At 73.7% G+C, this 46,775-nt stretch carries 43 protein-coding genes and 1 pseudogene; 25 read left to right on the top strand and 19 right to left on the bottom strand.

Annotated features, from left to right (window positions below):
* The 4 genes from IF73_RS0128095 to IF73_RS0128080 form a co-directional block, all read left to right on the top strand.
* Positions 1–4,162, top strand: a 4,162-nt coding sequence (locus IF73_RS0128095; RefSeq protein ID WP_037880705.1) for a non-ribosomal peptide synthetase, incomplete at its 5' end; no start/stop codon positions are given.
* A 48-nt stretch (positions 4,163–4,210) separates the two neighbouring features.
* On the top strand, positions 4,211–4,606 hold the full coding sequence (locus IF73_RS0128090) for a nuclear transport factor 2 family protein (RefSeq protein ID WP_031012983.1): 396 nt from the start codon (positions 4,211–4,213) through the stop codon (positions 4,604–4,606).
* Between the two features lie 63 nt (positions 4,607–4,669).
* The gene (locus IF73_RS0128085; protein WP_031012981.1) at positions 4,670–5,749 is read left to right on the top strand and encodes a branched-chain amino acid aminotransferase; all 1,080 of its coding nucleotides are present in this window, start codon (positions 4,670–4,672) and stop codon (positions 5,747–5,749) included.
* Positions 5,750–5,986: 237 nt separating this feature from the next.
* On the top strand, positions 5,987–6,658 hold the full coding sequence (locus tag IF73_RS0128080; RefSeq protein WP_031012979.1) for a CPBP family intramembrane glutamic endopeptidase: 672 nt from the start codon (positions 5,987–5,989) through the stop codon (positions 6,656–6,658).
* Positions 6,659–6,685: 27 nt separating this feature from the next.
* Here IF73_RS0128080 and IF73_RS0128075 read toward each other — a convergent pair whose 3' ends face one another.
* The 3 genes from IF73_RS0128075 to IF73_RS0128065 all read right to left on the bottom strand — a co-directional run bounded on the left by IF73_RS0128075 (position 6,686) and on the right by IF73_RS0128065 (position 10,786).
* Positions 6,686–8,473: an alpha/beta hydrolase gene (locus IF73_RS0128075; protein ID WP_199806728.1), complete on the bottom strand. Its 1,788-nt coding sequence runs from the start codon at positions 8,471–8,473 to the stop codon at positions 6,686–6,688.
* A gap of 133 nt (positions 8,474–8,606) precedes the next feature.
* Positions 8,607–10,190: a glycerol-3-phosphate dehydrogenase/oxidase gene (locus IF73_RS0128070; RefSeq protein WP_031012977.1), complete on the bottom strand. Its 1,584-nt coding sequence runs from the start codon at positions 10,188–10,190 to the stop codon at positions 8,607–8,609.
* Positions 10,187–10,786 carry a TetR/AcrR family transcriptional regulator gene (locus tag IF73_RS0128065; protein WP_078868294.1) on the bottom strand — a complete coding sequence of 200 codons (600 nt, stop codon included), beginning with the start codon at positions 10,784–10,786 and terminating at the stop codon, positions 10,187–10,189. Before IF73_RS0128065 ends, IF73_RS0128070 begins: the two co-directional genes overlap by 4 nt.
* 74 nt (positions 10,787–10,860) lie before the next feature.
* On the opposite strand from IF73_RS0128065, the gene IF73_RS0128060 reads away from it, so the two are divergent.
* Both IF73_RS0128060 and IF73_RS0128055 read left to right on the top strand, forming a co-directional pair.
* The gene (locus IF73_RS0128060) at positions 10,861–12,456 is read left to right on the top strand and encodes an FAD-binding oxidoreductase (RefSeq protein ID WP_031012974.1); all 1,596 of its coding nucleotides are present in this window, start codon (positions 10,861–10,863) and stop codon (positions 12,454–12,456) included.
* A 31-nt stretch (positions 12,457–12,487) separates the two neighbouring features.
* A complete protein-coding gene (locus IF73_RS0128055) occupies positions 12,488–13,369 on the top strand; it encodes a diacylglycerol kinase family protein (protein ID WP_031012972.1) in 882 nt (293 codons plus the stop codon).
* A gap of 62 nt (positions 13,370–13,431) precedes the next feature.
* Here IF73_RS0128055 and IF73_RS0128050 read toward each other — a convergent pair whose 3' ends face one another.
* The 3 genes from IF73_RS0128050 to IF73_RS0128040 form a co-directional block, all read right to left on the bottom strand.
* Positions 13,432–13,647: a ferredoxin gene (locus IF73_RS0128050; protein WP_031012970.1), complete on the bottom strand. Its 216-nt coding sequence runs from the start codon at positions 13,645–13,647 to the stop codon at positions 13,432–13,434.
* A gap of 14 nt (positions 13,648–13,661) precedes the next feature.
* Complete coding sequence (locus tag IF73_RS0128045; RefSeq protein ID WP_031012968.1) at positions 13,662–14,855, bottom strand: cytochrome P450; 1,194 nt, start codon at positions 14,853–14,855, stop codon at positions 13,662–13,664.
* A gap of 140 nt (positions 14,856–14,995) precedes the next feature.
* Positions 14,996–15,838 carry a dienelactone hydrolase family protein gene (locus IF73_RS0128040; RefSeq protein ID WP_031012966.1) on the bottom strand — a complete coding sequence of 281 codons (843 nt, stop codon included), beginning with the start codon at positions 15,836–15,838 and terminating at the stop codon, positions 14,996–14,998.
* 111 nt (positions 15,839–15,949) lie between these two features.
* On the opposite strand from IF73_RS0128040, the gene IF73_RS0128035 reads away from it, so the two are divergent.
* Positions 15,950–16,936: a GlxA family transcriptional regulator gene (locus IF73_RS0128035; protein ID WP_031012964.1), complete on the top strand. Its 987-nt coding sequence runs from the start codon at positions 15,950–15,952 to the stop codon at positions 16,934–16,936.
* A 41-nt stretch (positions 16,937–16,977) separates the two neighbouring features.
* On the top strand, positions 16,978–19,041 hold the full coding sequence (locus IF73_RS0128030; RefSeq protein WP_031012963.1) for an AMP-binding protein: 2,064 nt from the start codon (positions 16,978–16,980) through the stop codon (positions 19,039–19,041).
* 7 nt (positions 19,042–19,048) lie between these two features.
* Here the strand turns inward: IF73_RS0128030 and IF73_RS41620 are convergent, their stop codons facing one another.
* Positions 19,049–20,842 carry a GNAT family N-acetyltransferase gene (locus IF73_RS41620; protein ID WP_063833489.1) on the bottom strand — a complete coding sequence of 598 codons (1,794 nt, stop codon included), beginning with the start codon at positions 20,840–20,842 and terminating at the stop codon, positions 19,049–19,051.
* A 367-nt stretch (positions 20,843–21,209) separates the two neighbouring features.
* Between IF73_RS41620 and amrS the strand changes: the two genes are divergently transcribed.
* Both amrS and IF73_RS0128015 read left to right on the top strand, forming a co-directional pair.
* A complete protein-coding gene (gene amrS, locus IF73_RS0128020) occupies positions 21,210–22,643 on the top strand; it encodes an AmmeMemoRadiSam system radical SAM enzyme (RefSeq protein WP_031012959.1) in 1,434 nt (477 codons plus the stop codon).
* Positions 22,640–24,208, top strand: a complete 1,569-nt coding sequence (locus IF73_RS0128015) for a radical SAM/SPASM domain-containing protein (protein WP_031012952.1) — start codon at positions 22,640–22,642, stop codon at positions 24,206–24,208. The genes amrS and IF73_RS0128015 overlap by 4 nt, the downstream gene beginning before the upstream one ends.
* Before the next feature lie 71 nt (positions 24,209–24,279).
* On the opposite strand, the gene IF73_RS0128010 is transcribed toward IF73_RS0128015, so the two are convergent.
* Positions 24,280–24,678 carry a hypothetical protein gene (locus tag IF73_RS0128010; RefSeq protein ID WP_158822165.1) on the bottom strand — a complete coding sequence of 133 codons (399 nt, stop codon included), beginning with the start codon at positions 24,676–24,678 and terminating at the stop codon, positions 24,280–24,282.
* Between the two features lie 288 nt (positions 24,679–24,966).
* Between IF73_RS0128010 and IF73_RS0128005 the strand changes: the two genes are divergently transcribed.
* From IF73_RS0128005 to IF73_RS0127990, 4 genes and pseudogenes are all read left to right on the top strand, one after another.
* A complete protein-coding gene (locus tag IF73_RS0128005) occupies positions 24,967–25,329 on the top strand; it encodes a hypothetical protein (RefSeq protein ID WP_031012949.1) in 363 nt (120 codons plus the stop codon).
* Between the two features lie 108 nt (positions 25,330–25,437).
* Positions 25,438–26,226, top strand: a complete 789-nt coding sequence (locus IF73_RS0128000) for a hypothetical protein (RefSeq protein ID WP_078868293.1) — start codon at positions 25,438–25,440, stop codon at positions 26,224–26,226.
* Positions 26,227–26,376: 150 nt separating this feature from the next.
* Positions 26,377–26,937 carry a dihydrofolate reductase family protein gene (locus IF73_RS0127995; protein ID WP_031012947.1) on the top strand — a complete coding sequence of 187 codons (561 nt, stop codon included), beginning with the start codon at positions 26,377–26,379 and terminating at the stop codon, positions 26,935–26,937.
* Positions 26,938–27,080: 143 nt separating this feature from the next.
* Positions 27,081–27,377: pseudogene (locus IF73_RS0127990) on the top strand (MFS transporter); the annotation flags it as partial.
* Positions 27,378–27,764: 387 nt separating this feature from the next.
* Here the strand turns inward: IF73_RS0127990 and IF73_RS0127985 are convergent.
* Entirely contained in the window at positions 27,765–28,157 is a 393-nt protein-coding gene (locus IF73_RS0127985) for a hypothetical protein (RefSeq protein WP_031012945.1), read from the bottom strand.
* A gap of 189 nt (positions 28,158–28,346) precedes the next feature.
* On the opposite strand from IF73_RS0127985, the gene IF73_RS0127980 reads away from it, so the two are divergent.
* Positions 28,347–28,931: a DinB family protein gene (locus tag IF73_RS0127980; RefSeq protein WP_031012943.1), complete on the top strand. Its 585-nt coding sequence runs from the start codon at positions 28,347–28,349 to the stop codon at positions 28,929–28,931.
* A gap of 65 nt (positions 28,932–28,996) precedes the next feature.
* Positions 28,997–29,437, top strand: a complete 441-nt coding sequence (locus tag IF73_RS0127975) for a DUF6228 family protein (protein ID WP_031012941.1) — start codon at positions 28,997–28,999, stop codon at positions 29,435–29,437.
* Between the two features lie 78 nt (positions 29,438–29,515).
* On the opposite strand, the gene IF73_RS38070 is transcribed toward IF73_RS0127975, so the two are convergent.
* Positions 29,516–30,145, bottom strand: a complete 630-nt coding sequence (locus tag IF73_RS38070; protein WP_078868292.1) for a PASTA domain-containing protein — start codon at positions 30,143–30,145, stop codon at positions 29,516–29,518.
* A gap of 569 nt (positions 30,146–30,714) precedes the next feature.
* Here IF73_RS38070 and IF73_RS0127965 point away from each other — a divergent pair.
* From IF73_RS0127965 to IF73_RS0127950, 4 genes are all read left to right on the top strand, one after another.
* Entirely contained in the window at positions 30,715–32,253 is a 1,539-nt protein-coding gene (locus IF73_RS0127965; protein WP_051717388.1) for a flavin-containing monooxygenase, read from the top strand.
* A 76-nt stretch (positions 32,254–32,329) separates the two neighbouring features.
* Positions 32,330–32,848, top strand: a complete 519-nt coding sequence (locus tag IF73_RS0127960; protein ID WP_031012936.1) for a hypothetical protein — start codon at positions 32,330–32,332, stop codon at positions 32,846–32,848.
* 148 nt (positions 32,849–32,996) lie between these two features.
* On the top strand, positions 32,997–34,520 hold the full coding sequence (locus IF73_RS0127955; protein WP_031012934.1) for an alpha/beta hydrolase: 1,524 nt from the start codon (positions 32,997–32,999) through the stop codon (positions 34,518–34,520).
* Between the two features lie 73 nt (positions 34,521–34,593).
* A complete protein-coding gene (locus tag IF73_RS0127950; RefSeq protein WP_031012932.1) occupies positions 34,594–34,971 on the top strand; it encodes a hypothetical protein in 378 nt (125 codons plus the stop codon).
* Here IF73_RS0127950 and IF73_RS0127945 read toward each other — a convergent pair.
* From IF73_RS0127945 to IF73_RS0127925, 5 genes are all read right to left on the bottom strand, one after another.
* Positions 34,928–35,560 carry an NUDIX domain-containing protein gene (locus IF73_RS0127945; RefSeq protein WP_031012930.1) on the bottom strand — a complete coding sequence of 211 codons (633 nt, stop codon included), beginning with the start codon at positions 35,558–35,560 and terminating at the stop codon, positions 34,928–34,930. The genes IF73_RS0127950 and IF73_RS0127945 overlap by 44 nt on opposite strands.
* A 68-nt stretch (positions 35,561–35,628) precedes the next feature.
* Entirely contained in the window at positions 35,629–36,765 is a 1,137-nt protein-coding gene (locus IF73_RS0127940) for a DUF3103 family protein (RefSeq protein WP_051717387.1), read from the bottom strand.
* 219 nt (positions 36,766–36,984) lie between these two features.
* Positions 36,985–38,196 carry an RNA polymerase sigma factor gene (locus IF73_RS0127935; protein WP_031012926.1) on the bottom strand — a complete coding sequence of 404 codons (1,212 nt, stop codon included), beginning with the start codon at positions 38,194–38,196 and terminating at the stop codon, positions 36,985–36,987.
* Between the two features lie 8 nt (positions 38,197–38,204).
* Positions 38,205–38,612, bottom strand: coding sequence for a YciI family protein (locus IF73_RS0127930; protein ID WP_031012923.1), 408 nt, complete (start codon positions 38,610–38,612; stop codon positions 38,205–38,207).
* 151 nt (positions 38,613–38,763) lie between these two features.
* A complete protein-coding gene (locus IF73_RS0127925) occupies positions 38,764–39,219 on the bottom strand; it encodes an Lrp/AsnC family transcriptional regulator (protein WP_031012921.1) in 456 nt (151 codons plus the stop codon).
* 116 nt (positions 39,220–39,335) lie between these two features.
* On the opposite strand from IF73_RS0127925, the gene IF73_RS0127920 reads away from it, so the two are divergent.
* Complete coding sequence (locus IF73_RS0127920; RefSeq protein ID WP_031012920.1) at positions 39,336–39,959, top strand: LysE family translocator; 624 nt, start codon at positions 39,336–39,338, stop codon at positions 39,957–39,959.
* Positions 39,960–40,132: 173 nt separating this feature from the next.
* Here the strand turns inward: IF73_RS0127920 and IF73_RS0127915 are convergent, their stop codons facing one another.
* A complete protein-coding gene (locus IF73_RS0127915; protein ID WP_031012919.1) occupies positions 40,133–41,077 on the bottom strand; it encodes an SMP-30/gluconolactonase/LRE family protein in 945 nt (314 codons plus the stop codon).
* A 107-nt stretch (positions 41,078–41,184) separates the two neighbouring features.
* On the opposite strand from IF73_RS0127915, the gene IF73_RS0127910 reads away from it, so the two are divergent.
* Positions 41,185–41,637: an Lrp/AsnC family transcriptional regulator gene (locus tag IF73_RS0127910; RefSeq protein ID WP_031012917.1), complete on the top strand. Its 453-nt coding sequence runs from the start codon at positions 41,185–41,187 to the stop codon at positions 41,635–41,637.
* 51 nt (positions 41,638–41,688) lie between these two features.
* Here the strand turns inward: IF73_RS0127910 and IF73_RS0127905 are convergent, their stop codons facing one another.
* Positions 41,689–42,621 carry an NADP-dependent oxidoreductase gene (locus tag IF73_RS0127905; protein ID WP_031012915.1) on the bottom strand — a complete coding sequence of 311 codons (933 nt, stop codon included), beginning with the start codon at positions 42,619–42,621 and terminating at the stop codon, positions 41,689–41,691.
* Between the two features lie 119 nt (positions 42,622–42,740).
* Here IF73_RS0127905 and IF73_RS0127900 point away from each other — a divergent pair, with 119 nt between their 5' ends.
* Positions 42,741–43,697: a GlxA family transcriptional regulator gene (locus tag IF73_RS0127900; protein WP_031012913.1), complete on the top strand. Its 957-nt coding sequence runs from the start codon at positions 42,741–42,743 to the stop codon at positions 43,695–43,697.
* Between the two features lie 164 nt (positions 43,698–43,861).
* On the opposite strand, the gene IF73_RS0127895 is transcribed toward IF73_RS0127900, so the two are convergent.
* Positions 43,862–45,061: a S8 family peptidase gene (locus IF73_RS0127895; RefSeq protein ID WP_031012911.1), complete on the bottom strand. Its 1,200-nt coding sequence runs from the start codon at positions 45,059–45,061 to the stop codon at positions 43,862–43,864.
* 253 nt (positions 45,062–45,314) lie between these two features.
* Here IF73_RS0127895 and IF73_RS0127890 point away from each other — a divergent pair, with 253 nt between their 5' ends.
* On the top strand, positions 45,315–45,602 hold the full coding sequence (locus IF73_RS0127890; protein WP_031012908.1) for a hypothetical protein: 288 nt from the start codon (positions 45,315–45,317) through the stop codon (positions 45,600–45,602).
* Between the two features lie 40 nt (positions 45,603–45,642).
* Here the strand turns inward: IF73_RS0127890 and IF73_RS0127885 are convergent, their stop codons facing one another.
* Positions 45,643–46,203 carry a TetR/AcrR family transcriptional regulator gene (locus IF73_RS0127885; RefSeq protein ID WP_031012906.1) on the bottom strand — a complete coding sequence of 187 codons (561 nt, stop codon included), beginning with the start codon at positions 46,201–46,203 and terminating at the stop codon, positions 45,643–45,645.
* 73 nt (positions 46,204–46,276) lie between these two features.
* Here IF73_RS0127885 and IF73_RS38065 point away from each other — a divergent pair.
* Positions 46,277–46,775, top strand: a 499-nt coding sequence (locus tag IF73_RS38065) for an FAD-dependent monooxygenase (protein WP_158822163.1), incomplete at its 3' end; no start/stop codon positions are given.

The following is a 46,775-nucleotide window of genomic DNA, read 5'->3' as shown; positions in this document are numbered from 1 at the left end:
GATCCTCTGCGGCCTCTTCGCCGACCTCCTCGGCCTGCCCGGGACCGGCATCGACGACGACTTCTTCGCCCACGGCGGCCACTCCCTCCTCGCCGCCCGGCTGATCACCCGCGTGCGGGCCGCGCTCGGCGTGGAGATGACCGTCCGCGACCTGTTCCAGGCGCCGACCCCCGCCGGTCTCGCCGACCGGCTCGACTCCGCCGCCCTGGCCCGGCGCGCCCTGCGCCCGGCTCCCCGCCCCGAGGCGCCGCCGCTCTCCTTCGCGCAGCAGCGCCTCTGGTTCTTCAGCCGGGTGGAGCGCAGCCCCCTCTACAACGTGCCCTTCGCCGTCCGGCTGCGCGGCCCCCTGGACCGCCGGGCCCTCCAGGACGCGCTCGCCGACGCCGTCCGCCGGCACGAATCACTCCGCACCCGCTTCCCCGAGTCCGACTCCGGCCCCTGGCAGGACGTGCTGCCGCCCGAAGCGGCCGACGTGCCCTGGGAGTTCTCCGCCACCGACGAGGACCGGCTGACCGACGTCCTCAGCGCGGCCGCCCGCCGGCCCTTCGACCTGACCACCGGACTGCCGCTGCGCGCCGCCCTGTTCACGCTCGGCGACGACGACCACGTGCTCCTGCTCGTCCTCCACCACATCGTCTGTGACGGCTGGTCCATGGGCGCCCTCGCCCGCGAGGTCGCCGACGGCTACACGGCCCGTGCCGCCGGCCGGGACGCCGTACGCCCCGAACTGCCCGTGCAGTACGCGGACTACACGCTCTGGCAGCAGGACGTCCTCGGTCGCGCCGACGATCCGGACAGCCTCGCCGCCCGCCAGCTCGCGCACTGGCGGAACGTCCTCGCGGACCTCCCCGAGGAGCTGGCCCTGCCCGCCGACCGCCCCCGCCCCGCCGTGCCCGGCCACCGTGGCGACGCGGTGCCGCTGGCGCTCGACGCCGAGGTCCACGGCCGGGTGGTCGAGCTGGCCCGGGCGTGCGGTGCGACCGTGTTCATGGTGTGCCAGGCGGCCCTGGCCGGGCTCCTCACCCGGCTCGGCGCGGGGACCGACGTACCGCTGGGGACGCCCGTGGCCGGCCGGACCGACGAGGCCTTGGACGAGCTCGTCGGCTTCTTCGTCAACACGCTCGTGCTGCGCACGGACACGTCCGGCGACCCGACCTTCCGCGCCCTGGTCCGCCGGGTCAGGGACGCCGACCTGGACGCGTTCGCGCACCAGGACCTGCCGTTCGAGCGGCTGGTGGAGGAGCTGAACCCGGCCCGCTCCCTCGCCCGCCACCCCCTCTTCCAGATCGTGGGCATCGAGGAGCGGTACGACTCCGAGGGGCGGCCCGCCGGACTCGACTGGACGCTCGGCTACGCCTCCGACCTCTTCGACCACGCCACCGTGGAGCTGCTGGCCCGGCGCCTGTCCGTCCTGCTCACCGCCCTCGCCGAAGACCCCGACCGGGCCCTCGGCTCCGTCGACCTCCTCACCGGCGAGGAGCACGACCGGATCCGGCACCACTGGAACGACACCACCGCCGCCGTCGAGGCCACCACCCTGCCTCGGCTCTTCGCCGGCCAGGCCCGCCGCACCCCCGACGCCACCGCCGTCCTCTTCGAGGACCAGCGGATCGACTACGCCGCGCTCGACGCCCGCGCCGACCACCTCGCCCGGCACCTCGTCGCCCACGGCGCCGGCCCCGAACGCGTCGTCGCCGTCGCCCTGCCCCGCTCGGTGGAACTCCTCGTCGCCCTGCACGCCGTGCACAAGGCCGGCGCCGCCTATCTGCCCGTCGACCCCGACTACCCGCGCGACCGCGTCGCCCACATGCTCGACGACGCGGCACCCGTCCTCGTCCTCACCCCCGACCTCACCGCCCGACTCGAAGCCGCCCCGGCGCCCGCCTCCGTCCACGCGCTCCCCGAGGCCCGGCCCGACCACCCCGCCTACGTCATCTACACCTCGGGTTCCACCGGCCGCCCCAAGGGCGTCGTCGTCACCCACGCCGCCATCGTGAACCGGCTGGCCTGGATGCAGCACGCCTACGGCCTCGAACCCGGCGAGCGGGTGCTCCAGAAGACCCCGTCCAGCTTCGACGTCTCCGTCTGGGAGTTCTTCTGGCCGCTGATCACCGGCGCCACCCTGGTCGTCGCCCGGCCCGAGGGCCACAAGGACCCCGACCACCTCGCCCACCTGATCCGGCGCCACTCCGTCACCACCGTCCACTTCGTGCCCTCGATGCTGGAGGCGTTCCTCGCCGCCGCCGACGTCACCGCCTGCCGCTCCCTGCGGCGCGTCATCTGCAGCGGCGAGGCCCTGCCCACCGCCCTCGCCGAACGGTTCGCCGCCGCGAGCACGGCCGAGCTGCACAACCTCTACGGGCCGACCGAGGCCGCCGTCGACGTCACCAGCCACCGCTTCGACCCCGCCGACACGGCCACCGGATCACCGGCCGGCGCCGCCGGCGTCCCCATCGGGCGCCCCGTGTGGAACACCGGCGTCCACGTCCTGGACGCCGCACTGCGCCCGGTGCCGCCCGGCGTGACCGGTGAGCTGTACCTCTCCGGCGTCCAGCTCGCCCGCGGCTACCTCGGCCGCCCCGGCCTCACCGCCGAACGCTTCACCGCGGCCCCCTTCGGACCGCCCGGCGGCCGGATGTACCGCACCGGCGACCTCGCCCGGTGGCGCGCCGACGGCGCCGTGGAGTTCCTCGGCCGCGCCGACGACCAGGTCAAGCTCCGCGGCTTTCGCATCGAACTCGGCGAGATCACGGCCGTGTTGACCCGCCACCCCGAGGTCCGCCAGGCGGCCGTCGTGGTCCGCGAGGACCGGCCCGGCGACCGGCGCCTCGTCGCGTACGTCGTCGGCGGCCCGAACGGGGCGGCGGCGGACGACGGGGACGACACCGGCGCGCTGCGCGACCACGCCGCCCGGGCCCTGCCCGCCCACATGGTCCCGAGCCTCTTCGTCCGGCTCGACGCGCTGCCCCTCGGCCCCAGCGGCAAGCTCGACCGCCGCCGGCTGCCCCGGCCCGCCCTCACGGAGACCACCGGCGCACGAGGCCCGAGGGACAGCCGCGAGGAGACGCTGTGCGGGCTGTTCGCCGAAGTGCTCGGCGTGGACACCGTCGGCATCGACGACGGCTTCTTCGACCTCGGCGGCCACTCCCTCCTCGCCACCCGCCTGATCACCGGCATCCGCCGCGCCTTCGGCGTCGACCTCGGCATCCAGGCCCTCTTCGAGGCCCCCACCGTCGCCGGCCTCGCCCCCCGCCTCGACCGCACCGGCCCCACCAGGCCGGCCCGGGCCGGCAGCTCGCTCGCCTCCCCGCTGCCGCTGCGCCCGCACGGTGCCGCCACCCAGGCCGCACCCCTCTTCTGCGTCCACCCCGCGGCCGGGATCAGCTGGGTGTACGCCGGTCTGCTCCGGCACCTCGGCCCCGAGCGGCCGGTGTACGGGCTCCAGGCCCGCGGCCTCACCCCGCCGGACCTGCCGGCGGCCGGGCTCGACGCGATGGTCAAGGACTACCTCGCCCAGCTCCGCTCGGTGCAGCCCGAAGGGCCGTACCACCTGCTCGGCTGGTCCTTCGGCGGCCTCGTCGCCCACGCCCTGGCGACCCGGCTGCGCGCCGAGGGACAGCAGGTCGCCCTCCTGGCGATCATGGACGGCTACCCGCATCATTCCGCCGACGGCACCGGCGGCCACACCGGCGAGCCCACCGCACCCGGCGGCGCCACACCCGTGCCGCCGTCCTGGCAGGCCGGCGGGCCGCCGCCCGCCCACTGCCCGGCGACGCTCGCCGCCCTGCTCGCCTCCCTGGGCCTCCCGGTCCCCGCCGAACCCCTGACCTTCACCCGCTTCGAGCAGGCCGTCCGCCAGGACGCCGGACCGCTCGTCGACTTCACCAGCAGCCAACTCGCCTCCCTTGCAGAGGTGTTCTCCGCCAACGTCCGGCTGCGCCACGACTTCGTCCCCGAACGCTTCGACGGCGACCTGCTGTTCTTCGCCGCCACCGAAGGCCGCACCGGCCACCGGCCGGACCCGCGGGACTGGCAGCCGTACGTCGCCGGCCGGATCGACGTCCACGACGTGCCCTGCGCCCACGGCGCCATGACCCGCCCCGATCCGCTCGCCCGCATCGCCGGCGTCCTCGCCGACCGGCTCACCCCGCCGGCGCACTGATCCACCGACCACCCGTCCCTCCCGTCACCTCCCCACCCAGGAGACCGCATGCGCACCGACACCACCGTCACCACGACCGTCGCCCCCGCCGCCTCCACCGAGGCCCAGGTGCGCCACTACTACGACCTCGTCGACGCCGGCGACGTCCCCGGCCTCGTCAGCCTGTTCACCCCCGACGCCGTCTACCACCGCCCGGGCTACCCGCCCTTCGACGGCCACGAGGGCCTCACCCGCTTCTACGGCGGCACCCGGGTCATCCGCGCCGGCCGCCACACCCTCACCACCCTCGTCGCCGAGGGCTCCGACATCGCCGTCCACGGCGAGTTCCACGGCGAGCTCCACGACGGCACCGCGGTCGCACTGCGCTTCGCCGACTTCTTCCGGATCGCCGCCGACGGCCGCTTCGCCCGCCGCGACACCTTCTTCTTCGCGCCGCTCGTCTGACCGGCCCGCGCCGGCACCCCTCCACCACCCCGCCACCACCCCGACGACCCGTAAGGACCCGCCATGACGCTCACCTTCGACCACGACTCCGCCGCCGCGTCCGCGCCCCAGCCCGTCCGCGCCCCCGGCCACGGCGACGCCTTCACCGACCACATGTACACGCTCTCCTGGAACCCCGCCGACGGCTGGCACAAGCCCGAGCTCGGCCGGCTCCGGCCGCTCACCCTGCACCCGGGGACCATCGGCCTGCACTACGCCCAGGTCATCTTCGAGGGGCTGAAGGCCCACCGGCAGACCGACGGCGGCGTGGCCGTCTTCCGGCCGTGGGACCACGCCCGCCGCTTCCAGCGCTCCGCCCGCCGGCTGGCCATGCCGGAGCTGCCCGAGGACGTCTTCGTCGACTCCATCGAGCAGGTGCTCCGGGCCGACCAGGGCCTGCTCTCCGACGACCCGAGCCACAGCATCTACCTGCGCCCGATGATGTTCGGCGCGGACGCCAACCTGATGCTCCGCCCCTCCCACACGTACGAGTACCTGATGATGGCGTTCGTCGCGGGCGGCTTCTTCGGCAAGGCCATGGAGACCGTCTCCGTGTGGATCAGCCACGAGCACAGCCGCGCCATCCCGGGCGGCACCGGCAACGTCAAGTGCGCCGGGAACTACTCCGGTTCGTTCGTCGCCCAGCTCCAGGCCCAGGAGGCCGGCTGCCAGCAGGTCGTCTGGCTGGACCCGCTGGAGCGCACCTGGATCGAGGAGATGGGCGGCATGAACATGTTCTTCGTGCGCGGCTCGGGACCCGGTGCCGAGATCGTCACCCCCGCCCTCAGCGGTTCGCTGCTCCCCGGCGTCACCCGCGACACGCTGCTCGGCATCGCCGAGAGCATGGGCTACGTCCCCCGCGAGGAGAGGATCTCGCTGGAGCAGTGGCGGCGGGAATGCGCGCAGGGCCGCATCACCGAGGTGTTCGCCTCCGGGACGGCCGCCGTCGTCACCCCCGTCGGCCACGTCAGGGACCGGGACGGCGACTGGACGATCGGCGACGGCGAGCCCGGCCCCGTGACGCTCGCGATGCGCGAGGCACTGGTGGACCTCCACCACGGCACCGCCCCCGACCCGAAGGGCTGGCTCCACCGCATCTCCTGACGCCCCGCGGCCGACGCCCCCCGCCCTCCGGTGCCGCCGGGCGCGGGGGGAGGGCCACGGGTAGCGTGGTGGGGAGGGAGGGACGAGAGACGACCCGTCGGCACTGCCGGAGGACGGACTTCCCCTGTGACTCCCCGCCGGCCGGACGCCGCCGCACCGCGCCCGGCCCCCCACGACGGCTCCGCGCCCCACCGGCCGCGGAGCCGGTGGCGTGGGCCCCTCGGCACCTGGTGGGCCGTGGCTCTCACGGTCGCCGTCCTCGCCGCCGCCAATCTGCTCCTGAACCACTGGACCGGGCTGCTCCGGCTGGTGACGGCCCTCGCCGTGACCGCGCTGCTCCTCGGTCTGCTGCGCTGGGCGGGCGGCACCCTGGCGGACGCCGGCCTGGCGGCCGGGACCCGGGCGCGCGGGGCCCGGTGGGCGCTGGTCCTGATGGCTCTGGTGGGAGCCGGCTACGCCGTCGCCGCGCTCGTCCCGGCGACCCGCTCCCTGTTCGAGGACCGGCGGTACGAGGGGATGACGGGCGCCGAGCTGGCGGTGCGCGTCCTCGTGGTGGTCCCGGTCGGCACCGTGCTGGTGGAGGAGGTCGCCTTCCGCGGCGTGCTGTACGGGCTGGTGCGGCGGGCCCGCGGGACGGTCTGGGCGACGGCCGTGTCGAGTCTCCTGTTCGGCCTCTGGCACGTCCTTCCGTCGCTGCACCTGGCCACCGCGAAACCGGCGCTGACGGGCGTCTTCGGGGACTCCGCGGCCGGCTCGGTCGCCGCGGTCGCGGCCGCCGTGCTCTTCACCGCGGCGGGCGGCGTCGTCTTCTGCGAACTGCGGCGCCGCAGCGGCAGCCTGCTGGCGCCCATGGGGCTCCACTGGGCGCTCAACGCGTTCGGGTACGTCGTCGGGTTCGCGCTGCGCTGACCGGGCGCCGCCCCGCGCACCGGGGCGTCACTCCTCCGGCGGCCGGATGACCTCGCGGAGCCGTTCCAGGTCCTGCGGGGTGACGTCCGCCGGCCGCATGACCGCGTTCCAGGCGTCGACGTACGCGGCCTTGTACGTGTGCCCGTGCCCGTCGGGGACGCCCGTGGAGAACGGCAGGTCGGCGGTGACCTGCCAGAAGGTCACGAACGGGATCCAGACCATCTCCTCCAGCACGTCGCCGCCGGGGGCCTCGCCGATCCAGTCGGGCTGCGTGAACGCCAGGTCCGGGCTCCACCAGACGATCGGGTCGGACGGGTGCATGAGGTACAGCACCCGGGTCCCGTCCCAGGGCCGGTCGGCCGGGGTGATGCCGGTGGTCGGGTCGTCGGTGAACCTGACGGTCCGGCCGTCCTTGTAGACGGGCTCGATCTCGGGGCTTCCCGGTTCCCGGTGGTCGCTGAACTCGCGGAAGAGGGTGTTGAAGTTCGGCGGGCCGGCGAAGACCGTGCCGGCCGTGCGGTTGCGCAGGTCGTACTCGCCGCTGAACGCGGTCTCCCCGCCGAACGAGCCGAGGCTCTCGCCGGCGACGAAGAGCCGCGGACGCTCGTCCTGGGGCAGCTTGGACCAGACGTCGTAGACCGCGTCGAAGAGCTCCCGGCCGGCCTCCCGGGCCTTGGACTGGTCCACCAGGTAGGAGAGCCAGGACGGCAGGTACGAGTACTGCATCGCGACGGTCGCCGCGTCGCCGTCGCCGAGGTACTCGAAGGAGTCCACGGCGGCGGGATCGACCCAGCCGCTGCCCGTGGTGGTCATGACGAGCAGGTTCGCGCGCTCGAAGCCGCCGGCCCGTTCCAGGTCCGCGACGGCCCGCTCCGCGCGGGTCTCGGCGTCGTCGGCGGTCTGGAGCCCGGCGTAGGCCCGGACAGGCTCCTGCGCGGAGCGGTGGGTGAACGCGCCGATGTCCCGCGCCGTCGGACCGCTGCCGGTGAAGGCCCGCCCCTGGTAGCCCAGGGTGTCCCACGGCACCAGCGAGCCGGGCCCGCCGGAGCGCAGGGCTGACGTGGGCTGGTGCACGCCCTCGGGCGTCTCGTCGTCCCGTACCGAGAACGCCTCGTTGACCGCGTTCACGAAACCGGAGAGGAGCACCCCGCTGACCACCGACCACGCCAGGGCCGCCACGGCGATCCAGCCGACCGCCCGGGCGGCGCGCGGGCCGATCCAACGCCGAAGGAGCCCGGCGGCCCGCCGGTACAGCCATCGCAGTCCCCGGCCGGCCGTCAGCAGCAGCCAGAAGACGAGGGCGGCGACGAACGGGCAGGCGACGGCGGCGGGGACGCTGTACTCCGTGACGCCCATGAGCGCGCGGATCTCGTGCTGCCAGTACTGCCCGAACCCGAACGCGAGCCCGAACAGCACGACCGCGGCGATGCCCAGGCCCTGCCACGACCGGACCGACGCGGGACGCGCCTCCCGGTCGGCGAAGGCCCGCCAGACGTACGCCGCGACCACGCCGAGCCCGTACCCGATCGCCGCGCTGATGCCGCAGATCAGCCCCTGGAGGAAGCCGCCGCGGGGGAGCAGCGACGGTGTGAAGGAGAGGCAGGCGAGCAGCAGCGCGCCCCAGCAGCCGGGAAGCGTGAGGTCGAGCCGGAACGGCCGACGACGCTTCCCGGCGCCCGCGGCGCCGTCCGGCGCGGTCCCGTCCGGCTCGGGATCGGCCGTCGCGGAGCCGGAGCCGTCCGGCCTGGGATCGGCCGTCGGGGAGTCGTCCGGCGGGGAGTCGGCCGACGGGGAGTCGTGCGGGTCAGGGGCCATGGCTGTCCTCCGACCGCCATGGTCCCAAGGGGCATCCCGGCGTGCCACCCGGGCCCGTCCGGCGCCCCGCTCCATGCCCGCTCCGACCTCCCTCTCTCGCCCTCTCGGCCGCCGTGGCGGATCCCCCCGTGGATCAGCGTGCCAAGGAGGCGTCGGCGAGTGCCGCGCGGGCCGCCTCCTCGGCGACGGCGCGGTCCTGCGGGACCAGGCCGATTCGGGTGCGGCGGTCGAGGACGTCGGCGACGTCGAGGGCGCCCTCGTGCCGGACGGCCCACACCAGTTCGGCGCCGGTGACGGGGTGGCCGGGCACCACGGGTTCGGCGAGCGCCGGGTCGTGGAGGCCGAGGGCGTGGACGGCCGGGGCCTCGGAGCCGTACCGGTGCACGAGCCGCGGCGGGACGTCGAGTCCGGCGAGGACGCGCGGGGCGGCGGCGCCGACCAGCGGGACGGACGCGGTGCGGCACGGTCCGGCCTCCAGGGCGCGGGCGGCCACGGCGGCGTCGACGGCGTCCTGCGCCATCCGCCGGTACGTGGTCAGCTTGCCGCCGACGACGGTGACGACGCCGTCGGGGGAGGTGAGGACCGCGTGCCGGCGCGAGATGTCGGCGGTGCGGCCCGCCGCGTCCCGGGTGTCGAGCAGCGGCCGCAGGCCCGCGAAGGCGCCGACGACGTCGGACCGCCGGACGGTGACGTCCAGCGCGGAGCCCAGCACGTCGAGGAGGAAGCCGATGTCGGTCTCGGGGACCTCGGGCACGTCGGGGACGTCGCCGTCGAGGGGCTCGTCGGTGAGACCCACGTACACCCGTCCGTCGCCCTGGGGGAGGACCAGCACGAAGCGGTTGGTCTCGCCGGGGATCGGGATGTGCAGGCCGGCCGAGAGCCGGCCCAGGTCCTCGGCGCGCAGCACCAGATGGGTGCCGCGCGAGGGCCGCAGCCGGACGTCGTCGACGAGCCCGCCCGCCCACACGCCGGTCGCGTTGACGACCGTGCGCGCGCGGATCCGCAGCGTCTCGCCGGTGGTCTCGTCGCGGACCACCGCCCCGTCGCCGTGGAGTTCGAGGGCCCGCGTGCGGGTGAGGATCCGGGCGCCGTACGCCGCGGCGGTGCGCGCGATCGCGGTCACGAGGCGGGCGTCGTCGGAGAGCCTGCCGTCCCAGGAGAGCAGTCCGCCGCGCAGGCCGGTGGAGCGCAGGGCCGGGGCGAGGTGGCGGGTCTCGACGGCGGAGAGGGCACGCGGCCGGGGCAGCGTGCCGCGCGAGGTGCGGGCCCCGATCCGCAACAGGTCGCCCGCGAGGAACCCGGCCTGGGCGAGGGCCGCCTGGGCGCGGCCGACCAGCGGGGTGAGGGGCAGCACGAAGGGCTGGGCGCGGACCAGGTGGGGGGCGGTGCGCTCCATGAGGACGCCGCGCTCGACGGCGCTCTCGTGGGCGACGTCGAGCTGGCCCGAGGCGAGGTAGCGCAGCCCGCCGTGGATCAGCTTGGAGCTCCAGCGGGAGGTTCCGAACGCGAGGTCGTGGGCGTCGATCGCGACGACGTCGAGCCCCCGGGTGGCCGCGTCGAGCGCGGCTCCGGCTCCGGTGGCGCCGAGCCCGACGACGAGGACGTCGACGGTCCGGTCACCGTGGGCCGTGCCGTCGGCCAGTCGTTCCAGTTCGCGCCGGCGGCGCTCGGCGTTCAGCGAGGAACCGGGCAGGGCGGTGCCGCTCGTGGGGTTCACGGGGTGAGGGTCCTCTCCAGCAGGGTGCGCAGCTCGTCGAGGAAGGCGGCTTCGCTCAGTTCGGGATCGCTCTCGTCGGTCATGGTGCGCAGCGAGAGCGTGAAGGACTGGACGACCAGCAGCAGCGAGCGGGCCTGGAGGTCGGCCCGGACCCGGCGTACGGACCCGTCCTCGTGGCCGTCCTCCAGCGCGCCGTGGAGGAGGCCCAGGAGGGCGTCCTGGCTGGCGCCCCGCCGGTCGAGGACGTAGGGGAGCAGCAGCTCCGGGTCCACGTCGAGGATCTTGTGGAAGAGCGGGTGCGCCCGGAACGCGGCGGCGCCCGCGACGAGCCCCTCGACGATCCGCTCCCGCTCCGGCCGGTCGTCGTCGGGCGGGGGCATCGCCCCGGCGGCGACGCCGATCCACTCACGGGTCATCAGGTCGCCGACCAGGCTGCGCACGTCGGGCCAGCGCCGGTAGAGCGTCATCCGGGACACCCCCGCGCGCCGGGCGACGTCGGTGAGGGTGGTGCGTCGTACGCCGACGGCGAGCACGCAGTCGCGTGCGGCGTCGAGCACGGGATCTCCGTCTGCATGGTTGTGACGAATGGGCGTCATCTGTCACAGTGTAATGCCAGTGCGGGCCGAGCGGCAGAGCCGTCCGTGAAACAGACCGTGAGGAACCTCTCGAAGTGGACATGTTGTGGAGCGGCTGGGGCGACCCGGCCAAGGCGGCACCCCTGCCCGACGCGGTCACCGGCCTCCTGCGCGACCTGCTCGGCGTCACGCCCCGCGAGGGCGGCCCCGCCGCCCTCGACGCGATCGAACCGCCCGCCCCGGCCCTCACCGACGAGGCCCGCGCCGCGCTGCGCACGGCCGTCGCCGCTCCGGACGGCGTCCGCGACGACGCAGAGAGCCGGATCCGGCACACCCGCGGCAAGTCCACCCCCGACCTGCTCCGCATCCGCGCCGGCGAGGTCGACGACATCCCCGCCGCCGTCGTGCTCCCGGCCGGACACGACGAGGTCCTCGCCGTGCTGAGCGCCTGCGCCGAACACGGCCTCGCCGCCGTGCCCTTCGGCGGCGGCACCTCCGTCGTCGGCGGCCTCGCCCCCACCACCAAGCGGCCCGTCGTCGCCCTCGACCTGCGTCGCATGGACCAGCTGCTCGCCGTCGACGAGGTCTCCCGCACCGCCACCCTCCAGCCCGGCCTGCGCGGCCCCCGCTGCGAGGAACTGCTCAACGCCCGGGGCTGGACGCTCGGCCACTTCCCCCAGTCCTTCGAATGGGCCTCCGTCGGCGGCTTCGCCGCGGCCCGCTCCAGCGGCCAGGCGTCCGCCGGCTACGGCCGCTTCGACGAGATGGTCCTCGGCCTCACCGTCGCCACCCCCGAAGGCACCCTGGAGACCGGCCGGGCCCCCCGCTCGGCCGCCGGACCCGACCTCCGCCAGCTGATCCTCGGCTCCGAGGGCGCCCTCGGCGTGATCACCGCGGTCACCGTCCGCATCCGCCCCCTCCCGGCCCGGCGGATCTACGAGGGCTGGCGCTTCGAATCCTTCGAGGCGGGCACGGCGGCGCTGCGCCGCCTCGCCCAGGACGGTCCCCGCCCCACGGTGCTGCGGCTCTCCGACGAGTCGGAGACCTTCGTCGGCCTCGCGCAGCCGGACGCCATCGGCAGCGCCGCACTCCCGCCGAACCCCGGCTGCATGGCGATCGTCGGCTACGAGGGCACCGAGGAGGAGACCGCCGCCCGCCGCGCCGCCGCCCGTGAGGTCCTGCTCGCCTGCGACGGCGAGTTCCTCGGCGAGGAGCCCGGCGACCGCTGGGAGCACGGCCGCTACAACGCGCCCTACCTCCGCGACTCCCTCCTCGACGCCGGCGCCTTCGCCGAGACGCTGGAGACCGCCGCCTTCTGGTCCGCGATCCCCGGCCTCTACGCCGCCGTCCGGGACGCCCTCACGACCACGCTCACCGAGGCCGGCACCCCGCCGCTCGTCATGTGCCACATCTCGCACACCTACGAGAACGGCGCCTCCCTCTACTTCACCGTCGTCTCCGCGCAGGGCGAGGACCCGGTCGCCCACTGGGAGCCGGCCAAGCGGGCGGCCAACGACGCCATCCTGGCGGCCGGCGGCACCATCAGCCATCATCACGGCGTCGGCACCGACCACCGCGACGGGTACGTCCGGGAGATCGGCCCGCTCGGCATCCGCATGCTCCAGGCCGTCAAGGCCGAGATCGACCCGTCCGGCGTGCTCAACCCCGGAGTCCTCGTCCCCGTCCGCTGACCACCTCTCCCGCCGCCCGGAGGTCTGATCCATGCGCCACTTCACCGCCGTCGTCAACCCCACCGCAGGGGGTTCCAGCGGCACGGCCGGCCTGCTCCCGCTGGCCCGGCTGCTCCGGGAGGCGGGCGCCGGACTCGACACCGTCTACAGCCGCAGCCTGGAGCACGCCCGCGAACTCGCCCTGCGGGCCGGGGAGCGGGGCCACGTCGTCCTCGCCGTCGGCGGCGACGGCATGGCCGGCGGGATCGGCGGCGCGCTCAGCGGCACCGACACGGTGCTCGGCCTGGTGCCCGCGGGCCGCGGCAACGACTTCGCCCGCGCCCTGGGACTGCCCACCGACGCGCCGGGGCTCGCCGCCGTCCTGCTCGGCGGCGAGCCGCGCGCCGTCGACACCATCGAGGTCGAGTCCGCGACCCACGCCAGGACCTGCGTCCTGGGCAGCGTGTACGCGGGCGTCGACGCGGTCGCCAACCGCCACGCCAACGCCTCGCGGATCCTGCGGGGCGCGGCCTCGTACTACGCAGGCGGCCTGCGGGCGGTCCTCGCCTGGAAGCCCGCCGCCTACCGCATCACCGTCGACGGCGTCCGCCACGAGCGCACCGGCTACACGGTGGTCGCGGCCAACTCCGGCTTCTACGGCTTCGGCAGGAACATCGCCCCCGGCGCCCGGCTCGACGACGGCCTGCTCGACGTGGTGGTGATCCGCGATGCCCCCAAGCGGCTCTTCTTCGCCATGATGAACGAGCTGAAGACCGGCGCGCACCTGAACCGCCCCCAGGTCGAGATCCTGCGCGGCAAGGAGATACGCGTCGAGGCCGACCGCCCCCTGCCGTACGGCGCGGACGGCGAGGTCGACGCCACCCTCCCGGTCACCCTCCGGGTCCGCCCCGGCGCGCTCAGGGTCCTGGCCTGACCCGGATCCCGTCGCCGAGGCGCCCCCGGCCCGCACCGCGCGGACCGGGGGCGTCCCTCGCTTCACGCGCCGCCGGACTCCGGCCCGGCCGCGAAGGCGATCGCGCCGGCCGGGCAGACGCCGGCCGCCATCCGCGCCGCCGCCCGGTCCGCGGCGGCCGGCTCGGCGTCCAGCAGCACCACGAGCCCGTCGTCCGGGTCCTGGTCGAAGACCGCGGGCGCGGTCATCGCGCACATCCCCGCGCCGATGCAGCGCTCCCGGTCGACGCTCAGCCCCATCGCCGCCGCCCCCGTCACTTCTCGTCCCAGGCGACCGGGAGGCTCTTCACCCCGTAGATGTCCGCCGTCTCCGGGCGCAGCGGGACCTCCTCCGCCGGCACGTCCAGCCGCAGCGAGGGGAAGCGGTCGAGCAGCGCGCGGAACGCCACCCGCATCTCGATCCGCGCCAGCTGCTGGCCGAGGCACTGGTGGATGCCGTGACTGAACGCCAGATGCCCGTCGAAGGGGCGCCGGACGTCCAGCACGTCGGGGTCGGCGAACCGCTCCGGATCGCGGTTGGCCGTGTTGTACGAGAGGACGACCGTCGTCCCCGCCTCGACGAGCTGCCCGCCGACCTCGACGTCCTCCAGCGCCGTCCGCATGAACGTCTTGGCGACGCTCAGGTACCGCAGCAGCTCCTCCACCGCCCCGTCGGTGAGCGAGGGGTCGTCGCGCAGGGCCGCCAGCTGCTCCGGATGCCGCAGCAGCGCGAAGGTGCCGAGCGCCAGCATGTTCGCGGTGGTGTCGAAGCCGGCGGCCAGCAGGATCAGGCTGATCCCCTTCAGCTCCTCGTCGGTCAGATCGCTGTCCGTGAGCTCGCTGAGCACGTCGTCGGTGGGGTTCGCCCGCTTGGCGGCGACCAGCTGCGCCAGGTACTCCTGCGTCGCGGTGTACGCCGCGATCAGCTCCTCGTCGCTCACCTCCCCGCCCATGAACGTGTCGATCTGCTGCTGGAAGGAGGCGCGGTCCTCGTACGGCACGCCGAGGATCTCGCAGATCACGATCGTCGGGATCGGCTTGGCGAAGGCGGTCACCAGGTCGGCCGACGAGCCGGCCGCCGCCATGGCGTCCAGGCACTCGGCGGTGACCTGCTCGATCCGCTCGGTGAGCAGCCGCATCCGCCGCACGGTGAACCTGCCCACCAGCGGCTTCCGGTAGCGGCTGTGCTCCGGGTCGTCCATGAGCAGGAACTCGCCCGGCGGCGCCGGCGGAATCTCGAAGTCGACCACGTTCAGCAGGTCCTTGCGCGAGCTGAAGCGGGGGTCCGCCAGCACCGAGCGCACCAGGTCGTAACCGGTGATCAGCCAGCCGGGCATGCCGCCCGGGTGGGTGAGGCGGACGATGGGCCCGTGCCGGCGGGCGTCGACCAGCTCGGCCGGCGGGTCGAACGGGCACCCGGGCCGACGCTCCGTCGGCAGCGCCGCGACGGTGTGGAGGGATTCGCTCATGGCCGTTCCTCTTCTCGCGCGATGACATGGTTGACGATTCCCGAAAGCTACGTTGCGTTCAGAGGTTCGTCAATCATGTGAAGGAGAACGCGCAGGTAGAGAAAGAAAATTGGTGCAATGGGTCAGGTTCGAACGCAACGTCACGTTGCAATGGTGGAGTTCGGGGACACGTCGAGCCGGTCTGCGAGGAAGGCGATGATCTCGTCCCGGGCGCGCACCGTGGGGTGACCGGCGGCATCGACCAGATGGGCCGTGACGACGCTGTGCGCGCACCCGACGACCTCGCGGAAGAACGGCGGCGGATCGGTGTTCGCCGCCTCGTCGGGCAGCACCCGCCCGTCGAACGCGTCACCGAGGAGCGCCCGGTACGCGGCGAACCGCTGCCCCGTGCACCACCGGTCGTTCTCGAACCGGTACGCGAGCACCCTCAGCCCGTCCCGCCGCACCCGCTCCGCCACCGCCGCGGCGTCCTCCTCGCCCAGTTCGAGCCCGGCGGGGTCGTGGAGCGGCAGCGACGGATGGTTGACCACCGGCGCGACCACCGCCGGCTCCAGCGTCATCGACAGCGCGAAGTTCCCGGTGAAGCAGAGCCCCACCGCCCCGACCCCCGGCCCGCCCCGCTCGGCGTGCGCCACCCGCGCCAGTCCCCGCAGCCAGGACACCACCGGACTGGTACCGCCGCCGGCGAACGCCCGGAACTCGGCGGCGACGCACGCCCGCCGCACGACGGTCTCCGCCGCCTCGGCCCGCGGATAGGCCCCGTCGACACCGAACAGCGACGGGAGGTACACCGAGAACCCCGCCTCCCGGACCCACCGCGCGAACCGGGCGACGTCCGGACTGATCCCCGGCATCTCCGGCATGATCACGACCGCCGGCCCGGACCCGGACACGTACACCCGCTTGCCGACCCCCTCCACCTCGACCACCCTGCGCTCGAAGTCGTCCAGCGGATCGTCGCCCTGCCTGTGTGTGCTTCCCATGCGAGCAGGATGATGGGACCCCGGATCCCCGGAGAACCGGCGATATCGCCGACTCTCCGGGCGATACCGCCACCGCACCCGCCCCACCCCCTCGTCCGCCGGAGGCGCCGCATGAGTCCCCTGAGGGTGAGCGTGCTCGCCTACCCCGGCTGCTTCGCCTCCGAGGTCTTCGGCGTCCCCGACCTCCTCACCATGGCCGCGCACGTCGCCGCCGCCCAGGGGCGGGCTGAGGCCGCGTACGAGACCTCCGTGGTCTCACCCCGCCGGCGCGTCCTCGCCTCCGGCGGCTCCCGCGTCGACGTCTCGGCGGTCCGCCCCGCCGACGTCCTCGTCGTGCCCGGCTTCGAACTGGCACCCGACCTCGACCTGGACGCGACCCTCGCCCACCTCGCACCCGAGACCGCCGCCATCAGGGCCCAGGCGGAGACGGGCACCGCCGTCGTGTCGATCTGTGTCGGCGCCTACCTCCTCGCCGAGGCCGGCCTGCTCCGCGACCGCGAGGCCACCACCAGCTGGCTGTACGCCGACCGCTTCGCCCGCCGCTACCCCGACGTCCGCATGCGCCAGGAGCAACTGGTGGTGACCGACCGCGGAGTGACGACCACCGCCGCCTTCAGCGCCATGTACGACTTCGCCCTGCGCCTCGTCCGCGACCACGACGGCCCCCGGATCGCCCGCGGCACCGCACGCGTCGCCCTCCTCGACGACACCCGCGCCACCCAGACCCCCTACGTCGACCCGGACCTCCTCCCGGCGACGGGCCACGCCTTCTCGGCCGGCGTGATGCGCCGGCTCGACCAGAACCTCGCCGCCCGCTACGACCTCCCGTCCCTGGCACGGGAGTTCGGCGTCAGCACCCGCACCCTGCTCCGCCGCTTCGGCGCCGAGACCGGCCGGACCCCCCTCGCCCACCTGCAGGCCGCGCGCGTACGCCGCGCCCGGCACCTCCTGGAGACCACCGACAGGACCGTCGCCGCCATCGCCGCCGACGTCGGCTACCGCGACCCCGGAACCTTCACCACCCTCTTCGTCCGCCACACCGGCCGCCGCCCGAGCGCGTACCGGAACAGCAAGGGCCTTATCCAGAAAGGGCGTTGAGACCCGTCGGCCCCGCGGGTGGTCGGTGTCATCATCGATCCATGACGCAGCGATCCGACTCCGGTCGCCACACCGGGACCACCGCCGACACCGTCCTGCATCGCTTCGAACACTGGGCCCGCACCACCCCCGGGGCCGACGCCCTCGTCACCGGCCCCCGGCGCCTGACCTACGCGCGACTCGACGCGCGCGCCGCCCTGCTCGCCCGCCACCTGCGCGCCTCCGGCCTGCCGTCCGGCGGCCTCGTCGCCGTCGGCGTCTCCGACCGGACCTCGCTCGTCGTCGCGCTCCTCGCCGTCCTCAAGGCCGGCGGCGCGTACGCCGTCCTCGACGCGGAACACCCGCACATCGGGCGCCGGCAGCTCGCCGCCGTCGAACCGTTCGCCCTGCTCACCCGGACCGCCGACCGAGCGGCCCTCGACACCGGCGACGGCCCGCCGGTCGTCCTCCTGGACACGGAGACCGACGAGGAGTCCGTGGCGGACACCGACGGGGAGACCGTCCCGGCGCCCGAGCCGCGGCCGGACGACGCCCTCCCGGCGTCCGGCCCCCTCGCGGCCCGGGTGTTCACCGCCGCCGCCGAACCGCGTGCCGTGCCCGTCACCCACGACCTGCTGCTCGCCGCCTACGAGAGCTGGGCCGAGGTGACGCGCGTGACCCGGGACGACCGCCATCTCATCGACTCCGGCGCCGACGTCACCGGCTTCGCCACGGGATGGACCCGCGCCCTGTGCTCCGGCGGGACCCTCGTCCTGCCCGCCGTCCCACCCCGCAGGGCGGGGACGGGCCACGACCTCCCGGCCGCCGTCGAGAGCGAGCGGGTCACGGTCCTGTACGCGGGACCCGACCGCGCCACCGAACTCCTCGCCCGCGCCCCGCGCCCCGGCGACACGCAGGCCCGCCACGACCCGTATCCCGCCCTCCGCTCGCTGCGGCTGCTCGCCGTGACGGGGGACCGCCTCCACCTCGACGAACACGCCGCCCTGCACGGCCTGCTCCGACCCGGCGCCCGTGTGCTCAACGTCTACGGCCTCGCCGAGACGGCCGGCACGGGCACCTGGCTGGAACTCCCGCACCTGCACGGCCCGCTGGACTTCCCCGAGGGCCACACACTGCTCGGCGTCCCCTTCCCCGGGTGCGCCGCCGAGGTGGTCGCGGGCGAGATCCACCTCACCGCACCGGGCGGCGGCGGGCCGATGCCCACCGGCGACCTCGGCCTGGTCCGCGCAGACGGTCTCCTGGAGTTCGCGGGCCGGATCCGCGAACGCATCACCCTGCCCGGCCGCCGCCCCCTCGACCCGTACGCGGTCGAGGCCGCGATCCGCGGCCACGAGGGCGTCGGCGCGGTCATCGTCACCGGAGTGGACGGCACGCCGGACGCGCGGGGCACGCGGGGGGCCCGCGGCGCGCGTCGCCTGGTCGCCTACGTGACACCGCCCTCCGCGCCGTCGGCAACCGCCGTCCGGCCCGGCGTCGAAGAGCTGCGGACCCACCTCGCGGGCAAGGTTCCCGAGGCGGACATGCCGCAGGCCGTCGTCCGCATTCGCCGCCTGCCGCGCAACCGGGCCGGACAGGAGGACCGCTCGGCGCTTCCCCTCCCCGCGCGGCCCGGGGTACCGGCACGGACGGCGAAGTCCGGAGCCACCGCGTCGGGCGAAGCGCCGGCGTCGTGCGGCGTGGTCGGGGGCACGGTGGTGTGCGGATTCGCCGCCGTCCTCCTCACGGACCTCCTGTGGCCCGGATCCACCGACCTCACCGGGGTGCCGTCCCCCTGGTCGGCTCTGTTCGGCCTGCTGTACGTCTTCGAGTGGCTGTCGTTCGGCGCCGGTGCGATGTTCCTCCTCTTCGCGCGCCCGGCGATGCGGCGCCACGGCCGGGGGCGGCGCCTCACCTCGCTCGCGCACGTGGCGGTGGCGTACCTCCTGATGGCCTGGTGGCCGCAGGACAACTTCTACCGCCTGGCGGCGAAGAACGACTGGCCCCGACAGGCGGCGCTCGTCTACGCCTTCAACGTCCCCCTGATGCTCGCGGCCGGCGTCGTCGCCCTGTACGCCCTGAGCAGGCCGAAGGGCACCGAGGACACCCGAGGCGCCGCCTCGGCCTGACGGACGATCACCAGCGGGGCGCGTCGTCGTCTCCCTCCAGCCCGGCGAAGTCCGTCCCGACGCGCCGGGCCCCGGCCCTGACCACCGCCTCGGCCGCGTCCAGGGCCTCCGCGTCGCGCGCCGCCACGAGGAACCCCAGCCAGGGCGCGGGTTCGAAGGCTCCGGTCGGGATCGCCGGGACGAAGACGGCGCCCAACGCGGCGCACCCGTCCGCGAGTTCCTGGCAGAGGTCGTCGAACTGGGGCTCGGGCAGGCGCGCCCCGAGCCCGACACGGTCGACGATCCGTACGAGGTGCCCGGCGCCCCGCAGCGCGTCGAGCCGGGCCGCCACCATGAACGCGACCGACGGGCCGGTCAGCCGCAGGTTCGTCTCCGTCGGCGCCAGCCGCCCCGACCCGTCGGCCACGAAGTCCACGTCGAACCAGCCCCGGTACCCCGAGTCCGCCAGCTCGCGCCCCACCGCCCGCCCGAACGCGAGCAGCGGCCCCTCCGCCCATGCGGGCACCACCGCGGGCCCCACCGTGGCACCCGCGTAACAGCCGTCCCGCACCTCCATCACCGCGCCGCCCACCACGAACACCCGGCCGCCGGCGTCGACGAACCCGTCGAAGGTCAGGTCACGCGGACCGTCCGTCGCCCGCTCCGGCCCCGGGACGTACTCCTCCACCAGCAGCGGCCCGCGCGGCAGCCCGCGCAGCACGGCCCGCGCCCCGCCCGCGTCCCGCACCCGCCGGGGCGTGACGATCACGGTGCCGGAACCGCCCACGCCGTGCTCGGACTTCAGCACGGTGGTCTCCCCGGACCGCGCCCGGGCCGCCAGCAGCCGCACCGCCTCCCGGCGGGTCCGTGCCCGCCACTGGCCGGGCAGCACGACCCGTGGATGACCGCCCCCCGCGAGGATCCCGGCGAACAGCGCGTGCGCCGCGGACTTCGACTCGTACCGCAACTCGTGCTCGCCGAACGCCCGTCCCGTCACCTCGCCCAGCGCCCGCGTTGGCCCCCACGCCACCCACGGCAGCCCGCGCTCCGCCAGCCGCGCCACGAGGGCGGGCCGCCTCCGCAGCGCGTCGACGAGCCCGCCGCCGGCCGGCCCCGTCAGTCCGTCGTACACCTCCACCGCCGACCAGCCCAACTGGCGTCCGACCAGGTCGACCCAGCCGCGCGGCACGACACGCGGCAGCACCAGCGCCGCCGGGTCCGGACCGTAGAACGCGGCGAGACAGGCGTAGTGATCCGCCGCGGCGTCCCTCTCCCGGTCCACCCCGCCCTCAGTGAACTGCCCGTTGAAATCGGCGACGTTGCCCACGTGGACGGCCGGCACACTGCCCGTCCACGCCTGCGCCCACTCCGGCGGCGGTACGGGCGCCACCTCGAACCGCACCAGCCCCCGCGCCCCGGCCGCGTCGTCCTGCCGCGCCTCGGCCCCCATCGCCCGGTAGAACCCGGCCGCGTGCGGATCCGCGTCGATCACCAGGCGGCCCACGCCCAGCTCCGCCGCCCGCCGCACCACGTCCCGGTACAGCAGCCGCCCCACCCCGCACCGGATGGCCGCCGGCTCCACGAACAGCAACCCCAGTGACGCCGCCGGAGGCTCTCCCTCCAGCGAGGCGACCCCCAGCACCCCGCCCCGCTCGTCCTGCGCGACCACGATCCGCCGGGCCGTGACGTCCTCGGCCCGTATCCGCAGCTCGGGAGCGCATGCCGCGAGAAACGCGGCGTCATACCCCCAGTACGCCTTGGACCGCAGCACGAGCCCGCTCAGCGCCTCCGCCTCGTCCGCCCGCCCGTCCCTGACCTCCACCCCGCGCCGACCTCCCTCACCGCACGCCTCCCGCCATCATCCCGCGCCGACACCGGCCCCCACGGCCGGCACCCGGAATCACGGTGTCGCGTACCCCCCGATCCGGTTCGGGTTCTTGACGGAGGCGAGAACGCTCGGTCATGCTCGTCGCCAGGCGCGGCTCGGAATGTTCAACAATCCTCACCCGGCATAACGGGGATTCCTGGGGCGGATCATGCCAGGAATCCCCGGCCGTGATCGCCGCGTACGTCCGGTCACCTCCTTCTCGGAAGGACAGCACGTGACGAACAGGACCCCGAACCAGGACACGAACCCGACACCGAAGCCGACACCGCACCCCACGGCGAATCCGGCTGCGACTCCGTCCGTGAAGACCACCTGGAACAGCGACCCCCGCCCCGCCCGCCTCGAAGAACGCCTGGACGACGGTGTCGTCCGCTGCCACCTCAGCCCCAGGAACTGCCGCATCCGCCCCGGCCGGTACGGCTTCTGCCGCGTACGGGCGAACCGGGACGGGCGGCTGGTCACCCTGAACTACGGCCGGTCGGTGCACGCCACCGAGGAGACCATCGAGACCGAGGCCGTGTTCCACTACGCGCCCGGCGCCCGGATCCTGTCCATGGGCAACGTCGGCTGCATGCTCAACTGCGACTACTGCCACAACTGGAAGACCTCGCAGGCGCGTTACGTGGAGGACAAGGACGTCCACCACTACACGCCCGAGGAGGTCGTGGACATCGCGCTCCGGCACGGGATCGGCGTGATCTCCTGGACCTACAACGACCCCGTCGTCTGGCACGAGTTCGTCCTGGAGACCGCCGCGCTCGCGAAGGCGGCCGGCATCGTCAACCTCTACAAGTCCGCGTTCTTCATCACCGCCGAGGCGATCGAGGAACTCCTCCCGGTCATCGACATCTTCTCCGTGTCGATCAAGTCCCTCGACCCGGCGTACTACCGCAGGATCACCAAGGGTTGGCTGGAGCCCGTCCTCGAAGGGACGGAGCGGGTGTTCCGGGCCGGCAAGCACGTCGAGGTGTCCACCCTCATGGTCACCGACCTCAGCGACGACGAGAAGACCGCCCGCGACATGGCCACCTTCGTCGGCGAGCGCCTCAGCCCCGACGTACCGACGCACTTCGTGCGCTTCCACCCCGACTACAAGATGACCCACACCGTCCGCACCCCCGTCGACCGCCTGGAGAGGGCCCGCAGCGCCGCCCTCGCCATGGGCCTCCGCCACGTCTACCTCGGCAACGTCTACGACACCCCCTCCACCGACACCCGCTGCGGCGACTGCGGACGGCTCCAGGTCACGCGCTACGGACTCGACGCCGAGCTCGTCGGGGTGGACGCGAAGGCCCGCTGCACCGGCTGCGGCGGCCACTCCGGCATCACCCTGCTCCCGGACGCCCGGCCCCGCGAACGGGTGAGGGACCTGCCGTCGGGGGAGGACCTGTCCGTCGCCGCCTTCGACTGGCACGGAGACGTACGCGCCGTCCACGTCCAGCTGCGCAACACCTCCGCAGCCCCGGTCAGGGCCTACTCCCGCCGCTACGGCGACGCCACTGCCGACCCGGCGTGGGAGGCCGTCGACCTCGCGCCGCACGAGAGCTTCCGCTGCATCGCGGCCAAGAGCACGCCCGGCGAGACCGGAGTGCAGGTCGCCGTCCCGCGCGACTGCGCGTCCAGCCTCCACCAGGTCTTCGACCGGGCCCACTTCCCCACGGTGGAGGCGACCGAGGGCACGCTCGACGGCGACGTCTCGCCGCTGCCCCTCTTCCGCCCGGGTACGCGCCCGTGACCGCCCCCGACCGCCACCGGGAACCGCCCCTGAGGCACGGCACGGACTACCGCGTCCTCCCCCTCGGCGACGGCGAGGACACCGCCGCCGTCCTGATCAGCGGCAACCACCGGCTGCTGCTCGCCCCGGCCGCCACCGCCCGCCGCCTGGCAGCCGGTGTCGACCACCTCCTGCCGCCCGAGCGGCGGGCGTGGGACCGGCTGCGGGCGACCGCCGGCGTCGGCGACGACACCCACCGGACCCTGCTGGCGGAGAGCACGCCGTCCGACGGCGCCGACTTCGCGGTCAACGTCAACCTCACCAACGTCTGCAACCTCGCCTGCACCTACTGCTTCGCCGAGGGCGGCGACTACGGCCGCATCACCGAGGCGATGGGGGAGCACTCCGTCGCCTGGATCTTCGACTTCATCGAGACCCACGCGGCCCCGGACCAGCGCGTCCGCTTCGAGTTCTTCGGCGGCGAGCCGCTGGCGAACCTGCCCGTCATCCAGCGGATCTGCGCCCGCGCCCGTGAGATCACGGAACGGGACGGCACGCGGTTCCTGCACCGCGTCTCCACCAACCTCACCCTCCTGCCCCCCGGCACCGTGGAGCTCTTCCGGGACCACCGCTTCATCGTGTCGGTCTCGATCGACGGCGGGCGTCAGGTGCAGGACGCCAACCGCCCCTCGAAGAACGGCAAGGGCTCGTACGACAGGATCGTCCGCAACGTCCGCCGGCTGCGGGAGGAGTGCGGCGACGCCGTGACGCTCGTCGCGCGGATGACGATCGCCACGGCCGAACCCACCCTCAAGGAGAACGTGCTCGACCTCTGGCGGCTCGACCTCTTCGACCACTTCCAGATCTACCCGGGCGTCTACCCGGTCCGCACGGGCACGACCGTCCCCGTCGCCCTCACCCTCGGCGACCGCACGCTGTCCGAGCCGCAGGGGGGAGTCCAGTACATCAACCACTTCCTCCAGCCCGGCATCGTCGAACAGTTCAAGGACTTCCTCGCCCACTACCCGAAGCTGTTCGACGCCGGTAACCGCTTCAAGGGGGTGCTGGAGTACGAGAGGACCGTGCAGATGATCACCGAGGGCGCGGCGGCCCTCGCCTTCTGCTCCGGCGGCCGCACCTACTACACGCACTCGCCCGACGGCAGCATCAGCCCGTGCCACCGCCTCGTCGGGGACGAGAGCTTCGACGTGGGGACCGGCGAGCACGGCCTCACCCGCGCCCACCCCGAATGGCGGCGCACCGTCGACCAGCACCCCGTGTGCGGCGGCTGCTGGGCCCGCTACCTGTGCGGCGGGGGCTGCCGCCAGGAGAACCACGTCGCGACCGGAGACCTCAACGTCCTCAACGAGGAGTCGTGCCGGTACCAGGTGATGCTGGCGGAGGAGGTGATCACGATGCTGGCCCGGTCCACGCCCGCGTACCGGACCCGCTCCCGGACCCGCTACGACGACCTCTTCGTCTCCTGCGGCCGCCCCGTCCTGCCGAACACCAGACCCGCCGTCCCCGACACGGCCTCCGGCTCCGACTCCACCTCCGACTACGCGCCCTTCCACGTCCTCTGCTGACCGGGGACCTCGCGGGGGACACACCCTGCCGCTGGAGGCACCCCACTCCTCCGGCGGCAGGGGGCGCGCGGCTACCGGCCGACGGGGACGCGCAGCGTCCGGCAGGATCGCAGACCGACGTCGACGAGCTCCGCCAGGCAGGCGGACGGCATGAGCGTCGCCAGCCGGTGCATGGCAAGCACCGCCTCCCACGCCGAGGCCCTGGCCGGCGAGCCGTCCCAGGAGACGTCGTCGAGCCGGGACCAGAGGTGCGCGCCGAACCCCAGGTGAATCGTTCCTGCCCGGGCGGTCTCCTCGTCCAGCGCCCCCCGCACCGCCGTCAGGAACGTCACGGCGTCCTCCGGCCCCAGCGCGTCCACGACGATCCGCAGATAGGGGACGATCAGCACGGTCGCCTCCGGCCACCCGGCCTCGTCGCCGAAGCGTTCGCGCAGGTGTGCGTACAGCGAGTGTTCCATGTCATGGGTCATGGAATGAGAGATACGTTTCTCCAGCGGATCTTGCTCGCGACGACACGCGGAAACCCCCACCCCGCCGCTCATATGGACGGCGATGGGGCCGTCCGTCATGGCCGAACCGAGGGCGCGGGGGGCGTGGCCGACCCGGAAGCGGCACCGCGCGCCACCCTGATACGTCCGAACGGGTGACGCTGCGCCAACACGCCACCGCGGCCCCTTCGGTGGATCGATTCGCCTCCCGCCTGGCTTCGTAAGGTGACCCCTGCTTCCTTGATCATCTTTCGAAGGGACCACCCCGCTATGAAGCTGCGCAGCACCCTCGGCGCGTCGCTCGGCGCCCTCGCCCTCGTCCTGTCGACGGCCGGCTCGGCCCAGGCCGCACAGGGCGAGTTCCACTACAAGTACGTCGACGGCTTCGGTCAGGAGAACACCGTCACCCTGAACGACCCGCACAGCGGCAAGTGCATCAACCTCCACGCCGTCGGCGAGGACGACGAACTCCCCGGCTACGGCCCGCACAACGACACCGACACCGCCGTGACCGTCTACGTCGGCGCGAACTGCGAGGGCCCCGAGTGGCGCCTCAAGGCCCACGGCAAGCCCGCCAAGGACACCCTGGAACTCCGCTCGGTCCGCTTCGACGCGCCCACGGCCGTCAAGTAGACGCACCAGGGGCCGCCCCGAGAGAAAGGGGGCGGCCCTTCGGTGTGCCCGGCGGTAGATTGGCGACCTTCGGCCGGCGAAAGCCCCGGAGCCCCGAAGGCGAACGCCATGCCCCGTCAGCCCGGCCCCACCGATCACCGCCCCACGCCCCCGCGCCCGCCCTCGACGGCCCATCGGCTGGACGAGGCCCTGAGCGGCCTGTCCGACACCTTCCGCGGCATGACCGCGCACCCCGACGAGTACAACTGCCCCTGCCACTGGGGCAGCGCGGAAGAGCTCGCCCGGCTCAAGACGGCCGACGTGGAGCTGGACGCGGACCTCCTGCGGCGCACCTGGGAGGCCACCGACTGGACGTACCGGGGATCCGTCCTGCGCCGGATCCTGCCCCAGCTGGCCGCGGCCCTCGTCAGCGGCAGCACCGGCCCCGACCTGGAGGGCGTGGGCCGCGCCTTCGCCATGTCGGGCTGGCGCGCGTGGCCCGCCGAGCAGACGGCCGCGGTGGAGGAGTTCCTGCACGCCTGGTGGACGCACACGCTCACCACCCCGGCTCCCACCGTCCCTGCCCACCAGCTCCTGGTCCTGACGGCGGAAGCCACGGGCACCATGGCCCCGTGGCTGGCCGCCTGGGAGGCGACGCCCACCCCCGAGGCGACCCGGCACCTGGCCGAGGCGATCGACCACTGGGACCACGACCTGCTCGCCGACCGACTGCCCTGGAGCACCTGGGAGGACGAGGAGGAGTGGTACGCCGAACTGACCACCTGGCTGGTACGCCACGCGCCCGCCCGACTCCGCGCCCACGGCGCACCGGAGGACCTCCTGCACCGCGTACGACTCCTCGGCCTGACCGGCCCGGCCCGCTGGGAGGACCCCCACATGCCCGACCACCGGTACTGACCACGGAGGAACACGGCGGGCGAGGGCGCCCGGGATCTCCCGAAGGTGTGGTTACGTGGAGTGGTGTGCCCCAGGGGCGCACCGAGCACCGAGCACCGAGCACCGAGCACCGAGCACCGACGAGCCGATACCCGAGGTGGTCCTCACCCGATGCGTAACGTCACCTACTCCATGGGCGTCTCACTGGACGGCTACATCGTGGGACCCGACGGCGACTTCGCCTGGACGGAACCCGGCGACGAGGTCTTCCGGTCCTTCATCGACGAGATCCGCGAGGTCGACGTCCACCTCATGGGCCGACGGCTCTACGAGACGATGCTGTACTGGGAGACCACCGACCCGTCGACCTTCGACGACTCCGAGCGCGCATGGGCCGAGCTCTGGAACCCCCTCCCCAAGGTCGTCTTCTCCCGGACGCTGACGACGGTCCAGGGCAACGCCCGCCTGGCCTCCGGCGGTCTGGCGGAGGAGATCGCGCGCCTGCGGGCCGAGCCGGGGGAGGGCGACATCGCGATCGGCGGCGCCACGCTCGCCGCCGAGGCGGCCGCCCTGGGCCTGATCGACGAGTACCGGGCGCGGGTCCACCCGATCCTCGTGGGCGGCGGCATCCCCTTCTTCCCGAGGGACGAACGCCGGGTGGACCTCGAACTCGTCGACACCCGCACCTACGAAGGACGGGTGCTGTACGTCCGCTACCGCGTGGCGCGCTGACGGCACGACATACGGCTTTGCGACGACACCCCCGCGCCTGACGAGCCGGCCCCATGGACGGTGCGACGGAAAGGGCGCGGGGAACGCGAGCGGGAGACGGGCACACGGCCGTACGACGCCCGGCGCCCTGGCGTGCCGCGGCGGTGCTCGCGGCCCTGACGCCGGCCGCGTTCCCGTTCGACACCGCGGAGAACCTGCCCATCGGCCTCCTCGACGGCATCTCCGACGGCCTGCGGGTCTCCGGGGCGGCGGTCGGCCTTCTGGTCACCGGCCACGGAGTGACGGTGGCCGTCGCGTCCGTCCCGCTCGCGCACGCGGTGAGGACGGTGCCGCGACGTCACGTCCTCACCGCACTCCTCGCCGCACTGGTGGTCTCCAGCCTCGCCGCCGCCACGGCCCCCTCCTGCGGCGTGCTCCTCGCGGCACGGCTGCCGACCGCCGCCCGCCCCTGACCGGCACCCCGCTCGACACGGCGCTGAAGGGCACCTTCGACGACGACACCCAAAGGCACGTCGGGAAACTTCCGCCACCGCTTCGGCCGCCGACCGTTCATCCGCTGCTCGACGGCATCGGCACGGACTTCGTCAGGCGCCCCCAGAAGCGCCGTCAGCGCGGCCTGCGCACGCCGACGGTTGGCACTGTTCGGAGAACGCTTGTTCCGACGGATGCTCTTCCGTGAACTCTTGTCGTTCTCGCCGTAGTTGTTCCGGCGATCCTTGACGTAACTCAGCCGCTTCTTCTCCTGCGGCGTCTTCCGTCTCACCGAACCCGCGCCTCCCCGACTCCCAGGAGCGCCAGAGTAACCAGGCGCAGCCGTCGCGCTCGTCCTACCAGAGGGTGCCCGGTCCCGCGACGACCCACCCGCCGTCGACCGGCTTGACCCAGAAGCTCAACGCGACTTCGATGATCTGCGTGCGGTAGGCGATCTCGACGTAGAGGTGGCTGCCGGAGTCGCCCCAGTGGAAGTCCGCGAGACCGAGTTCGCCGAGCCAGGACAGCTCCTGCTCCCACCCGCCGGCAGCAGCGCTTCGACTCGCCTCGTCCCCCTCGGCGCTCGCTCCGACGGACCCGGTCCACAGCGACCTGAGCACATGACGGACCGAGCCGTGATCGATGAGCTGCTCGGCCTCAGGGATCCTCCCGGCCCGGAGCAGACCGAAGTAGCACCGCACGACGGCTTCGACGTCCGCCTGACCAGGTTGCTCCGTCCAGACCCTCACCGCGAGATCATACGAGTCCGGTGCCCGCCCCGGTCTGCCGGACGCCGCCCCCGGACCCCGAAAACGCACCGGAGTTCCCGCAGACGGCATCGAGGGAGCGCACGGCATGTGAGGGTCCTGCCCAGCCCACGTGGGGGGCCAGACGCGGAATCTTGAGGCCACGAGCCGCGCATGGCAGGCTCATGCCGCATGACCGACGAATTCGCGAAGGACAACCTGCACGGGAGACTGCGGCGGGACCGTGAAGCGTTGCTCTGGAAGCTCGACGGCCTGTCCGAGTACGACGCCCGCCGCCCCCTGACGGCGACCGGGACCAACCTCCTCGGCCTGGTCAAACACCTGGCCACCGTGGAGGCCAGATACTTCGGCGAGGTCTTCGGCCGCCCTTCCCCGGAACCACTGTCCCGCTGGCAGGACTCCGACGGCAGCGACCAGTGGGCGGCCGAGGACGAGACCCGCGACCAGATCATCGGCTTCTACCGGCGCACGTGGGAACACTCGGACGCGACGATCGACGAGCTTCCCCTCGACGCCCCCGGCCACGTGCCATGGTGGCCGGAACCCCATGCCGACACCAACCTGTTCGCCGTCCTGGTCCATGTCCTCGGCGAGTCCATCCGTCACGCAGGACACGCCGACATCCTGCGCGAAACCCTCGACGGCCGAACCGGCCTGCGCCCCGAACACGAGAAGCCCATCGACGAGCAAGCCCGTGCCGCATACCGCGCGAAGATCGAGCAGGCCGCCAGGTCGGCCGCTGCCATCGAGGCGTAGAAGCCGCACTCCCGCCACACCGACGGCGAGCTGGACGAGCCTCCCACGACCTCTAGCCTGCTCAGATGATCGAAGAAAGCCCCTTGGTTCGCGTGGGAGACGGCTCGGGACCGCGACCGGTTCACCTGCATTTCTCCGAGCCGGCCAGACCGTTCGGGGGCGACGACCCCACCATCGAGTTCCTCGTCAGAGCGGTCGGGCGGTGGGGGAGCGTCGAGACCTTGGTGCGCACATGGGACGGCGACGGACTCGACACCTTCCTCTCCTCGTTGGCCGAGGACTTCCGTGGCTGGGACGGGGCACGTACCTGGCGCTCTCTGGAACGCGACCTGACCATCTCGGCCGAGCACCGCTCGGGCGGCTATGTTCACCTGACCTGGGGCATTCATGACCGGCCCCGGTCCGAGCAGTGGTGCTTCGAGACCACCACCGTGCACGCGGCCGGCGAGGAGATGCGCATTCCCGCTGCCGAGTTCCAGACGTTCCTCACGACCGCGGTCGAGTAGCTGAAGCACCAACGGCATCAGAGACGGATCCTGTGAGGCGACTGACTGCGGTGCCATGGGAGTTGGACCGGTCGCTGCTCAGCACGTCTCGTCGAATTTCACCGCCCTGAGGGTGACCGGCTGGCCGTTCAGCCTGGTGCCTGCGGCGGGGTTCTGGGTGCAGACCTGCCAGTTGGACTCGACGAGGATCAGGCGGCCCTCGGGGGAGGCGTCGGTGATCGTGAGGCTGGTGGAGGTGTCGAGGGACCGGCGGGCCGTCCTGACCGACTTGCCTGTGAAGTCGGGCATGGTGGGGGCGGGCTCGCGGATCTCCGTGGCCTGGTCGTCGGTCGGGCAGTCCTCTTCCAGCTTGACCGTAGCGAAGTCGATCTTGATGTCGGTGGGGTGCTTGCCCGCCTTCGGGGTCTGGTCGCACACCTTCCAGTTCCGGTCGAGCGCCTGCACGCGGCCGCGGCCGAGTGCGTCGTGGGAATGGAGGTGGTGGAAGCCGGCGGCCTGGGACTGGTCCTGGGCGGACTGGAGGCCCTTGCCGGTCATGTCCGGGAGGCTGCCGGTCGCCTGGGGAGAGCGGGCGGTGCCCGGTTTGTTCGAGCCGGGGCCGGGGCCGGGGGCTTCCTCACAGGCGGCGACGGCGAGGACGAGCGCGAGGGTCAGGGTGAGGATGGAGAGGGGGGTGCGTGTGGGGTCGAGCGGGGATCTCGTGCGCATCGGCTCAGCCTGGCGGATGGCGTGCTGATCGCGCAGGGCGTTCGTGAGGTTGTGACGATCCGACCTCGCGGCGTCGCACTCATCCGCTCCTGAGCACGGCAGCGGTACGCGCCCGCCCCCGCGCCGCAACCCGCGGCGCTCATTCCGTGTCGCTGCCCTGTCCGTGGCCCTGGTGGCCACGGTCGCTCTCATCGCGGTGCTCGCGAAGGCATGCGAGTCGATGGCCGGCGGCCCCGTGCGGTCAGAGGCGCGTTCCGTGAGCACATGCGGCACACCATTGGGACGGGCAGGGCGTCCTGCGAGGACGACCTCGGCGTGGACTTCGAGGGCGTCACCCGTGATCGGCCCGTCGTCTCCTGGAAGCCCGACCTCGCGAGCGACCCCCGGTACAGGGCGCTGACGGCCGACGGAGGATGCGTACGGCATCTCGGCTGTCTGGTGGAGGGGGGAGTGCGGGCGCCTCGTCCGTCACGGAGGGGGACGACCGGGACGCGCGTCGATCGGGCCGGCCGTACGGGGAGGGCAGTCCGCTGTCGAGTCCGGATCCGGCGTGGCGCATGCTCTTCCCTATGACCTCGTACCCGCCGCCGCACGTGGAGCACCTGGACGTCCTGATCGTCGGTGCCGGGATCTCCGGGATCGGCGCCGGCCGCTACCTGCGGCTCAGGCACCCGGGGAGGTCGTTCGCGATCCTGGAGGGGCGCGGCGCCTCCGGCGGTACCTGGGATCTGTTCCGGTACCCCGGCATCCGGTCCGACTCGGACCTGTACACCTTCGGATACGAGTTCAGGCCGTGGCGTGACCGGGAGTCCATCGCCACCGCCGCCCGCGTCCTGTCCTACGTACGCGAGACCGCGACCGAGAACGGCCTCGACGGGCACATCCGTTACCACCACCGGGTCGTCGCCGCCGACTGGTCCTCCGCGACGGCTCGCTGGACGGTACGGGTCGAGCGCACCGACCCGGCGACCGGCGCGCGCGAGCGGATCGAGCTCACCACCGGGTGGCTCTTCTGCGCCACCGGCTACTACCGCTACGACGAGGGCCACACCCCGCACTTCGAGGGCCGCGACCGCTTCCGCGGGCAGATCGTGCATCCGCAGCACTGGCCCGAGGACCTCGACTACCGCGGCAAGCGCGTGGTCGTCATCGGCAGCGGTGCCACCGCCGTCACCCTCGTCCCCGCCATGGCCGGCGCCACAGCGCACATCACGATGCTCCAGCGGACCCCCACGTACGTCGTGCCCGTCTCGAAGGAGGACAAGACCGCCCGCTTCCTCCGCCGCGTCCTGGGGGACCGGCGCGGACACGCCGTGACGCGCGGCAAGAACATCGCCCGGCAGCAGCTGGTCTGGCGCTTCGCCCGGCGCTTCCCGGGCGCGACCCGGAAGCTGATCCGCGCGGCGAACGCCCGGCTCCTGCCCGCCGGCTTCCCGGTCGACGAGCACTTCAACCCGCCGTACGACCCCTGGGACCAGCGCCTGTGCGCCGCCCCGGACGGCGACCTCTTCAAGGCCGTCAGCGCCGGCACGGCCTCCGTCGTCACCGACCGGATCAGCACCTTCACCGAGGACGGGATCCTGCTCCGATCCGGCCGGGAACTCCCCGCGGACATCGTCGTCACCGCCACCGGCCTCAGTCTCCAGCTCCTCGGCGGCATGCGCCTCACCGTCGACGGCACCGACGTCTCGCCCGCCGACTCGCTCCTCTACCGCGGCACCATGCTGTCGGGCATCCCGAACCTCAACGTCGCCCTCGGCTACACCCACGCCTCCTGGACGCTCAAGATCGGGCTGCTCTGCGAGTACGTCTGCCGGCTCCTCGCCCACATGGACCGGTACGGTCACGACACCGCCCGGCCCGAGAGCGAACCCGGCCTGGCCACCCGCCCCATGCTCGACTTCGGCGCCGGCTACGTACGGCGAGCGCTCGACCGGCTGCCCCGGCAGGGACCGGGCGTGCCGTGGGTGACGTCGACGAGCTACCGCGGCGACCGCAGACTGCTCCGGCACGCCGCGATCGCCGACGGCCACCTCCGCTTCTCGGGCCCGGCCACGCGCGCCGCCGAACGGAACGCCTCAGGGGTCCGCAAGCTGAACGAGAGGTGACGTCCGCCGGCGGCCGGCGGGTTCGTGTCGCACTCCTCTTCCCCGCCCTCCGTGGGGTGTTGGAGGATCTGCTGTCATGACTCAGCATGCATCTGACGCGACCGCCGACGCGGCGGGCACGTACCTGGCGGGCCTCGCCGGGCGCCTGACGGCCGACGGCTGCGCGGTGACGTCGCCGGAGTGGAACGGCCGCCCGGTCGTGGCCGCGCAGCGCGCGGACCGCAAGGCGCGCTGGTTCGGGACGAAGTCCGAGCTGTTCGTCTTCGCCGCGGCCGTGCCCCAGGTCGACGTCGTCACCCTGGAGGAGTTCACCGTCTGGGCCATGAGCCGGGCGAAGAGCCTGCGCGGCGGCATACCGGGCGCCCGCAACGTGACCCTGGTGCTGCCCGCCCTCGTGAGCCCGTACGTCGATCCGGCCGCCGCCCAGTGGGCAGCGCAGGACGCGCGGACCATCGACACGACCGTCGTCAGCCGTCCCGTCACGGTCCAGACAGCCCCGGACACCGTCCGGACCACGATGTACCGGGGCCGGGTGGTCTGGGGCGCGATGTTCACGGGCCATGTGCTGGAGAAGGCGGGCCTGTACTTTCCCTGACGTCGGCGTGCGGCACGAACTCCGCCCAGAACTCCCGGCTCGTCAGACCCCTGGGGACAACGGGACTGTCGCACACGGGGGTTGACCCCACCCCGAATGGCCCGGTGGCCTGATGGGGCGTCCGGTCGCGGGACGGCAGGGTGGAGCCATGACAACACGCCGCGTACGTACCTCCCTCGCCGCCTCCGTCCTCTCCGTCGCCGCACTCGCCTCCGCCGGCCTCGTCGCCTCGACCGGCCCCGCGAGCGCGACCGGCGCCGCCTCCGGCGGCCGGCTCCAGTGGGGCGAATGTGCCGCCTCGGTGAAACCGGCCGAGGGGCAGCGGTGCGCCGTCCTCTCCGTGCCGCTCGACCACGCCGACCCCGACGGCCCCCGCGTCGAACTCGCCGTGTCCCGCCTCGCCGGCACCCGCCCGGAGGCCCGCCGCGGCACGCTGCTCGTGATCCCGGGCGGGCCCGGGAGCTCCGGGGTGCAGCGGCTCGCGCAGAAGGGGGCCGCGCTCGCGAAGGAGACCGGCGGGGTGTACGACCTGGTTGCCTTCGACCCGCGCGGCGTCGGCGGTTCGACGAAGGCGCGGTGCGGGCTCGCGGAGCGGGACCGGTGGATGCTGACCCTGCGGTCCTGGCCGGGCGACGACGGGTCCATCGGCGCCAACGCCGAGCGGGCGCGGCGGATCGCCGAAGCCTGCGCCCGCGACGGCGGCCCCGTGCTGCGCAGCCTCACCACCGCCAACCAGGTGCGGGACATGGAGCTGCTGCGACAGGCGCTCGGCGAGGAGCGGCTGTCGGCGTGGGCCAACTCGTACGGGACCTATGTCGCCGCCCGGTACGCGCAGGAGCACCCCGGGCGCACCGACCGCTGGGTCCTGGACAGCAGCGCCGACCCGGACCCGCGCCGGGTCGCGTACGGCTGGCTCGCCGACATGGCGAAGGGCGCCGAGGACCGCTTCCCGGACTTCGCCGCCTGGGCGTCCCACCCGGACCGCGCGGCGGAGGGCCTGCGGCTCGCCGACACCCCGGAGGCCGTACGGGCGCTCGTCCTCGACCTCGCGGCGCGGCTCGACCGGGCGCCCCGCACCACCGCCGTGCCCGGCGCGCCGCTCACCGGAGCCGCCTTCCGCCAGGCGCTTCAGCTCGCGCTCTACTCCGACGCCGCCTTCCCCGGTTTCGCGCGGCTCGCCGCCCAGGCTCGGGACCCGCAGGCCGTGCCCGTGCTGCCGCCGGAGCTGTCCGGCGCGATGCCGGACGAGGCCGCGGCGGTCACCGTGGGCGTCGTCTGCAACGACGTCGACTGGCCCCGTTCCGTACCGGCGTACGCCCGTGCGGTGGCAGCCGACCGCGCCCGGCACCCGCTGACCGGCGGCATGCCCGTCAACGTCACGCCCTGCGCCTTCTGGAAGGGCGGCGCGGTGGAGAAGCCGGTCCGCCTCACCGACGAGGGCCCATCGAACATCCTCATGATCCAGAACCTGCGGGACCCGTCCACCCCGCACTCCTCCGGCCTGAAGATGCGCGAGGCGCTCGGAGACCGTGCCCGGATGGTCTCGGTCGACCGCGGCGGCCACGGCGTCTACCTCGTGAGCGCCGGCGGAGCGGGCAACGCCTGCGGCGACCGCACCGTCACCCGGTTCCTGCTGACGGGAGAACGGCCGGCCACCGACATCCGCTGCTGAGGAGCCGTCTGCGGGGGCCGACTGCTGAGGGGTCGACGCGGGGCCCGTTCCCGCCCGGTGAGATCGTGCAGCCATGAACCTCCTCAACGACGAGCGCCTGCGGACGTGGACGCTGCGCTGGATGGCCCTCCTCGCCGCCGACCCCGAGGACCAGAGCGCCTGGCTGACCGGCCGGGACCTGGACACGGCGTCCGTCGTCGAGGAGGTGGAACTGGTCTGCCGGATCTCCGAGGGACTCGCGGAGCGCGGAGTCCTCGCCCCCGAGGACACCCGTGACCTCCAGGAACTCGGCCGCCGCCTGGCCGAGCTCACCGCCGCCGACCGCGCCGGTCTCTGGGCCGAATCCCTGGTCACCGACCGGACCTGGACCGAGGTGCGCACCCTGGCCCGCCGGATCCTCCGCAGAACTACGGGCGACTGGCGCCGGCCCCTCCCCGACCCCGCCGCCTGAGTTTGTGGGTGAAGCGGTGCATGTGGGGGTCGAGCCGGTCGACGGGCTCCTGGAGGACCTGTTCCTTCGTCAGCCATCTGATCGCCTCGAACTCGCCCTCGTCGTACGTGGTGACGGAGTCGGCGTCCGCGTCGAGGACGTACCAGAGCGCGACGTCGGTGTGGGGATCCTGTTCCCGCGTGCGGGTGACGGTGAGGAAGAGCGGGCGCTCGCCGGTGAGCGACGAGGCCGTGGCCCGGAGGGACAGCTCCTCCCGGCATTCGCGGACCACCGTGTCCCAGGGGTCCTCGTCCGGCTCGACGTGACCGCCGGCGGGCAGCCACAGTCCCGCTTTGCGGTGGGCGGTGAGCAGCAGCTGTCCGCGTGCCCCGTCGTGGACGACGAAGTAGCACACCAGGTGCATCGGGGGCACGTCCGGTGCGCGCACCCGGTAGAGCGGTGCGCCGCCGGTGATCCACTCCGCGGCGGTCGCCAGGTGGGCGCGCTCCAGGTCGTCCCAGGGTTCGATGGCGCCGACCAGGTCCAGCAGGCGGGCGCGCGGTCGGTCGGTGTCGGGGCGGGAGGCGAGCGGATCGCCGATCGCGGTCATGCGTACAGGGTGTCAGGAGGGACTGACAGTCGGCTCGGTCGTCGGCGCCCTCCTGAACGCGGCGGTCGTCAGAGTGCGGAGACCCAGTACCGGTCGAAGGTGAACCGGCCGTTGGCGCCGGCCCCGTCTCGGGTGCCCGTCATCTCCCGGGCGAGCGTGTACCAGGCGTCCACGAAGTCGGCGTCGTCGGTCCAGAAGGAGGACGGGACGGCGTCCACGACCGGATCGACCAGCGGGATGTACGCGCCGAGGTCCGCGATGGTCAGCAGCGCGGCGGCGATGGCCTTGGCCAGGGCCGAGTAGTCGGTGTCGCCGTCGTCCTCCATCATCACGGCGTCGGCCAGGTTGTACTTGTACAGCGACCAGTTCACCAGGATCTGGTTCGGGTGGTACGTGGTCCCCGCGTCGTCGAGGTACGGGTGGGTCACCGTGTCGACGCGGACCTTGCCGTCGAGTCCGAAGCCGCTGACGATGCTGAAGATCTCGGCATCGCCCTTGATCCACGTCTCCTTGTCGTCGTCGAGGCGCACCGAGGTGATGCGGGAGGTCCAGAAGCCGGTGCTGCTCGCCGAGGTCGCCGAGGTCGTCGGGGTCGTCGCGTCCGGCGCGGCCGTGGCGACGCCCGCGGCGGCCAGCTCCCGCTCCAGGACCCGCGTACCGGCCTCGACCGCCTTCTCCCCGTCGACGCCGACGACGTACACCGGTACGTCGGGCGTGCGGGAGACGTCCAGCGTGTGCGCCCGGCCGTGCGTGTCGTAGGCGGTGACGGCGGTGGCTTCGTCGTCGGACGGTTCGACGGCGACCAGCGGGGCCCGCCCGGAGTGCGTGGCGCCGGTCAGCGTCACGGTGAGCAGGGCGCCCGTGTCGGCGGGCAGGCCCTTGGCCGTGGCGACGGCGCGGTCCGCGGCGGCGACAGCGGCGGCGAGCGGCGCCGCGGCCCGGGTGCGGGAGCCCCCGGCCAGCGCCCCGAGGCCCCTCTCCGTACCGTCCGCGACGGCCCGGCCCGCCTCGGCCCGCCAGGCGGAGTCGGCGAGCGAGCGGGCCAGCGCGCGGGCGGCGGCGTCCTCGGCGGCCGTCACGGGCGACTTCTTCGCCGCACTGTTCACGGCGGGCGTCGCCACGGCGGTGGCGGGCGCGGCGGTGACCACGACGCCGGTGAGGGCGAGGCCGCAGAGGGCCGTGCGGAGCTGCTTTCTGACGGACACGAGACATCCTCCAGCGAAGTCGGACGGCGGCCCCGGGGTGCCAGGGCGCGCCGGAGACACCGGCCGCGGATGTGCGACCGGTGCGCGGTGGTGCCGGGGTGGAGCGCGACCATGATGGAGCACGATCCGTCTACGCGTATAGACCGCCTCAACGGCTCAGGGGTGAACGGGAGTTGACGCGAATGCCGGGCCGGGCGGTCAGCCGCCCGGGTGGTCCGCTCAGCGTGCTCGGCGCGCGTTGAGGCGGGCCGCCTGACGGGTCAGGTGGTCGCGCTCCGCGAGGTTCGGGGCCTTGTGCGCGGCCTCGGCGTACAGGCGCGCCGCCGTCGTCAGGTCGCCGTCGCGTTCGTGGAGGTACGCGGCCACCGCGGCGTGCCGGGGCAGTGACGGGTCCAGCGCCGCGAGCGCCGCCAGGCCGGCCCGCGGTCCGTCGGCCTCGCCCACGGCGACCGCGCGGTTGAGCCGGACGACCGGGTTGTCCGTGAGGCGCGCGAGCTCGTCGTACCACTCGACGATCTGCACCCAGTCGGTCTCCTCGGCGGTGGGCGCGTCGGCATGGAGCGCCGCGACGGCGGCCTGGGCCTGGAACTCGCCCAGCCGGTCGCGGGCGAGCGCCGCCTGCAGGATCCCGACGCCCTCGGCGATCAGCGCCGTGTCCCAGCGGCCGCGGTCCTGCTCGGCGAGCGGCACCAGGCTGCCGTCGGACGCGGTCCGGGCGGCGCGCCGGGCGTGGTGGAGCAGCATGAGGGCGAGCAGGCCGTACACCTCGGGGTGGTCGACGCGGGCCGCGAGCTGCCGGGTGAGCCGGATGGCCTCCGCGGAGAGGTCGATGTCGCCGGAGTAGCCCTCGTTGAAGACGAGATAGAGGACGCGCAGCACGGTGGCCACATCTCCGGGCCGGTCGAGGCGCACCCCGGAGACGGTGCGCTTGGCCCGGCTGATCCTCTGGGCCATGGTCGCCTCGGGCACCAGGTAGGCGTGGGCGATCTGCCGGGTGGTCAGCCCGCCGACGGCCCGCAGGGTGAGCGCCACCGCCGACGCCGGTGTCAGCGACGGATGCGCGCACAGGAAGTACAGCTGGAGCGTGTCGTCGACGTCGGGCACGGGCCCCGGCGTCGGCTCCTCCTCGACGCGGTCCTCACGCCGTCGGCGGGCGGCGTCGGCGCGCGTCGCGTCGAGGAACCTGCGCCAGGCGACCGTGATCAGCCAGCCCTTGGGGTCCCGGAGCGGGTCCGCCCCGCCCGGGGGTGCGCTCGGGGCAGGGGAGGACGCGCCGTCGAGGGGGTGCGGCGCGGGGCCGGCCGCACCGGCCCTGAGCGCCTCGACCAGGGCGTCCTGCACGGCGTCCTCGGCCGCCGCGAAGTCGGCTCCGCGGCGGACGAGGACGGCGAGGACGCCCGGGGTGAGGCTCCTGAGCAGTGCCTCGTCCATGGGTGGCGTCACTCCGTGATGGTGGGCGGTGCGGCCAGGAAGGGGCGCACCTCCAGCCACTCGTGGATCGGCCTGCCGCCCGCGCCCGGGGCGGCCGACAGCTCCCCGGCCAGTTCGACGGCGCGCTCGTAGTCGTCCACGTCGATGATCATCCAGCCGGCGATGAGGTCCTTGGTCTCCGCGAACGGTCCGTCGGTGACCGGCGGGCGCCCCTCGCCGTCGTAGCGGACCCATGCCCCCTCGGGGGCGAGCGCCTGACCGTCGACGAACTCGCCGGTCTTCTCCAGCCGGGCCGCGAAGTCGTGCATGTACCGCATGTGGGCCGAGATCTCCTCCGGCGTCCACTGGTCCATCGGCACGTCGTTGACCGCGGCCGGGGCGCCTCGGTAGTGCTTCAGCAGCAGGTACTTGGCCATCGTGGTTCTCCTCGGTGCTGGTGCGGCCCATTCTGGCCGCGTTCGCACCGGGGACGAAGCCGGACCCGGATTCTCGACATCACCGCCGGAAGTTCTTTCGGTCTTTCTTCCGGAGCCGTCGCGGCCGGCGTGTCGCCCGTCGGGCGGCGGGTCAGCTCTCCGGCAGCGGCCGGTCGTCGATGACGTTCTTCATCACCAGCGTGGACGTCAGACGCTGGACCCCGGGCAGGCGTGCGAGCCGCTGGTCGTAGAGCTGCTGGAACGCGGTCAGGTCGGTGGTGGCGACCCGGAGCAGGTAGTCGGGTTCGCCGAAGAGGCGCTGTGCCTGCAGGACGTGGGGCACGGCGGCCACGGCGTCCTCGAAGGCCGTGACGGTGTCGGGGGTCTCCCAGCGCAGGGTGACGAAGACCAGGGCCTCGAAGTTCAGGCCGACGGCGGCGGGGTCGACCACGGCGCGATAGCCACGGATCGCGCCCTCGCGTTCGAGGTCGCGCAGCCGGCGGTGGCAGGGAGAGACGCTGAGCTGCACGCGGGCGGCCAGTTCGGTGATGGTCAGGCGGCCGTCGAGCTGCAGCTCGGTCAGAATCTTCCGGTCAAGTGCGTCCATGGAGAAGATTCTCCCCCGAACCCCGCGATCGAGGGGGAAAGGCGCAAACATCTTCGGGCGAATCCCGCCTACCCTTCCCTCCCGGAACAAGAAGTGCGAGAGGGAACAAACGAACGATGGACACGACGACGCTGGCGGCCTTCCTGGCGGTGGACCTGCTCCTGGTGGTCACCCCGGGCGCCGACTGGGCGTACGCCATCTCCGCCGGCCTGCGCGACCGCTCGGTCGTCCCGGCGGTCGCGGGCCTGCTCACCGGCCACGCGGCGTACGCGCTGGTGGCCGTCGCCGGCCTCGCCGTGATCGTGGCGAGCTCCCCGGCCGCGCTCACCGCCCTGACGGTCGCCGGCGCCGGCTACCTGCTGTGGCTCGGCTGGGGCCTCCTGCGCCAGCCGGCCGCGGCCCCCGCGGCGGGGGCGGGGGACGGGACGGACGCCTCCCCGCTGCGGGTCCTGCTCAAGGGGGCGGGGACCAGCGGCCTCAACCCCAAGGCGCTGCTGCTGTACTTCTCGCTCTTCCCGCAGTTCATCGACCCCGTGACCGGCTGGCCGGTCGCCGCGCAGACCGGGCTGCTCAGCACCGTGCACCTGACCGCCTGCGCCGTCGTCTACCTCGCCGTCGCCGTCCTGGCCCGTACCGTCCTCGGCTCCCGCCCCTCGGCCGCCCGGGCCGTCACCCGCGTCAGCGGAGCCATGATGATCGCCATCGGCGCCCTTCTGCTGGTGGAACGCCTGGCGGTCTGAGCGCCCGGCCCCGCTCGACTCCGGGGCGAGGGGCCTGCAGCCAGGGCCGCCGTCCCCCGCCCGACGCCGCGGGTGAGGGCCTGCAGCCCGGGCCGCCGCCCCCCGCCCGACGCCGCGGGTGAGGGCCTACAGGCCGGGCCGCCGCCCCCCGCCCGGCTCCGGGGGCGAGGCGCCTACAGCCAGGGCCGCCGTCCCGGTCCGGTCGGATGGGTGCCCGTGACCGCCATGACCACCGAGTACAGGCTGGTCTCCGCCGCGATGAAGAGCCGGTTGCGCTTCGCGCCGCCCCAGGAGATGTTGGCGACCGCCTCAGGGACGTCGAGCCGGCCGATCAGGGTGCCGTCGGGGTCGTAGCAGTGCACGCCGTCGTCCATCGCGGCGACCCAGAGCCGGCCGCCCTCGTCGAAGCGGAGGTTGTCGAAGCGGGCCCTCTCACGGGCCCCGGCCTGGGCGAAGACCTCGCCGTCCGACAGGGTGCCGTCGTCCCGTACGTCGAAGACCCGGATGAACCCCGCTCGGGTGTCGGAGACGTACAACCGCCGCTCGTCGGGAGAGAAGACCAGCCCGTTCGGCGCGCCGAAGCCGTCCGCGACCAGCCGCACCTCGCCGGTGGCCGGATCGATCCGGTACACGTTGTTGGAGCCGATCTCGCTCTCCGCGCGGTACCCCTCGTAGTCGCTGGTGATGCCGAAGTCCGGGTCGGAGAACCAGACGGAGCCGTCGGACCTCACGGTCGCGTCGTTCGGGCTGTTGAGGCGCTTGCCCCGCCAGCGGTCGGCCAGCACGGTGACGGTGCCGTCGTGTTCGGTCCGGGTCACCCGGCGGTTGCCCTGCTCGCAGGTGATCAGCCGGCCCTCGCGGTCGAGGGTGTTGCCGTTGGTGTGCCCGGCGGAGCGGCGGAAGACGGCGACCGAACCGGTCTCCTCGTCCCACCGCAGCATCCGGTCGTTGGGGATGTCGCTCCACACCACCTGGCGCCAGGCCGGCACGTAGATCGGCCCCTCGGCCCAGCGGCAGCCCGTGTACAGGACCTCCAGCGCCTCGTCGCCGTTCATGCACCGCCCGGTGCGGAACCGCTCGTCCAGCATCTCGTACAGCCCGGGGCGCTCGCTGCTCACAGGATCCACTCCTCAGGAAAACCGCCATGCGCCGAAGAAGAATCGGCGTCAGGGGAACATTGCAAGATGAGGTATGGTCACGGCAAGAAGACGCCGAAGGGAGAGTGGTGGATCACATCGACCGCGCGCTGCTGGCCCGGCTCCAGCAGGACGCCACCCAGTCCTACGCCGCGCTGGGGCAGGCCGTCGGACTGTCCGCCGGCGCCGCTCACGAGCGGGTGCGGAAGCTCCGCGAGCGCGGCGTCATCCGGCGCACCACGGTCGAGGTGGACCCGGCCGCCGTGGGCAGCGCCGTCCTGGCGTACGTGATGGTCGACTCGACCTCCTGGATGGGCGATTCGGCGCAGGACTTCGCCGCGCTCCCCGAGATCGTGGAGGCGCACGTCATCGCCGGCAGCGCCTCCGTGCTGGTGAAGGTCAGGACCGCGACCACCGAGCAGCTGCAGGACGTGCTGCGCCGGATCTACGCGATCGACGGCGTCAGCGGCACGCAGGCCACGGTGGTCCTGGAGACCTTCTTCGAACGGCCGGTCTCCCCCCTCGCCGCCGACGGGGCCTGATCCTCAGGGCGGCGGGGCCACCAGGGCACCGCCGCCGGAACCGCGATCGGGCTACGGGACGGTGAGCACGAGCTTGCCGGTCGTACGGCCCGTCTCTCCGAGCGCGTGCGCCTTGGCCGCCTCCGCGAGCGGGAAGACGGCCTCGACATGAGCGCGGAGGGCGCCGGAGGCGACCAGGTCGGCGACGGCGTTCATGCCCGCATGGTCCGCCTCGACGAGCAGGGTCTCGACGCGTACCCCGCGGGCGGCGGCCTTCGCGGCCTCGTCCGGATCCGTCCCCGGCAGGAGCGACACGAGCAGGCCGCCCGGCCGCAGCACGTCCAGCGAACGGGCCCGGGTGTCGCCGGACAGGGGATCGAGCACCATGTCGACGTCCCCGACGACCTCGCGGAAGTCGGTGGTGCGGTAGTCGACGACCTCGTCCGCCCCGAGGGAGCGTACGAAGGCGTGCTTGGCGGCGCTGGCGGTGCCGATGACGTACGCGCCACGGGCCTTCGCGATCTGCACGGCGAGGTGACCGACCCCGCCCGCCGCCGCGTGGACCAGCACGCGCTGCCCGGAGCGGACCCCGGCCGTGTCGACGACCGCCTGGTACGCGGTGAGCGCGGCGAGCGGCAGCGCGCCCGCCTGGACGTGGTCGATGCCGGCCGGCTTGCGCGCGAAGGCGCGGGCGGGGCCCGTGACGTACTCGGCGTGGGAGCCGACGCCGTGCGGGTAGGGCAGCATGCCGAAGACCTCGTCGCCCGGCTTGAACAGGGTGACGCCGAAGCCGACGGCCTCGACGACGCCGGACACGTCCCAGCCGAGGACCAGTGGCACGCGGTTCAGGAAGAGCCCGGCGGCGCGGTGCTTCCAGTCGGTCGGGTTCACGCCGGCGGCGCGGACGGCGACGAGGATCTGGCTCGGGCCGGGCGCGGGCCGCGGGACGACGACCTCCTTGAGCACCTCGGGGGTGCCGTGGGCGTCCTGGCTGATGGCGAGCATGGTGGGTGCGTTCGCGTTCGTCACGGCGTTGGTCAGGGTGTTCGTCATGTGCACCAGCCTCGCCGGGGCCCCCGGGGTCGTACCATGGCATGAATGCCATCTTCCGACGGGATCGTGCCATGACCGCCCTCCACCGTGTCGTCGTGCTCGCCCTGGACTGGGTGTACCCCTTCGAACTGGGCATCCCGAGCCGGGTCTTCGGCGCCCTCCAGGACCGCTACGAAGTCCTGACCTGCTCCGTCGACGGCGGCCCCGTCGCCACGAACGCGGACTACTCGGTCACGGTGGGCCACGGGCCCGAGGTGCTCGCGACGGCGGACACGGTGCTGCTGCCGCCCTTCGACATCTCCCGGCTCTCGCGCGAGCTGCCGCCGCACGTGGGCGAGGTGCTCGCGACCGTACGGCCCGGGGCGCGGATCGTGTCGATATGCACGGGCGCCTTCGTCCTGGCGGCAGCGGGTCTGCTCGACGGCCGGCCCGCCACCACGCACTGGGCCGTCGCCGACGTCTTCCGGTCCTGGTACCCGGAGGTGGCCCTGGACCCGGACGTGCTCTTCGTGGACGACGGGGACGTGCTCACCTCGGCGGGCGCGGCCTCCGGCGTCGACGTCTGTTTGCACCTCGTACGCCGCGACCACGGCGCCGCCGTCGCCAACCACGTCGCCCGGGCCTGCGTCGTACCGCCGTGGCGGGACGGCGGCCAGGCCCAGTACATCGAGTACCCGGTGCCCCCGGCGGCCGCGCACGGCACCTCGGCCACCCGCCAGTGGGCGCTGGAGAACCTGCACGAACCCCTGACGCTGACGGAACTCGCCGGGCACGCCCGGATGAGCCTGCGCACCTTCGCCCGCCGCTTCAACGAGGAGGTCGGGACGAGCCCCGGCCGCTGGCTGATCCAGCAGCGCGTCTACCGCGCCCGGCACCTCCTGGAGACCACGGACCTCGCCGTGGACGACATCGCCGGCCAGGTCGGCTTCGCCACCGGCACCTCCCTCCGCGAACACCTGCACGCCGCGATCGGCGTCTCACCCCTCGCCTACCGCCGCACCTTCCGGGGCACCGCCCCGACGGCCTGACCCCGCCGGGATGGCGACTCGTCGTCCTGGGCCGGCATCCCCTCGGCGGGCTGTCGGCGGGGGGCGGGTGGGCGCGGGCCCGGCACGGCGCCGGCGCGCGAGCCGGTGACGCGGGCCCAGGTCGCGGTCGACCTGGGCCCTGGGTGTCGCCCGGCGACGGTGGACTACAGGCCGCCGGTGTGGAGCAGCTTGTTGGGGGAGCCGGTGCTGATGTTGGTCAGGAGGTCCTTCGACGCCTGCTCGTCGAGCCACGCGGCGACCTCGGCCGGGGACGCCGTCGGGTGTTCGGCCTTGTACAGGGCGGCGACACCGGCGACGTGCGGGGCGGCCATCGACGTACCGTTCAGCGCGACGGCGCCGCCTCCGAGCTTGGCCGACACGATGTCCTGGCCGGGGGCGTAGATCTCCACGCACCGGCCGTAGTTGGAGAAGGACGTCTCCTCGTCCCACGCGTTGGAGGCCGCGACGGTCAGCGTGCCGTCCGCCGAGGCGGGCGAGACGGTACAGGCGTCCTTGGCGCTGTTGCCGGCGGCGATGACGGGCAGCACGCCGGCCGAGCGGAGAGCCGTGGCGGCGTTGTTCAGCGCGGTGGACCTGTCACCGCCCAGGGAGCCGTTCAGGACGGCCGGCTGCCGGGCGTTCCGGGCGACCCAGTCGAACCCGGCGATCATCCCCGAGTACGAGCCCCGGCCGTCGCAGCCCAGCACGCGGACGCTCACCAGGCTGGCCTTGCGGGCGACCCCGTACGTGCTGCCGGCGACCGTGCCGGCCACGTGCGTGCCGTGCCCGTTGCAGTCCTGCCCGGCCCGCCCGTCGGCCATCGCGTCGAAGCCGAACGTGGCGCGCCCGCCGAACTCGTCATGGGCGAAGTCGATGCCGCTGTCGAGGATGTACGCCGTCACGCCGGCGCCGCTGCCCTCGGTGGTGAAGTCGTTGTCGAGCGGCAGGTTCAGCTGGTTGATCCGGTCCAGGCCCCACGACGCGGCGGGGCTGCGGGCGCCGGCCGGGGTGGACGGCCGCGGCGGCGCGACCGTCACCGCGTCCTCCTCGACGGACGTCACGCCGGGCGTCTTCCGGACGAGGTCCAGCTGCGTCGCGGTCAGCGGCACGGCGAACCCGTTGAGGGCCTTCTCGTAGACGAACGTCGGCTTGAGGTTCAGCCGCTCGGCGGCCTTGGCCGCGTCGACCGTCCGGTCGAGGGTCACGATGTACTTGCCGGGCACCGCGTTGGCGGCGGTGACGAGCGGCGCGGGCTCCGGCTCCGGCCCGGCGGCGACGGAGCCGAACGCCGTCGCGGTCGGAGCGGTGAGGGCCAGCGCGGACAGGGCGGCACTCGCGAGAGCGAGTCTGGTACGTGTGTTCACAAAGGGGAGGGGAACATGCAGAAACGATCACCTTCTAGGACATTGACGATCTGTTCGGGTGGATAGCCGAAACATCACCGCAATGCGCTCCGCCTCGGCGGCGAACCGTCCTGACCGAGGGGCGGTACGCCGACATCGAGGTGCACAACCGGGAGTTCGGCGGACGTCCGTCGTGGCGGTGGGCCCGGTGGCGTCCCCGCGCGACGAGCCGCACCGCGCACGCCGCCGCAGGCTCGCATGAGAGCATCCGTCCATGAGCAGCGACCTGGAAGTGAGCGCTCTGGCGATCAACGTCACGATCCCCGAGACGCTCCGCTGGACGGCGAGCCGGCGCGGTGAGGACTTCACCCTCACCACCCTCAACGTCCGGCTTCTCCCGGACGGGCGCCTCGCCGTGAAGGCGTACGGCCGGCCGTTGGCCGGCGGGCGGGGCGCGTACGTCTCGTTCCCGGTCCCCGACGAGCCCGAACTGGCGGCCCTCGTCTCCGAGGCCGCCGGTCGCGCTGGGGCGATGTGGGCCGCCCACCGCGGACTCGGCTGATCCTCTGATCCTCAGCCCGATGCGTGGCGGCGGCGAGCGGTCACCGGCGCAGGGCCGCGGCGACCAGGCCCTCCAGCGCCTCGCGTGATACGTCGCCGCCGCTGACGAGCCGGTCGAAGACCAGGCCGTCGATGCAGGTCAGCAGGGTGTGCGTACGGGTCTCCACGTCCGGGGCCCCGTGCGCGGCGAGGAACAGGCGGACGGCCTCGCGTCCGGCGTTCTCGCGCGGGACGAGCAGTTCGCGCAGCTCGGGGTCGCGCACGCTCTCGACGGCGCAGGCGTAACGGGCCAGCGAGCGGCGCCGGCCCTCGCCGGTGAGCCTCCGGCGGGCGAGCAGCGCCATGCCGTCCACCAGCTCCTCGACCGTGCGCAGCGGCGGCAGTTCCTCGGCCACGGTCTGGAGTTCCGCCTGGTCGCGTGCGACGAGGCGGGTGACGAGGCCGGTGAGCAGCGCGGCCCGGGTGCGGTAGTAGGCCGACGTGGTGCCGGACGGCAGGCCGGCCCGGCGGTCGACCGCCCGGTGGGTCAGGCCGCGGATGCCTTCGTCGGCGAGTACGTCGAGAGCCGCGTCCGCGAGGAACGCGCGTCGGTCGGAAACCATGCCCCCCTTTCTACACCTGTAGAGGTTCGGTTAGCCTCCTCCTTCTACAGGTGTAGAAAGTCGAGGGTTCGGTATGGGCAACACAGCAGTGGTCGTCGGAGGGGGCATCGGCGGGCTGGCCGCTGCGATCGGTCTGCGCCGCGTCGGGTGGGACGTGACCGTCGTCGAACGCGCTCCCGTGCTCGACGACGCGGGCGCGGGCATCTCCCTGGCGGCCAACGGCCTGCGCGCCCTGGGCGCGTTGGGAGTCGGCGCGGGCGTACGGGAAGCCTCGCGGGGCCAGTACAGCGGCGGCACCCGCACACCGGGCGGCAGCTGGCTGACCCGTATGGACGGCGCGGCGCTGGAGCGGGCGGTGGGTACGCCGATCATGGGCATCCCCCGATCCACCCTGCACCGGCTGCTGCGCGCCGGGCTGCCCGCCGAGGCGCTCCTCATCGGCGCGGAGGTCGAGTCGGTGACCGGCCCGGACCTCGCCCCCGAAGCCACCCGTCAGCCCACCCCCGGAGCAGCCCACCAACCCGCCCCCGAAGCCACCCGTCAACCCGCCCCCGGTCAACCCACCCCTCGAT

It is taken from the genome of Streptomyces sp. NRRL F-5727 (assembly GCF_000719555.1).
Classification (GTDB): domain Bacteria; phylum Actinomycetota; class Actinomycetes; order Streptomycetales; family Streptomycetaceae; genus Streptomyces.
The sequence above is the reverse complement of the archived record's forward strand: the minus strand, read 5'-3'. Positions and strand labels throughout refer to the sequence as shown.

Excerpts from the sequence above, each read along its gene's own strand:
- IF73_RS0128050 (WP_031012970.1), bottom strand. The coding sequence starts at position 13,647 with ATGGGGCTGAGCGTCGACCGGGAGCGCTGCATCGGCGCGGGGATGTGC.
- IF73_RS0127955 (WP_031012934.1), top strand. The coding sequence starts at position 32,997 with ATGACAACACGCCGCGTACGTACCTCCCTCGCCGCCTCCGTCCTCTCC.
- IF73_RS0128085 (WP_031012981.1), top strand. The coding sequence starts at position 4,670 with ATGACGCTCACCTTCGACCACGACTCCGCCGCCGCGTCCGCGCCCCAG.
- IF73_RS0127945 (WP_031012930.1), bottom strand. The coding sequence starts at position 35,560 with ATGACCGCGATCGGCGATCCGCTCGCCTCCCGCCCCGACACCGACCGA.
- IF73_RS0127920 (WP_031012920.1), top strand. The coding sequence starts at position 39,336 with ATGGACACGACGACGCTGGCGGCCTTCCTGGCGGTGGACCTGCTCCTG.
- IF73_RS0128040 (WP_031012966.1), bottom strand. The coding sequence starts at position 15,838 with ATGGGAAGCACACACAGGCAGGGCGACGATCCGCTGGACGACTTCGAG.
- IF73_RS0127935 (WP_031012926.1), bottom strand. The coding sequence starts at position 38,196 with ATGGACGAGGCACTGCTCAGGAGCCTCACCCCGGGCGTCCTCGCCGTC.
- IF73_RS0128000 (WP_078868293.1), top strand. The coding sequence starts at position 25,438 with ATGCCCCGTCAGCCCGGCCCCACCGATCACCGCCCCACGCCCCCGCGC.
- IF73_RS0127960 (WP_031012936.1), top strand. The coding sequence starts at position 32,330 with ATGACTCAGCATGCATCTGACGCGACCGCCGACGCGGCGGGCACGTAC.
- IF73_RS0127950 (WP_031012932.1), top strand. The coding sequence starts at position 34,594 with ATGAACCTCCTCAACGACGAGCGCCTGCGGACGTGGACGCTGCGCTGG.
- IF73_RS0128090 (WP_031012983.1), top strand. The coding sequence starts at position 4,211 with ATGCGCACCGACACCACCGTCACCACGACCGTCGCCCCCGCCGCCTCC.
- IF73_RS38070 (WP_078868292.1), bottom strand. The coding sequence starts at position 30,145 with ATGCGCACGAGATCCCCGCTCGACCCCACACGCACCCCCCTCTCCATC.
- IF73_RS0127995 (WP_031012947.1), top strand. The coding sequence starts at position 26,377 with ATGCGTAACGTCACCTACTCCATGGGCGTCTCACTGGACGGCTACATC.
- IF73_RS0128055 (WP_031012972.1), top strand. The coding sequence starts at position 12,488 with ATGCGCCACTTCACCGCCGTCGTCAACCCCACCGCAGGGGGTTCCAGC.
- IF73_RS0127905 (WP_031012915.1), bottom strand. The coding sequence starts at position 42,621 with ATGCTCGCCATCAGCCAGGACGCCCACGGCACCCCCGAGGTGCTCAAG.
- IF73_RS0128045 (WP_031012968.1), bottom strand. The coding sequence starts at position 14,855 with ATGAGCGAATCCCTCCACACCGTCGCGGCGCTGCCGACGGAGCGTCGG.
- IF73_RS0128075 (WP_199806728.1), bottom strand. The coding sequence starts at position 8,473 with ATGGCCCCTGACCCGCACGACTCCCCGTCGGCCGACTCCCCGCCGGAC.
- IF73_RS0127965 (WP_051717388.1), top strand. The coding sequence starts at position 30,715 with ATGACCTCGTACCCGCCGCCGCACGTGGAGCACCTGGACGTCCTGATC.
- IF73_RS0127930 (WP_031012923.1), bottom strand. The coding sequence starts at position 38,612 with ATGGCCAAGTACCTGCTGCTGAAGCACTACCGAGGCGCCCCGGCCGCG.
- IF73_RS0128035 (WP_031012964.1), top strand. The coding sequence starts at position 15,950 with ATGAGTCCCCTGAGGGTGAGCGTGCTCGCCTACCCCGGCTGCTTCGCC.
- IF73_RS0128030 (WP_031012963.1), top strand. The coding sequence starts at position 16,978 with ATGACGCAGCGATCCGACTCCGGTCGCCACACCGGGACCACCGCCGAC.
- IF73_RS0127885 (WP_031012906.1), bottom strand. The coding sequence starts at position 46,203 with ATGGTTTCCGACCGACGCGCGTTCCTCGCGGACGCGGCTCTCGACGTA.
- IF73_RS0128010 (WP_158822165.1), bottom strand. The coding sequence starts at position 24,678 with ATGACCCATGACATGGAACACTCGCTGTACGCACACCTGCGCGAACGC.
- IF73_RS0127980 (WP_031012943.1), top strand. The coding sequence starts at position 28,347 with ATGACCGACGAATTCGCGAAGGACAACCTGCACGGGAGACTGCGGCGG.
- IF73_RS0128065 (WP_078868294.1), bottom strand. The coding sequence starts at position 10,786 with ATGACGCCCATTCGTCACAACCATGCAGACGGAGATCCCGTGCTCGAC.
- IF73_RS0127925 (WP_031012921.1), bottom strand. The coding sequence starts at position 39,219 with ATGGACGCACTTGACCGGAAGATTCTGACCGAGCTGCAGCTCGACGGC.
- IF73_RS0127900 (WP_031012913.1), top strand. The coding sequence starts at position 42,741 with ATGACCGCCCTCCACCGTGTCGTCGTGCTCGCCCTGGACTGGGTGTAC.
- IF73_RS0127975 (WP_031012941.1), top strand. The coding sequence starts at position 28,997 with ATGATCGAAGAAAGCCCCTTGGTTCGCGTGGGAGACGGCTCGGGACCG.
- IF73_RS0128005 (WP_031012949.1), top strand. The coding sequence starts at position 24,967 with ATGAAGCTGCGCAGCACCCTCGGCGCGTCGCTCGGCGCCCTCGCCCTC.
- IF73_RS0127890 (WP_031012908.1), top strand. The coding sequence starts at position 45,315 with ATGAGCAGCGACCTGGAAGTGAGCGCTCTGGCGATCAACGTCACGATC.